We start from the raw sequence: 45,671 nt of genomic DNA on the forward strand, positions 1-45,671 counted from the left end.
CCAAAATTCAGTGTTGTATAACCACTCGCCGGAGGAGGTGTATACCAGATAACGGAGGTGAGCATACTGTCTGCGGATAAATGCCATTCTCCTTTATCATGGTAAGGTGGAGTAAAATTACAATACATGGTTCTTTCAAACACACTGTCTTCTCTAAAGCTGAATAAGGATTTTTGCAAGCAATCCTCAACTATATATGAAGTATCACTCAACAACAAATTGGAGATATCATCAAATTGCTTTGTATTAACACTATAAACAAACCAATCGTGTTGCTTTAATGTAGATGTTATTTGCTGGTATGCTGTTTCTTCTTTTTTACAAGATGAAAGTATAGTAAAAATGAAAAACACCAGGGACACTATTCTCATGACATAATGCTTATTTGTCTATAGTAGCGGCTGCACCGAGATATTCTTTATTGAGTCGCGCTATATTATCTAATGAAATTTCTTTTGGACAAACTGCTTCACACGCTCCTGTATTGGTACATGCTCCAAAGCCTTCTTTATCCATTTGAGCGATCATTTTCAAAGCACGTGTTTTTCTTTCAGGCGCGCCCTGTGGCAGTAATGCGAGGTGAGAAACCTTGGCCGATAAAAACAGCATTGCCGAACTATTTTTGCATGCGGCAACGCAGGCGCCACAACCTATACAAGCAGCCGCAGCAAAAGCCTGGTCCGCTTTCTCTTTTTCAATGGGAATATTATTACCGTCCTGCGCGTTACCGGTATTTACAGAAATAAAACCACCGGCTTGTATAATACGGTCAAATGCGCCACGGTCAACAATTAAGTCTTTCAGTACAGGGAAAGAATTGGCTCTCCAGGGTTCAACCACTATAGTATCTCCATCTTTAAACGCACGCATATGCAACTGACAGGTAGTAGTGCCATGCCATGGCCCGTGCGGGCGTCCATTAATATACATGGAACACATACCACATATACCCTCGCGGCAATCATGATCAAAAGCAATAGGTTCCTTCCCCTCATGCACCAATTGTTCATTGAGTACATCAAACATTTCCAGGAACGACATTTCAGATGAAATGTTACTTACCTGGTAAGTTTCAAAGCTTCCTCTAACATCTTTATTCTTCTGTTTCCACACTTTAAGTGTGAGGTTCATATTATAATGTTCCATGGTTCTTAATGTGAAAATGTGAGAATGTGGAAATGTGAGAATGAATCCTCATTTACAACCCGCTCACATAATTATAAATTCTATTAAATACGATTCTTTACTATTTTGCTTTTCTGCTGGTTATTAATATTCTTGAAATAATCCTTATTAACTCCTCTACTCGATCTTTTAAAGAACTTTGATATGGATAATGTTCACTCCTTTCGCAAATCAACAACCAATACAAGGTTTCATTGGCTTCCTTAACAGCGATTTTCATTTTATGAATGAAATCCGCTTTGCTTTCAGCATGTTGTGCCTCAAAAACATTTGCCCCAATTGAAGTGCCACTTTTTAAAAGTTGATTACTGATAACGAACTTTCTGTTTTGCTCAAGCAGTTCGCAAAAACTTATAATCTCAATTGCAAAATCTAAAGACTTATCAGCGATAAGGTTTTTCTGTTCCATATGTTAGCATTTATAATAAAAAAGAACTTAGTTTAAAAATATTTCCACATTTCCACATTCTCACATTACTTATAATTCCTCTGCGTTGGCTTAATCACATCGTAATTCAATTCTTCTTTATTCAAATTCCAGTCGCTATCGCCTTTATATTCCCATGCAGACACATACATAAACCGATCATCGTGGCGTAACGCTTCGCCTTCTTCTGTCTGGCTTTCCTCGCGAAAATGACCGCCGCAGCTTTCAGCACGATTCAATGCGTCCAAACACATCAGTTCACCCAGTTCAATAAAATCGGCAACACGGTTGGCCTTGTCCAATTCAGGGTTCATTTCATTTATTTCACCGGGTATACGCACATCACTCCAGAATTCTTTTTTCAACGCCCTTATTTCTTCAATGGCTTCTTTTAATCCTTTTTCATTACGCGCCATACCGCATTTTTCCCACATGATTTTTCCGAGGCGCTTATGCAGACTTTCAACAGACTGCTTTCCCTTAATGCTCATCAGTTTATTGATGCGATCGGCAACCGCTTTCTCTGCTTCAACAAACGCTTCATGTGTGGTTGGTATTGGCTTGGTTCCAATTTCATCAGCAAGATAATTACCCAATGTATACGGAATCACAAAATAGCCGTCAGCAAGCCCCTGCATCAATGCAGATGCACCCAAACGATTCGCGCCGTGATCGCTGAAATTACATTCACCCAGTGCATATAACCCGGTAACAGATGTCATCAATTCATAATCAACCCATAAGCCACCCATGGTATAGTGTACCGCGGGATAGATACGCATCGGTACTTCATAGGGGTTTTCGCCTGTTATCTTTTCATACATATCAAACAGGTTACCATATTCCTCTTTCACCACTTCTTTTCCAAGACGTATCAATGTTTCCTGGTCAGGATTTTCGATACCTTGTTTACCCGCTTCTGTTCTTCCGTATTTGTTAATAAGGTTGTATTTGAAATCGAGATAAACCGCCTGCTTTGTTGTACCAACGCCATAGCCTGCATCACATCTTTCTTTCGCAGCTCTTGATGCCACATCGCGGGGAACGAGGTTACCAAACGCAGGGTATCTTCTTTCTAAATAATAATCCCTTTCATCCTCCGGTATATCGTTGGCTTTGCGTGGATCATCTTTTTTCTTCGGAACCCATATACGCCCATCATTACGCAGCGATTCAGACATGAGCGTAAGCTTGCTCTGGTGGTCGCCGGTTACGGGTATACAGGTGGGATGTATTTGTGTGAAACAGGGATTCCCGAAATACGCTCCCTTTTTATGCGCTTTCCATGCGGCGGTTACATTGCTGCCCATTGCATTGGTGGAAAGATAGAATACGTTGCCATAACCACCGCTGCATAACAGTACCGCATGACCGAAGTGCCTTTCCAGCCCCCCGGTTATAAGATTACGGCAGATAATCCCTCTCGCTTTTCCATCAATTTTTACTATATCCAGCATTTCGTGACGGGAGTACATGGTTACGTTACCGAGCGCAACCTGCCTTTCCAGCGCCTGGTAAGCGCCTATCAGTAACTGCTGACCGGTTTGACCGGCAGCATAAAAAGTTCTTTTTACCTGCGTACCGCCAAAAGAACGGTTGTTTAATAAACCGCCGTATTCTCTTGCAAAAGGAACACCCTGCGCTACGCACTGGTCAATAATATTCACGCTTACCTCAGCAAGGCGGTGCACATTTGCTTCCCTTGAGCGATAGTCGCCTCCTTTCACGGTATCATAAAACAGGCGGAAAACAGAGTCGCCATCATTCTGGTAGTTTTTGGCAGCATTGATACCACCCTGAGCTGCTATTGAATGTGCACGACGGGGAGAATCCTGGAAGCAATAAGCCTTCACCCTATAACCCATTTCCCCAAGTGAAGCGGCCGCAGAAGCACCTGCAAGACCTGTGCCCACAACAATCACTTCCAGCTTACGCTTGTTGGCAGGGTTCACCAGTTTTACATGCCCTTTATAATCGTTCCATTTTTCTTCTAATTTGCCAGGAGGTATTTTTGAATCCAACATAGCTTAATTACGTTGATAATATGATCTGATTAATAACAAAAAAATTTCTAATCACTTACTACTTATTACTTGCCGCTATTTACCTGATCCATCCCAGGTAAATAGAGACAGGCATCATAGCAAATACAAAAGGAACTATAATAGAAAACGCTACGCCTGTAGCTTTTATGATTTTATGGTAGCGCTGGTTATGCAGACCCATTGTACGGAAAGAACTTGCAAAACCATGCATAAGGTGATATGCCAGCGAAATACATCCCAGTACATATAATATTACTACCAGCAGCGACTGAAATACGGTGATCATTTCCGCATACAGGTTATGATATTCTTTACCATTATACTCAACCGGTTGCAAAGCCTGGATATTGCCAATACCTCCAAGGCGGCTTGGCGTCCAGAAATGGTATATGTGCATGATTAGAAATAAAAGAATAAGCGTGCCGAGCAGGCCCATGCTGCGGCTATACCATTTACTGCCGCGGTTACCCATCGGAACCTGGTAACCAACAGAACGCTTGCTCCTGTTTTCAAACTCAAGCATCAACCCCTGTATGATATGGAGTATGATACCAATAAAAAGCCCCACTTCGGCAATGCGTATAACAACGGTAGAGCCCATAAAATGAGCTGCTTTATTAAACATCTCTCCGTTATCGTTAGCCCAAATACATGCATTAAGCCCAACGTGAACAACTAAAAAAGCAATTAACGAAATACCGGTAAGCGCCATCACAAATTTCTTCCCAATGGAAGAAGTGAAGATTTGTTTCCAGGTCATATGCTGAAAGAAGTGGTTAGATAATGGCGCAAATTTAACACACAAACGCCGTAAAAAATCAGTGTGGCTGATTTTTTTACATATCGAGCCTTTTTAGCAAATGATTATCGATGGATTGAAAGAGGTGCTGAGGCTGTAAAGTGCGCCAGTTTGGGAAATCCAGCAATTCAACATAGCGGTTCAATTTCGCTTTTTTAAAATCATGCTGCGACTGCTCGGGCATATCCAGTATTACGATCCAGCCGTTTTCTTCGTTCACTTCCTGGAACCAGTCTTCATAATAGCTGTCATCGCTGCTATGAAAGTTCAATACATTATCCGCGATAATGATAAACTTTTTTATGCCTTCATAAAAAAGCACATCGGTTACTTCCCGCCGCAGGGTTTGTATATCATTTTCAATAGCATCATTCCACTCTCCTATCAGTTCTATTATGGCATACCCCTGTTCATAATCGGCATACAGTATCTTCATATACAGAGTACGCGATCCAAACTCATCCCATTGCGGGTGTATATAATAATTGTATATGGTTTGAGAAAATACAAATTCACTGTACTCACGCCCGTAAAAAGGTGAACGCGGATCGGTATTTGAAGTATATAAATGTTGCCAGTTATAAAAAGGTTCTATATCGTGCATATATCAAATTCCTCTTATTGCAAATATCGAAAAGTTTCTGTTTGTTGTTTTAAGTTTATCGTTAGAAAAAACACAAAGGCAATACAGGATGAGGGTCATTTAGTTTTTCAACAAATACTCCCTCAACAACCCATACTCCGCATCCATTACCACACTGTGTTTTTTGAGTGGTAATATTTGCTGGATAGCATCGGGTATGGGAACAGTTTCATTGATCACCGGTTCTACCACATCATAAAATTTTACCGGGTGAGCGGTTTCGAGAAAAATGCCTTTTTCACCGGGATGTTCTTCGAGATAACGTTGTAATGCAAGATAACCCACCGCACCATGAGGGTCTGGCAAATAACCGGTTTCTTTTTTAACCTGTTTCAGTGTGGCTTTTGTTTCCTCATCGGTTATGGTATAGCCAGATAATATTTTTTTAAGGCTGATAAAATTATTGTTGAATAATTCCAATACTCTTACAAAATTGCTGGGATTGCCAACATCCATCGCGTTGGATAAAGTAGCTACTGCAGGGCGAACTTCGTAATTGCCGTTATCCAGAAATCTCGGCACTACATTATTGGCGTTGCAGGCCGCAATGAAATGCTGCACCGGCAAACCTGAAATATGCGCTAACATACCCGCGCAGATATTTCCGAAATTTCCGCTGGGCACACAAATTACAGGCAGCGCGTCTTTCTGTTGCCATTGTTTATACGCAAAAAAATAATAGAACTGCTGTGGCAACCAGCGGGCCACATTAATAGAATTGGCTGAGGTAAGAAATTTTTCAGAAGTGAGTGAGGTATCGGCAAAAGCCTGTTTTACCATTTGCTGGCAATCATCGAATGTACCTTTCACTTCAATGGCCGTAATATTTTTTCCAAGTGTTGTTAATTGTTTTTCCTGAACGGAACTGACTTTACCGGATGGATACAATATTACCACATCCACGCCATCCACATCATAAAAACCATTGGCAACAGCGCCGCCCGTATCGCCTGACGTAGCCACCAGCACTGTAACTTTTTCACTTTCCTTTTTAGCAAAATAACCCAGGCAACGGCTCATAAATCTTGCACCAACATCTTTAAAAGCAAGGGTTGGTCCATGAAATAATTCAAGTGAGTATATATTGTCTGTTACTTTAACCAGTGGTATCGGGAAATCAATGGTTTCCTTTACAATCCTGCGCAGATCAGCTTCCGGAATATCTTCGCCTGCATAAGGCTGTATTACATCAAATGCAATCTCTTCATTGGTTTTTCCGGCAATATCATCAAACCAGTTTTTATCCAGTTTTGGCAATGATTTTGGAAAATACAGACCTTTATCCGGCGCCTGCCCTTTAATGGTAGCTTCTTTAAAGCTTACTTCCGGCGATTGATTATTTAAACTGTAATATTTCATGATATGGTAAACTAAATTATTTTGTGTTTAGGTTTTCGTATTCCGTGTTCGTAAACCCGTATTAATTATCAATAGCACATGGAATATACGGATGATACTGATTAACACAGATATCCTTCATGAATATCAGTCTATCTGCGTTCCATTACAATAATCATGACATTCAATATACTTATTCAATTATTTTAACTCCCCGTGGATTTATAGTGGTTACATAGGTATGATATGCAATCCCTGTTGCCGTATATACTTCCTTCATGGCGTTTTCTACTGCAAGCGCTGTTGCTTCATCTTTGCTCAGCATAAATATGGATGGCCCGGATCCTGATATTCCGCCTCCCAATGCACCAGCTTCCAGGCATCTTGCTTTTACTTCGGCAAATGCAGGAATAAGAATACTTCTTACAGGCTCAATCAATACATCTTCCAGCGATCTGCTGATGAGATCATAATCGTTTTTCATTAAGCCGGCTACCAATCCTGCAATATTGCCCCATTGTTTAATGGCGTCTTTCAGCAAAATTTGTTTCTTCAATATCTGCCGTGCATCTTCTGTGCGTACTTCAATCTGCGGATGCACAACGGTTACATATAATAATGGAGAAGGAACACTGATAATATCCAAAGGAAGAATACTGCGTATTAGAGTAACCCCGCCAAAAATGCAGGGCGCTATATTGTCCGCATGTTTTACGCCGGAAGCTAATTTCTCACCAAACATAGCCATCTGCACCAGGTCGTCATTATTAAAAATATTACCCAGTAAATGATTGGCAGCTACTACGGCACCGGCAGAGCTTGCCGCGCTGGAACCCACACCGCTACCGGGTTTTATTCTTTTTTCAATAGTGATATCAAAACCTGTTTTGCGATCTAGCTTTTCAATCATTTCCAGCAGGGCAACACCCGCAACATTTCTTGCAGGATCTGTCGGCAGGTTATAACTGTCAACATTATGTATTACCACCGTAGATTCATCAATGAGCTTTACGGTCATTACATCATACGGTTCATTCAATGCCAGTCCTAATACATCAAACCCGCAAACCATATTAGCTACTGTGCCGGGAGCATGTATAGTAACGGATTTGCCACGTGCATCTGAAATTGTTTTATCTAACATTCGAGATTTAAGATTTGAAATTTGAAATTGCGGTCAGCTACCAGTCTTCAGGTTTACACTATATGTAAAATTAATTTCTGACTGCTCACCACTTCTACCCTATACCTTCCACCTTCACTCTTACTGTGCTGTCGCTCTTATTATATCCGCAAACACACCTGATGCCGTTACCTCCGCGCCTGCGCCTGCGCCTTTCACCACCAAAGGTTGCAACGGATAGCGCTCGGTATAAAACAATACTACATTATCTTTTCCATATAAATGATAGAGATCATGCTCCGGTGATATATGTTGTAAACCTACCGACGCCTTGCCATTTTCATATTGCGCCACAAATTTCAGCTTACAATTTTTAGCCGCTGCTTCGTCATACAATTTTTTAAAATGCGCCTCATGCTTTTTCATTTCCTCGTAAAATGCCGGCACATCACCATTCATGCAGCTATCGGGTAAAAAGCCATTACAGGTAATATCCTGCATTTCCATTTGCTCACCAGATTCCCGGGCTAATATCATGATCTTACGCATTACATCCGTACCGCTCAGGTCCAGCCTGGGGTCAGGCTCGGTATAACCTTCATCCTGTGCCTGTTTTACTACTTCAGCAAAACTGCGGCTGCCATCATAATTATTGAATACAAAATTCAGCGTACCACTTAATACCGCTTCTATCCTGTTGATTCTATCACCACTGCGCATCAAATCATTTAATGTGCCGATTACGGGCAAGGCTGCGCCAACATTGGTTTCAAACAAATACACGCAGTTGAATGCCCTTGCAAGATCTTTCAGGTTTTTATAATAAGCATAAGAGGAAGATGCCGCTACTTTATTACATGCTACTACAGATACGCTTTTCTGTAAAAGCTTATCATACACTTTTGCAACCGCATCACTCGCGGTAACATCAACAAATATGGCATTACGAAGGTTTTTGCTGATAATAATACTGATAAAATTATTGATGTCGGCAGTTTCACCGCCGGCTAATTTTTCCTGCCAGTGATTAAGATCAATACCACTATCATCAATAGCCATTTTGCGGCTATTGGCAAGCCCTATAACCTTTAGGTTTAAGCGAAGATGTTTTGCAAGCCATTCCTGCTGTTGCTTTAACTGCTCCATCAGTTTGCTGCCCACGTTCCCTGCACCGGCAATAAAAAGATTGATCTGCTTATTGGTAGTTTCAAAAAATTCTTCATGCAATACATTGATCGCTTTACGTACGTCTTTTGTAGATACCACCGCTGAAATATTACGCTCAGATGAACCCTGCGCAATGGCACGCACATTCACGCCATTTCTACCCAATGCGCCAAACATCTTACCACTTATACCAGGATGGCTTTTCATATTTTCCCCAACAAGCGCTACAATGGACAGGTCTGTTTCTACCACAAGCGGCTGTACTTTTTCCATGCGTATTTCATCTTCAAACTCCGTGTCTACCACTTCTTTCGCTTTTTGTATGAAAGGTGTTTCCACACCCACGCATATAGAATGTTCGGAAGAACCCTGTGTTATTAATATGACATTTATTTTAGAAAGTGAAAGCGATTCAAACAACCTTCTTGAAAAACCCGGCACGCCCACCATGCCACTACCTTCAAGGCTGATCAACCCGATATTACTCACACTTGAAATACCACGAATAGCATTACCGTTGGTAACTGCATGTTTTGCTATGGTTGTTCCTGCATCTTCCGGAGCAAATGTGTTTTTAATTACTACCGGAATACCTTTACCCAATACAGGTTGTATAGTTGGAGGATAAAGTACCTTAGCACCGAAATGAGAGAGTTCCATTGCCTCCTGGTATGAGATAGAAGAAATGACTTTTGCACCACTTACCCATCTCGGGTCTGCTGTCATCATACCAGATACATCAGTCCATATTTCAAGCGAAGCCGCATTTAAAGCCGCCGCAACAATCGCGGCAGTATAATCAGAACCTCCCCTGCCCAGGGTGGTAGTTTCATTATTTTCATCAGAAGCGATAAAGCCCGGTAATATCACCAATGGATCCTGGTGTGTATTGAAAAACTCAATAATGAGATTTTTACTGATGTCAGCATTTACCTGCGCGTTCCCAAAATTTGTATTGGTCCGGATCAGTTTTCTTGCATCTTTCCACAATGCCGGGGTTCCTGCGCTGTTAAACGCGCCTGCAATGATTTGAGAAGACATCAACTCGCCATAGCTGGCAATCCTGTCTTTTGTACGGGCAGATAATTCGCCGAGCAGGAAAACGCCGTTGCATACATCATCAATTTCGTTGCATATTTTTTTAACGAGACTCAGCATGCCGCTCTGCTGCTGTACGGGAATAAGTTGCTTAACTGCTTCAAGATGGCGTTGCTCTATGCGCTGCAGCTCATCTTTATACTGTTCATTGGCGTTTGAAGCTAAAGCGCCTGCATTCAGTAATGCATCAGTTGTGCCGCCCAATGCCGAAACAACCACAACCGCCCTGTCTTTTTGTAAAGCCTTTCTTACTATATCTATAACCTTTTTTATGTTATCAGCGCTTCCTACAGAAGTTCCGCCGAATTTCAACACCTGCATATAAATGATTTTGAGAATGATTTTATATAAGTCAACCTTTTATCTCTCCGGATAACCATAGCTGTAAGCCCAATGTATAATATGCGTGATCATTACCCTCAACTGAGGGTTGTGGTTGTTGTGGTAATAATGGTATCAACCGCCGTAGCAATAGCGGAAGAAGAGAAATTATATCGTTTGGAGTATACCATTTTTTGATTAACGCCGCCGAAGGTAAAACAGATTTATGCAATAGCAAAAAAATATATGCACAGGTTGATCCATTATACTCACTAAAGACTCTACCGTTTAAATAGAAATTTAAAAAAAGAAATTTCATTTCTTTAAAAAAACATCAAATGCCCGCTCAATTACTCATTTTTTAACTAATTTCATGCGCCATTATAGTTTGCTTGTCTGGAATATTTTATGGCTGCCGCTGTAAATGCAACAGCAGGCTAATGTTTAATCAATAATTGATAATAATACCAATTTTACGCATGGCAAGCTCAAATGCTTCTCTTATACAGTTTCAGAATCTTGTAGGCCGTAAATTTCAGTTGTATAACAGTTTATTTACTTCGCTTCCCTTTCACAGGATAGAGAAAACAGGGATCCTGTTATCGCTCCTGCTTAATTATTGTGAAGAAGGCTATACAAAGATGATGAGCCCAACACAGATCATTGAAGATTTTTTTAGTAAACATACCGCATATAGTAAGGAAGAAGAAAGGCTTGATCTGCTGTTTCGCTTTGTACAATATGTGGAGCGGCAGGTAGTGTTGTTTGATGCGCTGGAAGATGCGGCATTTACAACAGTGAATGATATGAATGGGCCGGGAACGCTGAAGAATCTTCAGTCTGAAGTAGTACAGTTCAATAAAGAGCAGGAATTAAAGGATCTGTCAGATACATTTAATGTGCGCCTTGTACTGACCGCGCATCCCACACAATTTTATCCCGGCGCTGTGCTTGGTATTATTCATGATCTTTCAAGAGCTATTGCAGAAAATAATATCAACAATATTAATATGTACCTGCAGCAGTTGGGTAAAACGCCCTTCTTCAAGCAGCAAAAGCCAACCCCTTATGATGAGGCGGTAAGCCTGATATGGTACCTTGTAAATGTTTTTTACCCGGCGGCAGGAAGAATTGTGGCGTTTATGAAAAACAATATGCCGGAGGGTATATCTGCAACCAATCCTATTTTAAGAATGGGATTTTGGCCCGGCGGCGACAGAGATGGTAATCCTTTTGTAAAAACAGATACTACTGTAAAAGTTGCAGGAGCTTTGCGTGAGAGCATCCTGAAATCATATTATATAGATGTAAGGCGGTTAAAAAGAAGGCTGACTTTTAAAGGTGTTGATATTCCCTTGCAGGAGTTGGAAACAAAGCTGTACAATAATGTTTTTGTTCCGGGGCATATAAGCGATCTTACCAAAGAAGAAATTTTAGATACGCTCAACAATGTTCGGGAAACATTAATATATAAACATAATGGTTTGTTTCTTGAACTGGTAGAGACGCTGATCAACAAAGTAGAAGTATTCGGGCTGTTCTTTGCATCGCTTGATCTGCGGCAGGAAAGTACGGTGCATACAAAAATAACAGAGGAGATTGCTGCCAAAACAAATATGCTTCCTGCAAACTATAGTGAGCTTGGTACAGCAGAAAAAATAAAAGTGCTGCTGAATATCACAGGAATGGCAGACCCTGCTTTGCTTACAGATGAGGTGCATAAGGATACGCTGACGGTGATGGCTACCCTGAAACAAATACAAACCGCCAATGGCGAGGAAGGCTGCGACAGGTATATCATCAGCCAATGTAACAGTGCGCTGAATGCTATGGAAGTATATGGTTTGTTTTTGATGAGTGGATGGAAAGCAGAAGAACTGAGCGTAGATATTGTGCCGCTGTTTGAAACCATTGATGATTTAAAAAACGCACGGGCTATTATGGAAGAGTTATATACCCTTCCGCAATACAGGGCGCATTTGCAGCGCAGGAAAAACAAGCAAACCATTATGCTGGGTTTTTCTGACGGTACAAAGGATGGTGGTTACCTGATGGCCAACTGGAGCATATATAAAGCAAAAGAAGAACTTACCAAAATATCAAGGCAACATGGGGTAAGTGTTGTTTTCTTTGATGGTCGTGGTGGTCCGCCGGCAAGAGGCGGTGGCAAAACACACAAGTTCTACGCATCGCTCGGAAAAAATATAGCCAACGAAGAAATTCAGCTTACCATTCAGGGACAAACGGTTAGTTCCAATTTCGGTACCATTGAATCTGCGCAGTTTAATATTGAACAGTTGATCAATGCCGGTATTTCAAATGACCTGTTTGCCTCACAAAAGCTGGCCTTAAAAGATTCTGAAAAGGAGTTGATTCAAAGACTTTCTGAGATAAGCCTTGATGCTTACCTGGAATTAAAAAATATGCCTACATTTTTAGGATACCTGGGTCACGCAAGCCCGTTGCGTTTTTATGCCGAAACAAATATCGGGAGCCGCCCGGCAAAAAGAGGCGCCTCAGGAAAACTTTCATTGAAAGATTTAAGGGCCATTCCATTTGTGGGCGCATGGAGCCAGTTAAAACAAAACGTAACAGGTTACTATGGTGTGGGAACCGCTTTTAAACAGTTAGAGTCTGAAGGCAGATGGGATGAGATCAGGCACCTGTACGATCACTCCACTTTCTTTAAAACTTTGATTGGCAACTGCGAAATGTCAATGAAAAAATCTTTTTTTCCTATGACGATGTTTTTATCAAAACATCCTTTGTACGGAGAAATATGGAATAAGATCTATAGCGAATACGAGCTCACTAAAGCATATATCTTTAAATTAACAGGCAACACTGAGTTGATGGCAGACTATCCTGTAGAACAGCTTTCGGTACAAATGAGAGAACGCATTGTGTTACCACTGGTAACCATACAGCAATACGCCATCACAAAAGTAAGAGAACTTGAAGAAGCATTGGTGGAATCTCCCCATAAAAAAACGTATGAGAAGTTGGTAATGCGTTGTTCTTTTGGCATTATCAATGCGGGAAGAAATTCGGCATAGAAGGAACTCCTTTGCAATTATTGCACAGCCATACCTCAACATACTATAACCATAAAAAGGAGCTGTTGAAAACAACAGCTCCTTTAAAAATATAGTAATGCAGCCCAGGTTTAAGCGTTCCTGTTAATGCAATTCAAATCTTCAAATGCAACTTCAAGGCGTTTTACAAAAGTTTCTTCGCCTTTACGCAGCCATACACGCGGATCATAATACTTTTTATTGGGTTTATCTTCACCTTCGGGGTTTCCTAATTGCCCCTGCAGGTAACCTTCATTCTTTTTATAGTACTGGAGTATCCCTTCCCAGAACGCCCACTGCATATCAGTGTCAATATTCATTTTAATAGCACCATAGCTTATGGCTTCACGTATCTGGTGTTGTGGTGAGCCACTACCGCCGTGGAATACAAAATATACCGGTTTTTCGCCGGTTTTAAATTCATTCTGAATATATACCTGGCTATTGTGCAGAATAATCGGACGTAACTCTACATTACCTGGTTTATATACGCCATGCACATTGCCGAAAGCGGCAGCAACGGTAAACAATTTACCTATTTTGCCAAGCTCAGTATAGGCATATGCTACATGCTGAGGCTGTGTATACAATTTATCATTTTCAACATCGCTGTTGTCAACACCATCTTCTTCACCACCGGTTACTCCAAGCTCTATTTCGATGCTCATACCGAGTGGCTGCATTCTTTTAAAGAATTTTACAGAGGTCTCAATATTCTCTTCAATAGGCTCCTCACTTAAGTCAAGCATGTGAGAGCTGAATAAAGGCTGGCCTTTTTCTTTATAATATTGCTCGCCGGCATCCAGCAGGCCACTTACCCAGGGCAACCATTTTTTTGCAGCATGATCAGTATGCAGTACAACAGGCACTCCATAATATTTGGCTACATTATGAATATGCAATGCGCCTGAAACACCTCCTGATATATTTGCCTGCAGGTTATCATTAGGCATTCCTTTACCGGCTATGAACTGCGCTCCGCCATTAGAAAATTGTATGATTACCGGGGAATTAACTTTTGCAGCAGTTTCAAGAACCGCGTTGATCGTATTGGTACCGATAGTATTTACTGCCGGTAATGCAAACTGGTTATGCAGTGCATCATTATAAAGCGCTTCCAGTTCTTCGCCATATAAAACCCCGGCTCTGTATTTTTTCATTTTATAATTATTTTATTGTTTTTAAATTGTTTTAAGAAGCCGCGAAAATAAGTAATGAATTACTTAATGACTTCAATCTTATTAATATTTTATTTTAAATATATTAAGATAATGAAATCAACAACGTATCAAGAGCAAGAAATATCGAAAAGCCTTGCAAAGATAATATACTTAACCCCCTTCAGAAAATTTTTTAAACCTTCTTACCCTTAACTTCGTATAATTCTAAAAAAAATTACTTTTTTCAACAACATTTTGGTTATAATAGTTGTCCTGTTAAAAGAATATTTAAACTACTGATATGAGGAATTGCCAAAAAGCTCCTGCCTGTATCCTTTGTTTGCCGGGTATACTATTGCTTACAATTCTTTTTTTTCTTGCTTCCGATGTCGCAGCAAAGCCGTTAAAATCCGTATATCCACCTGAACATTTGCACTTCGGGGATACTGTAACGGTAAGGGGTAAGGTAAGTGATGCTGATGAAAACGTTGTGCTCGGCGGGGTATCCATCGAAAATCTAAGAACCCGTAAGGGAACTACTTCAAATGCTGACGGTGAATTTGCGATAGGCGCCGAAGTGGGTGACCAGTTATCTTTCACTTTTATAGGCAGAGCACCTAAAACCATTGTTTACCGGGGAGAAAAATTTTTATCTGTTACTTTAGCAAAAACAGAAGGTGCATTATCAGAAGTAATAATAACCGGGTTTCAAAACCTTGATAAAAAGAAATTTTCAGGAGCCGCCACTTCACTTAAAGCGGCAGATGTGAAGATAGATGGTGTGGCAGATGTGAGCAGGATGCTGGAAGGAAGGGCTGCCGGTGTATCCGTTCAAAATATATCAGGCACATTTGGCGCAGCACCAAAAATAAGGATACGGGGTGCCACATCTATTAACGGGGAGAACAAACCATTATGGGTTGTAGACGGGGTTGTGCTGGAAGATATCGTTAATATTTCCAACGATCAGCTATCAAGCGGAGACCCGACTACACTGCTCGGTTCATCTGTTGCAGGCATTAATGTAAATGATATTGAAAGTTTTGACATATTAAAAGATGCTGCTGCTACCGCATTATACGGCGCCAGGGCAATGAATGGTGTTGTTGTTATTACCACCAAAAAAGGCCGTGCAGGACGGCAGACAGTGAATTATACCGGTAACTACAGCACGCAATTTAAACCACAGTATGCTGACTATAATATTATGAACTCGGCTCAGCAAATGTCGGTTGTATCTGAGCTGGATCGCAAAGGATGGCTTACAACAAATGTATTAAAAAATGGTAATTATGGTGTGTACGGAAAATATTACGACCTTATAAATGAAGTGCTTCCTGACGGAAACTTTGCTATGCCTAATACACAGGAAGCCAAACGCGAATACCTGTTGCGCTATGCAAAAGCAAATACCGATTGGTTTGATATTCTATTCCGCCAATCATTCATCCAGGAACATTCACTGAGCATTTCTTCCGGAACAGAGCGGCTGCAATCTTTTTTCTCTACAAGCTTTTATAACGATAATGGTTGGACGCTGGCTGATAATGTAAAGCGCTATACCTTAAACTTCAGGAATAACTATACTTTTTCTGATAAGTTTTCTGCAGGGTTTTTAACAACAGGCTCCTACCGCCAGCAGGAAGCGCCGGGCACAGTATCAAGAACAGCCAATGCTGTTACAGGAGCTTATGACAGGAATTTTGATATCAATCCGTTCAGCTTTGCATTAAATACCAACAGGACTATTACTGCTTTTGACGAAAACGGGGATCGGGAATATTTCACGAGGAATTTTGCGCCTTTTAATGTGCTTACCGAGCTTGAAAACAACAAGCTTAAGATCAATGTAATTGATCTTAAGCTGCAGGGCGAGGCTACTTATAAATTCACTCCTCACCTGCGTTACGAATTTATAGGGGCTTTACGTTATGTACGCTCTACACGGGAGCATGAGGTAACCGAAAATTCAAATATGGCAAATGCTTACCGTGCTGCCGGCACATCAGAAATAAGAAGAAACAATCCATTCTTATACCAGGACCCGGAAAACCCAAGCGCTGAAAAAGTAGTGGTATTGCCTTATGGCGGTTTTTATAACAGGGTGGAAGACCAACTGCTGAATTTTGATGTGCGCAACAGCTTAAACTATGCAAGAAAATTTGGAGAGGATGATGAGCATGACCTGAACCTGCTGCTGGGTCAGCAAATAAAATACGCTGATCGCCAGAATGCTTCTTCTAACGGTTATGGGTACCAGTATGATAATGGTGGCGTTGCCTCTCCTGACTTCCAGATACTGAAGCAGATGATTGAACAAAATTACCCATACTATGGAATGAGTAAGGATTTTGACCGCTTTGCAGCTTTTTATTTCAATGCACAGTATACGTTTAAAGACAAATATAATTTTTATGGTACGGTAAGATACGATGGCTCCAACCGGCTTGGTTCATCCAGGCAGGCAAGATGGTTACCAACCTGGAGTTTTGGCGGTGCATGGAATATTAATGAAGAAGGCTTTTTACGTGATGTTGACGCAGTAAATTATTTAAAATTGCGTGCAAGCTATGGCTTAACGGCAAGCCTGGGGCCAGCTACCAATTCCAATATCGTTTTGCGCACCATAAATATCCATCGTCCTTATCTTACAGATGTAGAAACCATAATTTATATAGCGAATCTTGCCAATACTGAGCTTACATGGGAGAAAAACTATACAGCGAATATTGGTTTGGATGCAGGTTTATTCAACAACAGGTTAACCGCAAGTATAGATGTATATCACCGCAACAGCTTTGACCTGATAGGTTTGATTAAAACATCGGGTATAGGAGGTGAATACCTTAAAACTGCCAACTATGCTGACATGACATCACGGGGAGCCGAATTGCTTATAGGCGGGCAACCCATAGTAAGAAAAAACTGGAACTGGAAAGTAAACCTCACTTTTGGATATAATACTACTAAGATTACTAATTCGGAATACCTGCCACAAATATTTGATCTGGTAAAGCAGGAAGGCGGCAATCTCCAGGGTTACCCTGTAAATGGATTATTCTCCATAAAATATGCAGGCTTAAATGCAAATACCGGGGTACCTGAATTTATTAATGAAGAAGGCAAAACTTCTTCAGCAGTATTCATGCAATCTGATAGTGTGAGAAACCTGAAGTTTGAAGGTTCGATTGACCCCAAGATAACCGGAGGATTGAATAATACCTTTACTTACAAAGCCTTTTCACTGAACATTTTTATTACTTACCAGCTAGGTAATAAAATAAGACTTGCGCCTGCCTTCAAAAATAACTACTCGGAATGGGATGCTACTCCCAAAGAGTTTTACGACAGGTGGGTTATGCCGGGCGACCAGAATACAACGAATATCCCGTCTATCATGGATTATTACCAGTACATACTGGTTAATTCAACATCATTTAATTATCCGTATAATAACTATAACTATTCAACAGAAAGAGTAGCCCGTGGGGACTTTATCCGTTTAAAAACGGTATCGCTTTCTTACCAGTTGCCTGCGGCAATGCTGCAAAAAACCAATTTCTTTAAAACGGTTTCAGTAACTGCCGCGGCTATAAATCCCTGGTTGATTTATTCAGATAAGAAATTAAAAGGCCAGGATCCGGAATTTTTTAATGCCGGTGGTGTTGCCCAGCCTGTGCAAAAACAAATAACATTATCATTAAAAGTTGGATTATAATTAAGATATTATGAAGTATACACCTGGTTTTTATTTATTGCTGCTCATGCTGATGAGCTCATGCAATAAGTATCTTGAAAAAGAACCGGATAACCGTGCGAAGCTTACCGATCCGGCAAAAGTTTCGCAACTGCTTGCCAGTGCTTATCCTTTGGGTAATTATATGCCATTTGCAGAAGCAATGTCTGACAATGCCGGAGACAAAGGATCGGGCGAAGCTGATGTTACTAACTCGGCGCCTTACGCATTTGAGAATGTTCCCAATTCCGAACAGGATTCGCCAGATTATTACTGGCACGCCTGTTACACAGCCATCGCTTCGGCCAACCAGGCGCTTGAAGCCTGTAACCAGGCAGCAAATCCTGAAGATTATCAAAGCCAGAAAGGAGAAGCATTGGTGGCAAGAGCATATGCACATTTCATGCTGGTTACCTTCTATGCCAAACCTTATGATGCGGCTACTGCCGCATCAAACCCCGGCGTACCTTATGTTACAGAGCCGGAAACTGTAGTTAACAAACAATACAGCCGCGGCACGGTGGCAGACGTATATGAAAATATTGAAAAAGACCTGTTAGAAGGACTACCGTTACTTGATGATGCTTCGTATAAGGTTCCCCGTTATCATTTCACCCGTTCTGCCGCCAATGCTTTTGCCTCAAGATTTTATTTGTATAAAAAGGATTATGAAAAAACAGTGCAATATGCAAATGCTGCTGTGCCGGATTTTTTACCCAATCTGCGTCCATGGAATACAACCTATCAAACCTATGGTATTAATAACCTGCCTTCAGAATATCAAAAAACAACCGAGCCTGCCAACCTGTTACTGGTAACGCCTTCTTCAATTTACAATTACGCGCTTAATTATGTTCGTTACCGATATGCGCTCACGCCCGCAATTATGAGCGATGTATTTGATGTACCATTGGAGGTTACAGGCGGCGAGTGGGCATATATTACAGGCTTTGTAGGTTCACAAAGAAATCCTGCTGTTCCCAAATTAAATTATACTGATTTTGCACTGGATAATCCTACTTCCGACTTCGGGCTTCCCTATGGAACAATTTGCCTTTTTACAACAGAAGAAGTTTTATTTAATAAGGCGGAAGCTAATGCATATCTCGGTAATTATAACGGTGCCATCAACGACCTGAATATTTTTTTAAGCACAAGGCTTACAGGTGTTACTCCCGGCAGCATACCTGCAAATATGGCTTTAACGCAAAGCAAAATAAGACTGCATTACAATAATACGCTTAGTATACAGGATGCACTGGTTAAATATATTCTTGAATTGAGACGCCTTGAATTTGTGCACGAAGGCATGCGCTGGTTTGATATACTGCGATATGGCTTGACTGTAACACATGATTTTATTGGCGCCGGGGGCGCGGTTGCCAATACGGTAGAAATTGGACCAGACGATAAGCTACGCCAGTTAAAATTACCTGATGGCGTTAAACTTTCAGGTATCACAGATTTGAACAGATAATTGATACACGTATGAAAAAGTCAGTAATATATTTTATGTGTTTGTTTTTTACAGCAGGTATATCGTCCTGTGTAAAGGAAGATTTTGATCCTTCGGAAGCAGACAATATTGTTGATCTTGGTGGAGGAACCTGGGCCGAAGGGAGTATAGATAAATGGATCAATGATTCTCTCATTACCCCTTACAACATTAATGTGAAGTATAAATGGGATGCTTTTGAAGATATCGGCGATATAACCTACATAACAGTTCCTCCCAAAGAAGAATACATTACACCTATATTAAGCGCGGTACGTAAAACATGGATCAATCCATATACTACTGTTGCGTCTCCTGATTTTTTTAATAAAATCTCTCCAAAAATAATTTACATGGTTGGCAGCCCCGCCCTTGAAGAAAGCGGCGCCATTAAGCTTGGGGTTGCTGAAGGCGGTAAAAAAATTATCCTGTTGGCCATTAACTACACAAAAGTGAAAGGAATGGTTGATTATAATGTGGCAGACAGTTTCTGGATCAAACAAATGTTTCTGACGATCCATCATGAATTCGGTCACATCCTTCATCAAAACATACTATACCCAATCGATTTCAAAAACCTGAATCCAAGCCTTATTACCTCTAACTGGCAGGATTATACTGATGAAGAAGCTTTGCGGGATGGATTTATTACTTCCTACTCTATGAATACGATTGATGATGATTTTGTAGAAATGATTTCATACCTGCTGGTAAATGGTGATGCCTGGTTTGAAGAAATACTCGCTTCTATTCCCGATGGCATTTCTGACAGAGGCACAACCAGAGACCAGGCCATTGCAAGATTAAGAGCCAAAAGATCAATTGTGGTAAACTATTACAAGCAGGCCTGGAATATAGATTTTGCCACATTACAACAAAAAGTGAGGACAGCAGTGAATACTTTGCTTTATTAAGAAACGACTTATCATTCAAATATTATGAGAAAGCTGATTATATATATTGTTTTACTCGTAGTAACAATATCATCCTGCCGTAAAGAAGATGATCATTTGTTCAGCGAATCTCCCGATGAACGCTTATCAAAAAAGCTCAGCGCCTACCAGGAACAATTAAGCGGCGCCCAATATGGCTGGAGGCTGATCATAGAGCCGGCAGGTGGCGGCGCCTATGGTTTTTATGTAAAGTTCAATAATGATAACAGGGTGCAAATGGTTTCCGACTTTGATTCTGCTTCGGCGGTTACGCTCAAAGAAAGCAGTTACCGTTTGAAAGCGCTGCAGCAACCCAGCCTCATTTTTGATACATATTCATATGTTCACGTACTTGCAGATCCGGCACCGGCAGTAAATAACGGGGTTTGGGCACAGGGGCTCCTATCTGATTTTGAATTTTTCTTTAACGATTCCTCCGGCGTTGATACCATACAGCTAACAGGAAGGGTTAATGGCAGCAAAGCAATGCTGGTTAAAGCAACACAGCAGGAAGAAGAAGGCTATACTACAGGAGAATTTAATGTGAACCTGTTTCAAAACATCTTTAACAAAATACTGCAGTATTTTAAGCAATTTACCGTTGGCGGGCAATCGTATGACCTTAATTTCAATCTTAGCACAAGAATGGCTATTATCACCTGGACAGATAGCCAGGGTAATGCGCATTCTTTTACAACTAAAATATATTTTGGGTTAAACGGAATTGAATTTGCGCAACCATTTCTTGCAGGCACAACGGTGGTTACAGGTTTTTTTGACCCCGTATGGTCGAATCTCACACAAACAATTAGTGGCAATGTTGGCAATGGTACCAACGCTTCAATAAAAGGCGTAATAAAACCACAGGTACTTGACACCGAAGCTCCCCGTCGTTGGTGGCAGCGTATGGTGGATGAAGACGGATACTGGGTATCTCTTACAGGATTTCATGTGGATGGAGTGGATGATGCATATGGACTTACAGGCATTGAGAACTTTGTAGCACTAAGCTTCTTTCCAAAGTTTGGAACCAGTGGTGGCATTACTTACGATCTTGCGGGCTATCTTATGAATGAGGATGGTACATTAACGTTAAGTTTTGGGACTGCTTTCCGTGCACCAACTTTTACTGCTGACGGGCGTATACGTTTCGGAAACTATTTGGGCGATCTTGGCGATATTCCGGATGATGCTGTTGATCCATACGTGAATACCGCAATCAAAATGCTGGAAAGCGATGGGTATTACCTGGTGCAGATAAGTGAAGATGAATATGATATGGTAAATGCTTCCAATGCCAGGGCATGGATACACTGGTTTGCGCCATAATGTTTGCGCAACATAATGCCATCTGTATATTCCGGATAAACAGTAATAGATATTTTTTATGAGACTGACGGATTGTTATAGTCAGGTGATTAATTATAGCTGTTTATTTGTTATTTTAGTATTATTAACAAACCAAAAATTACTTTATGAAAAAATTGACGCTGCAATCACTTGCCGCAGTTTTGCTGGCAACAACTATATTATTTTCTTCCTGCGCTAAAGAAGGTCCACAGGGACCGCAAGGGGAAACCGGTGCACAGGGAGCAAAAGGTGATAAAGGAGATAAAGGAGATCAAGGGGATGCTGCCAATGTTTTTTATTCTGATTGGAAAGATGTAACATTTGATCCGGAAACAGCTACGACCAACGGAGTGCTGGATACACTGGCATGGTCTGCCACACTTGATGCACCATTGATACTTGAAGAGATTTTAACTGCAGGAGATATTAAAGTGTACTTAAACGCAGGTACTGCAGCAAGTCCGGCTGTTTTTGCCCTGCCAATCACAGACTTATATGCCTTAACCGGGGTGCTAAATATCAATCTTTATTATACAGTGGGGGAAATTAATTTTTATTCAACTGAAGATGCATCAACTTTTACAAATGATAACGGGGATAAAGCCTGGCAATATCGCTATATAGTTATTCCAGGCAGCACAGCCGCAGGACGTAAGGCTTCGGCAGTAGACTGGAATGACTATAATGCTGTTAAAAAGTACCTGAACCTCAAGGATTAGTTTGTAATTCAATAAAAGCACAAAGCCCTGTAAGCGTAGAAGCTCTTACAGGGCTTTTGTTTTAACCTAATATCCCTGTTTTCACCAAACCATCTTTATTTCATAATCGTATATTTGTTAAACAGTTTTATTTTTTATATGAAAAAAATTTTTATCCTGCCCTTTATTGCTATGGTTTTCTTTTCCTGTCAAAAGGAAATGTCGGTTGATACGATCAATAACAGCGGCGGGAATAACAATAACGGTAACGATCCTGTGCCTTTAGAAGGCAACTGGAGCTTTCTGAATCTTTACATGAATTTTTCCTCATCTGCTTCAACCAGGGAGAATGGAGTTGAAATAAAATTTGTGACTGCCTGCGAAACAACCTCAATTAATAATAAGGGCGACATGTCTTTTGCCTCAGATAAATTTACTGCCACTAACATGGGATATAGTATTGATGATACCGTTTATGTTACTACGTATATGATGGGTATTCCTCAGCCGGACATTGAAAAGGTTGAGTTTGGCGGAGATGTACCGCCATATAGTGCTTCGGGTAAATATCAGAAAATAGGGAATGATTCCCTGTATTTTCCGGATGGTTCCGCTTTCCAGGGATTGGAAGTTGACGGACTACCTATTACTTCTTCGGCCGCCTCAGGAGCTAAATATGTTATCAAATCAGATACATTGTTAGTTTACCAGGGTGTAAAAATCAGCAAAGATACCATCATGGATATTGGTGGTCAGAGTATAAAATTCAGGATTGATCAGAATGCTACTACCATTGGCAGTTTTAAAAAGAAATAATTATATCAAAAACGGGGGACTTCAAAAAAGAGAGAGGCGTCTATGCAGATCGCCTCTCTCTTTTTTTGAAAAATTAATATGCGTTACAGGTTACCGGTAAGCATACTTGTTATTTGAAATAGTCAATACTTAATCTCGGATCTGCAATAGTACCTGTTTACCACTCTCCGACACCTTGTAAATGCCCAACACTCTGAAGCCTCTGTTCAGATACATCACATAAAAAGCTTCCTGTAATTCAATGGTATTTTCATCATAAAAATTACGCAGGGCATTTACCATATCCACTGAGCTTTTAATGAATGAGCGGTCAGATGCTTTCACTTTTGATTTATAAATAAGTTCTACTTCTGATACCATGTTCCATGCTGATGATTCCAAATTCTGTTCCATAATTAAAGTTTTAAAAATTATGGAACAGAATTTGGAATAATGATGCAAAACTTAAAAATCATAATGCTCCTCTTCATTTCTATCCAGCAAGAATATCTTTCCTGCTTCCGGTCATTGCCAACCCGGATGCATTCATTTCTGTATAGTTTCAATTTCCTCTCCAAAGCAATTTATCCTTAACCTTTTTCTCTACCTTTTCCTTACAAATATTCTCAATCGGTAATTTTTCGGAAGAGTTCTTCAGTGCTACTTCATAATATTTAATGTATAAAACCCGGCGTAGCGCGACTATAAGTGATTAGTGAATTCATATAAATAGATTATTGGTCAGCCTTCCCTCTACCCTTTTTTCGGAGTCAACGCAAATCAGCCTGCTTAACTATCTGTTCCTTCAGTAAAATAATACAAATTCCATAATTGTAAACACTTATTTACAGCAAAAATTAGTATAAAAATTTCTTTTTCAGATATTCTTCCTTTTGAACGTAATCAGCGACTTCACATAATAATTAGTAAATTGATAACTGAGGTTCAAGATATTTAAATGATAAGACCAAAACTGTCTATCCCATCATGTGAAATGCTGCATTGGTCGGGTGAGCTCCCGGAAAACTTTACCGGGAAACGCTTACCGGGGGGAAAAGTGTATACGGCTACAGGTGATTTTGGATGGATATGCGTTCAAATATATAACGGAAGATCCTTTTGCATTCAGTATACAGTAATAAGCGCTGATCATCCACTGCACATTCAAACCGGATCATCAGCATCCGGGCTATCATTATCAGCACATATTATCGGAGATAATATCGCAGCAGAAATAAAACAAGTTAACATTAATAGCCGGGCAATGGATTGGTATTTATGCAAAGGAATTCCTGCATCTACAATCAATATAAAAAAGAAAGGAGCTTACGAATTCTTTTCCTGCTGGTATACGCCCATGCTTTACTCAGGTTTACTCAGTTATTTTCCGGATTATCAGCGAATGGTAACAGCAACTGATCCCTGCAGCATTATGCCTGATATGATCAACAGAATGAATAATGAAGCAAGAGAAAATATTGAGCAGATCCTTCGCTGTGAATACCGGCAGGACTGGCGCCTGCCTTACTACGAATCAAAAGCAGAAGATCTGCTGTTCTTATACTTTACTTTGAAAAGTAAAAACAATAATGTTAATGAGGCGTACAATCAGGCAGAAGCCGAAAAAATGCATGCCATAGCAGCATTGATTACCGGGGATATCACTAAACATTATACCATACCTGAACTGTCAAAAATAGCCGGAATAAATACTAACAAGTTTAAAATACTTTTTAAACAGTTTTACGGAAAAGGCTCTCTTGAATACCTGGCAGAAAAAAGATTGAACAAAGCGCTTGAGCTGCTTGACAAGGGAGAAATGGTAAAATATGCCGCTATAGAAGTAGGCTGGCGGCCCGCAGATCTTATCAATGCATATAAAAAGCGTTTTGGCATTACCCCCACCCAAAGCAAAAAGAAACGCTAGCAACCAAAAGCGTTATCATTACTGCCGAATCCGGCATCAACTTATTTTTATCCATCTACCATTTATCTGTTCTTTGTATTAGCAAAGCAAACGCGTTATTTAATCTCCCCTCATCGAAAACAGTAAAAGATCATCAGTATTCAAATGTTTCACAGTTTTTATTGCAATAATAAACCCATACCTGAAATACTCCAGGATGTAAGCTGAAAACCTGCAACAGAGTAAGCAACACTTTTTTCACTAATGTGGTAAACAAGGCTACCACCCTGTATCTCTATTCCATTTCATCACTTCAAAAGTTTTTACTGCTTTTTGAGATTATAAAAGCCTTTATACCAACATGAAAAAAATAAAATTTATTCTTCCGCTGATTATTGTTTCAGTAATTGCAGCTTTTGCATTTGTGGCAAAAAAAACCGAGCGACCAAACAACAAAGGCAAATTAGAGGAAAAGATAAATTTTGCAACTACATACTTTGTATTTTCAGGGAGTTCGGCATCAGAATATACAGATTCTACAAAATGGGCAAAGCATGAATCTAACCCTTCTGTTGATTGTGAAACCGGTACTATTGCGTGTAAAGTTCATTCAGCTTCACTTGCCACAAGAACAGCACTTGTTGACTATATAGGAACAAATGGGATAGGCGGAACTTCTATAACTATGGATGCGAAAAAACCTTAAAAAATGTAGATTAATAGAGTAACTAAAACGGTTACTCTATTATCTTGGATTCTGCAACATCCCAGACCTTTCGATAACATCTTCAGGTATAGCAAGCGCAAAGCGAAGGTCGTTTGCAGGTAATGCGTAAAAATTGTTTCCAACTTCTCGTTTCAGATTGATATTATATCCTTCTTTGTTTAATCTCTTTATATCCATCCATCTTAATTCTCGATAAATTAGCTCCTTTCTTCTTTCAGCAAGTACCAACTCTAAGGCCATTTGTGGATTGGTTATCTCTATAGGGATAAACTTCTCCCTTTTAAATCTCCTTTCTAACAAATGATTAATAAGATTAATTCCTTTTACAATATTACCTGTTCTTATAGCGCATTCAGCATTCGTTAAGTATACTTCATCTGAAGCAAGACCTGTAAACGGAGTTCTGGAATGATTATAACTTCCTACAAATCTTACCAGATTATCACCAGCATTTAAAAAGAAAAACTTTCTCCGCCAATCATCTTCATCAAAGCTAGCATAAAGTGTTGTATCAATATTTCCGTAGTAAATAGAACGGGGTGTATACATTCGTGAAAAATATATAGTTTCTTTATTAAATTGTGGTATTGGATAAATGGCATTTGTATCAGGAATATCAATGTTATAATCTAACAGTTCGGAATGCATTTTTAGACAAGAATCAGCATACTTTCCTGCATTGACATAATCTCGCATTGATAGAAAAAATCGGGACAAATATCCATAAGCAGCTGCTCGTGACGGGCGTAGAGAATGAATCGAATTATCCGGAAGCAATTCTATTGCCAACTTTAAGTCTGCAATTATTTGTGAATATGTTTGGTTTAAATTTGATCTTTCTGATATTTCATTAAAATCGGGAGTTAGTCTTAAAGGTAATCCAAGATTTTTCTCTGCATTAGCTGAATCATAGGCTAAACACCATATCCAAGCTAATTCCATATAAAATTTTGCTCTTAAAAAATAAGCTTGCCCCTTCACATTATTATAAATTGCTTCTTGTTCTTTTGTATGAGCAATTTTTTCCAGATTGAAAAGTACTGTATTGGCTTTATAAATCACATTAAAACAATAACCCCAAGGATTTCCTTCATATACAGAAAAAGGTGGTATTACATTATAGTCAGACCAAGTATATTGATTGCGATCGTATTCATCCATTGATTCAAAAATTTCAGTTTTAATAAAGTAATTGTCAGCGCTCGCCTCCCCTACACCAGGATCATAAAAATTAATTTCGCTGGAAACATCCAATAAAGCCTGTAAATCTTCAAGGCTACTTACTAAGGTCAGCTTTTTATCAGGCGTAACTTCCAAATATTTCCGGCATCCAGCATTATATAAAAAACTCAAAATTATAAGTGTATTTAGGAATATTTTTTTCATTTAAATTGAATTAAGAGTTTTAAAATGTAGCTCTGAAACCAAATGCAAAATTTTTTGCTGGCAAAATTGAGTTATCAGAATAATCTGGGTCAATCTTTACTCCATTAGCTCTCCAGATAATTCCCAGGTTATTCATTAATAAATAGCATTGCAGTTGCGTAAATCCAAGTTTTACCAATAAAGAATTTTGTAATGAATAAGAAAATTGGATATACTGTAGCCTTACGTGATCCCCCCTCTCAACCAAAACAGCGGCTCCATAATAAAAGTCGTCTCGATTATAAGATGTTGGATATTCTATAGATGGAATATCTGTATATCTTTCATCGCCTGAATTTCTCCAACGGTTGGTAAAATCTGAATGACCAGAATAAGAGGTGAACAAACTACTATACCTAATTGACGTTTTACGGAAGTAATAGTTAAGCTTATACGAAATTCTAAGTGAAAGTGAAAGTCCTTTATAACTAATTGTATTTCCAATATTCCCTAAAAATGACGGCATTATAGAACCACTATAATAAAGATCACTTATGGTTGTGTTACTACCAGTAATTGCATTGTAATCTGAAGATATTTCTTTATTTACATAACCTTGTGGATTCCCGTTTTCTTGACTTAATCCAGCCCATTGATATGATAACATCGCATATACTGGTTTTCCCTCAATGCCAGAAATACTTAATAACCCAGCGCCGGTAATATAATTCCGTCCTTGCTGATTGCGAAGATTGTAATTAATTACTTCGTCTTTATAGAAATTAAAATTAATGTCAGTTAACCATTGAACCGGCCCCCGAAAATTTATTGAGTTTAACTGAACATCAACTCCTTTTGCCCTCATCGAAGCAACGTTTTTTATAACATTATCTGGTCCTAAACCAGCGGTATAATCTATCGGTACGGATCCATATAAGTTCAACCCCTTTTTCAAATAATATTCTATACTCCCTATTATTCTCCCTCCACTTATCTTGAAGTCCATACCCACATTTAAAATTTTCACTTTTTCCCAAGTCAAATCAGGGTTATAGAAATTTACAATCCTAGCAGTAGAAGTATTTAGATATTGATTAGTAACATCATATTGTATCGTAGTCAAAGCAGACATACTTGGATCCACATTCCCACTATAACCATATGTTGTTCTCAAACGCAGGTAAGGCAGGAAACCGGATTTATAAAACTTCTCCTTTGATATTTCCCAGCTCGCGCCTGCGGACCATAATGGCTTCCATTTATTATTGGTAGAAACTCCGAATAAATTTGAGGCATCTTTTCTAGCGCTCCCGGAAACAATATAACGGTCATGATATGTATAAGAAGCATTACCGTAGAACGATACAAAACGATTCATCGTTTCATTAATCGAAACACCATCAGGAATAAAGCTTCCCCATCCAGTTATAAATGTTGGCTTTACATTTGCATAGTCAACCACCCCATAGGTGAGAATATCATCATTATATCCATACATCGTATTGCCATTGGATTTATTCTGTGCCTGCCTGATTTCAGAACCCGCTATTACAGCTACACCGTGCCTGCCCCAGGTATTACTGTAATTTAACTGTCCCCTAAGGTTGTGCGATGTAATGGAGCCATGAGACAACCCCAACACCGCACCCTGGGGAACGCCGTAACTCACCTCTCCATCATTTATCTGCGTAAATGTATTGATAAGGTTACGCGTGTAATAACTTTCCATATCGTTCAGCGAGTTACCATCTGTCTGCTGGTTTTCGTATTGATATTTCACATCGGCAGAAAAGCCTTGTATAAACGTATAGCGAATGCCGAGGTTCATCAATATATCCTGAAGTTTGTTTTCATACCGGCTGTGCTTATAATCTTCCGCGGGGTAATATTTCCAGTCAAGCAGCTTTCCCTCCCCTGCCGTGTCAATATATGGGCCACGATAATAATCCAATGCACCACCCAGCGAGACATACGGCGGCAGCGCAGAATACCCTGGTTGCTGAATGGAATAATAACCAGGCTTACCACTGGTAGATTTGCTTTGTGTATAATGAATGCCAGCATCAATCACCAGATTTTTCAACGGAGCAAAAGTATTTTCCGAACTAATATTTACCCGGTTATATCCTGCAGCCAGTTCTGAAACATTTTTATCGAAACCTATAGCAAATGCATAAGCCATATTTTTTGAACCACCTCTTGCGTTCAACGAGTATTGCTGGTTTACCGCCCGTTGATACATATATTTATCAAAGTCATCTCTTACATCTTTTGTTCTCAATGCATTTATTCTTGAGGTAGCGGTAGCACCATCAATCAATCCATCACGCTGCGCTATCAATGTTTCAACCACCGGCGACAATGCAGGGCGGGTAAAATCATTTTCCTTTCCTGCATAAAAGCCCTTTTCAAAAAGCATCTGCTCTACATCAATAAAATCAGAAGACGACATCTGTTTGAGATAACCAAGATCCGGTTTCTCAGCAATGGTTATATTGCTGTTTATTTCAATCCTGAAAGGCTGGTCAAACTTCCCTTTTTTGGTAGTAATTACTATAACCCCGTTACCGGCTCTCGCTCCCCAGATAGACGCAGCGGCAGCATCTTTAAGAATGGTTATAGATTCTACATTATTCGGATTAATATTATTCAGATCGCCGGCATAGGGAAAATTGTCCACAATTATCAGTGGATCTTTCGGGCCACGTATGGTGCTCAGGCCTCTTATGCTCATTTGCCCCGATGTGCTGATCTTCCTGTTAACAGATACCCCATTGGCGATATACTCAAGGCGGCTTATAACATCAGTAGAGACCTGCTCATTGAATAACTTATTGTCAATAAAAGTAAATGAACCTGTTGCTCTTTCCTTCGGAAGAGATTGCATACCGGTATTGACAGTAATGTTTACACCGGATAGTTCGCTGACCCGGGGTGTTAAACGAAGCCTGATGTCACGGGCATCGGCAATACTGTATACTGCCATTTTGTAACCTATACTGCTCACCATTATCACTGCTCCGGTTGTTATATTATCAAAAACGAATTTCCCTTCCTCATCTGTAACTGCTGAAAGGCTTGTTCCTCTAATGGTAATGGTAGCGCCTGCAATAGGCTCACCCGATTCGGAAAGAATTATTCCGGTAACACGTAGAGGTTGTTTTGTGGTATCAGAAGCCGGGAGCTTTTGTTTCACAATAATATATCTCCCGTCTATTGTGTAGCCGAGCGGTTGATTTTGAAAGCAATACTGCAATACAACATTGATACCGGCGTCATTTACAGAAAATGTTACAGGATTCGCTCCTTTGAGTTCTTCCCTCGCGAATATAAACCTGTAGTCTGACTGTTTTTTTACCTGCAGGAAAACAGATTCCAGCGAAGCGTCTTTTACAGCTAGTGTAAGATTTTGCCCGGAAACGTTGCTCCAGGCTTTTAATGTGGTTAGTATAGTAAGCAGTATTACCAGTTTCATTATCCGAAGTGTTTTGCTCGCCAAGCGATTGTGAAAACGCTCTCCGGCAGGCAATCCCGGTTTTGCACAGGAACGGACTATGCAGCGTGCGCTGAATTCCATATCTTTGATCAGTTTTGGTTAATGAATACATTTTTCCTCCAGGAAACAATCCGCAAGATTGTTTGTATTTGTCGACCGATTACATACACCGCTTCGCCCGCAATGCGAAGCGGTTTCTTATGGTCATTAAGCTATAGTTTTATCCCATCGGCAATATTTTTTAAGGTGTAACAATTATTGTGTTATTTTTTATTTCAAAATGTACACGACCTGTTTTTTCCAGCAGCTCAAGTAGCTTCGAAACAGACACGTTTCTTTCTATATCCGCATTGAAATGATAATTGACAGTACCCTTATACTCAATCTCCACATTATACCATCTTGCAAGCTGCTGCATAATATGTTGTATCGGAGCTTCCTTAAAATTGAACCATCCGTTCTTCCATGCCAGTACCTGCTCAATATCTGCATTATTCCGCATCGTAAAAGATGCGTTTCCCCTACCCGCCTGGTCTCCGGACTTTAACAATAGCGTTTTATTACTTAGCGTATCTGTAACTGTTATTTTACCTTCAGCCAGCGTAACCGTAAGGGATGTATCCTGCGAATAGGCTTCAATATTGAAATGTGTTCCCAGTACCGCCGTTTTTGTTACCCCTGCAGTTACTATAAACTGCTTTAACGGATTTTTTGCTACTTCAAAATAAACTTCGCCTGTTATTTCTACTGCTCTTTCCCTGCCTGTAAAAGCTGTTGGAAAACGGATGCTGCTTTCCGCGTTAAGCCATACAAGAGAGCCATCAGCGAGTTGTAACCGGTATTGTCCGCCTCTTGGCGTGGTAAGTGTATGCCATTCCTGCATGGCAGTTGCACTGCCATAGCGAAGCATTGCTCCTGAATCAGAAACATGTACTCCCTCAACAAATAACCCGGCCCGGTTGACCGTACTATCCAGGATAATCTGCTTACCGCTGCCGGTAGTAAGCACAGCTTTATCCGTACCGGGATTAATATCGTTGTGCGCTATAATATCATTTCCCTTAGCAGGAATTTTATCATCGTTTAAAACAAAATACAGGATAAGCAAAATACTTACTGCCGCCGCTACCGCATACATAATCCAGGATTTTCCGCGGCGGGCAGTTGGCTTTTCATCTAATATTTTTTCTTTAAGCTTTGCAATCGCCGCTTCGCTATTGTAATTAGCCCTGTCTGCAAGTAGCACTTCAATATGTCTCTCATCAGTGAGTTCACCAAAGAGCTCTATGTTTGCATCACTTTCTGTTATCCAATCATCGAGTTCATCTTTTTCCTTATCGGTAAGTGTGCCCCTGATATAGCCTGCTATAAGATATGCAATGCGATATGCTTCGTCGTTAGACATAAACTTGTTATTACATTAAGTGATTTCAGTAAGTTAAGAAGAATTTCGGGCAATGATTACCTGCTTATCAGATTAAAAGGAAGAAGTAAGAAAAAGGATGAAGAATAAGTAAAAAATTTTTGAAAAATATTTGTTTACCTGTAATCAGGCTGCTTATAGAGATTAACAGATATTGATAAATCCGGTTTATTCGCGGGAATAAAACTCATTATAAAGAAACATACCAATATGTCCCTGGTGCGCTTTAACTTTTAATGATATCCGGCTTTTCCAGATATATATTTTAAATCTTCCGGCTTTATATTTTCTGATCCCCTTTATTTCTAAAGGATTGTCGACAATTTTAAGTTGTTGATATATTTTGCGAAATTCCTGTTGAAATGCTTTGGGGCAAAATAAAAGTTCTTCTACAAACTGTTCTTCCAGCATTATTTCCATCCCATTCTTTTTTCAAACTGCTTTGAATCAATGAGCTTGCCAGGAAAACATTTTTCAAAAACCATATCATCTAAATAGTCTTCCACATCTTCATTTGATATGGTTTTCAATATTTTTTCAACCTCCTGTATGGTCCAGTTACCCTTAGATTTTTTTGCGGAAAAGTGAGTAGGCGTCATTTCCAGTTTCTGTGCAATGTATTCATTTTTATACCCCGATATTTCAATAAGCCTGGGAACGGAGTTGAGCAGTATCTTATATTTGTCAATTATATTTGTCACTTCATAATATTTATATAACAAATATAACAATATTTATTATACAATATTTGTAATAATTATAACATATTTATGATAATACAATTTTTGCAGCCGGCATTTCACTACAAGTTATTTACACCAATAATGCTTAAAAGGTAATTAGTATTACAACTGCCACCAGCATCCTCGTAATCATCGCTCTTAGTATGGCAAGCCCGTTTCTTTTGTGAGATTTAATGGTAGATACGGTTAACTGCAACTCCTTGGCAGTTTCAGCAACTGATTTGCCCTCAATATAAAGCTTGGAGAATACCTGGCTGCTTTTAGGGGGCAATTGCTGTATGGCAGCATGGAGTTGCTCCACTACTTCTGCTCTTATAATATTATGGAGTACTGTTTCTTCACTATAAAGTGTATGTTCTTCAGGAGAGCCAGTTGCATTGCTGCGCTGCCGGCTCTTTAGCCAGTGTACACAATCATGGCGTACAACAGTATAGCAGTAATTTTTTAGCCCGGCAGGATTATCCAGCTTTTCTCTTTTCTCCCAAACCTTCATCAAAGCCTCTCCTACTATGTCTTCAGCTGCTTCCCTGTTTTTCACAAACCGTTGAGCGAAAAAGCAGAGGGAAGGATAGTATTTTTTAAAAAAAGACTCTACAAACACTTCGTCCTTGAACAACGAATCATCAATATGTGAGAAGCCCATTGACATAATGCAGAAGGCTAAGATAAGAAATAATGACGAATACGTCATTGTCCGGACAAAGGCATGATTTCACCTTTACTATGCAAATGGCGCAACTTCGTGATAAAATATTACTTCAAAAAATCGCAATAGTCATTAAAGAACTTCGCGAGAAAAAGGGGTTGACACAGGAAGCTGTTTACAACGATATAAATATTCATATTGGAAGAATCGAGACAGCAAAAGCAAATTTAAGCGTCAGCACCTTATCAAAAATCTGCGAATATTTCAATGTATCTCTTTCGGACTTTTTTAAAAAGATTGAGAAAACTTAGTCTCCTTACATTAATGAATTAATCGCATGAATATTGGCTCCAAATTGTATGCATTCCGAATTTATCATAACAAAGAATGTCCTGAAGTGGCAATTAAACTTGGAATATCCCTGGATATATATATTGCATTGGAATCTGGCTCAAAAATTCTTAATCAGGAAATAGCGGAAAATCTTTCGAAAATATACAATGTTCCCCGCGAAATATTTTATGAAAATAATATAAGGGAAGGAAGAGATTTTAGATTCATTAACAGCCCCTTCAATGGTAGTAATGGCTATGTTCATAATCTTTATCAGCAAGACATACGATTGGTCAATCTTATTCTCGAATCTAAAAATGAGACTATAAAATTATTGAAGGAAGAGATATTCCGGTTGCAAACAGAAAATCAATTATTGTTCGAAAGATTATTGCCGAAGTAATTTCTCCATTTAATGCTTATTGCCTAAAGCTTTAATCAGCTCAATATTTTGTTGGCGAAGATACGCTATCTCTTCTTTCAGGCTTTCGACCTCTGAAATTGAAGATTGACGATAATCATTCTCCAATTGATGTAAGTATCCGTTATTAGAGTTTTCAAACTTTGGCTCGTGAAAGGAAATTGTTGGAACAACCTCTGATAATAAATCTTCCAGATCAACACTATAGAAGTCGGATAACTTTTGAGCCTGTTCCACGGTAAGGCTCTTGGGCTGTCTCTCAATACGGCTATATGTATTTTGGCTAATGCCTAAAACATCTGCAATCTGCTCCTGCGTATATCCTTTTACTTCTCTTAATATTTTAAGTGTAGTAGCTGCCATGGTATTTTAATTGTTGCGGGATAAAGATATAAAAAAACGGATACGCTATCCCTGGTAAAATACCATTACAATAAAAAATGACCCGGTAAGACTATCCGGGCGTTGCTAAGCCGGGGAGGCCCATGCATTTCAACATCAGCCGCACACAGAACCGGACGTGCGCTTTCGGTTCTCCGCAAGGGTCTTAACTCATAGCCTTTTGTGCGTAAGCTGGACTCTGCGAGGCAGTATCATCGTCTCTGTTTCGTCAAATCTACATCCTCTTTACATAGCAGTAGTTTTAATTACAACCCTTGATGCCCCGCCTACCGCAGAGTCCTGCCAACTCACATTGCCCTGAGGAGAGACTCGCGGAGAATCCGCGCCATCAGGCGCAAGGTTGCAAATACTCAGGAACCAAGCGTCTCGCTTGTGTCGCCTGCACTACACGATATAGCACAGCTCAATCAACCCTTTTCCTCCATAAAAATCTCTTGCACTGCTATAAAGATAATCCTCTGCTTTCTCTACAAACCCTGCTTCTACAGCGTTCATATGAATGTATTCAAGTTTTTGATAAAACATTTCGTTATTTAATATTTCCAATGGCTTATTATGCTGCTGCCATAATTGCCAGTCATTATTATTCCCATTCATCATTCCCGCTCGTTTCATCATCCACATCATCCATTCTCTACGACTTTCGCCGGGATGTTGCGTTATAGCTTTCCTTAAACTTCTCGATGTATAGCTCTTCATCTCACCTACTATTTTATCCAATCCTCTGCCTTTACTACCTACAATCATGTGTACATGGCTTGTCATTATGCACCATCCATATATTTCTAAATCCTTTTCACGCTGACAAAACCGCCAGCTTTCCAGCATTATCTCCTTATACTCATTCCGGATAAATAAATCAATCCAATATACTACCGCAAAACTGATAAAATAAAGCTTATCATTATCGCCAAACTTATATTTGCGACTCATGATTAAATATAAAAATTATTAATCAGCTTCTAAATTTAATTGCAGGGCATCAGGTATTAACGTCACAAGCGGGACGCTTGCGCCTGCTACCCGAGCATTTTTAACATGCTTTATTGCATTAGTTCATATGCTTGCGCCATCTGGTGACTGCTACCTGAGTATTTTTAACAGGCTTTATTGCATTAGCTTATATGCTTGCGCCATCTGGTGGATCATACATTCTTGCTCCATAGTCTAACCATTCAAGTCCACTGCCATCACTAAACTCTTTCCGCTGCTCTTCCTTACCATTGTACTTGAACTTGTTTTCACTGATGCCGTTTAGTGCCTTCGATGATATCCCCGCCATAGTAAGTCCGAACGGATAATAATGCGTTTTTTAATTATGTCTATTTAAAAAAAGAAAGCTGGCTCGATGAGAAGAAGGGAGCCGCATTCCCTTTTTTGATACCAGAACATGCACATTATCGAATATACGATAGTTAAAAAGTGAATCAAAATTCTCGATACTTAGCTTTACTTCATTGTTTCTTCTATCCTTTAAAATATATTTTTGTGTTTCCAGGCTATCCAAAAAGCGGCCCGGTATTCTCTCATCTGCCTTTATTCGAATAAATAAACTCGCTGTTCGGTCTGGCACTTTCAAGCCATCAATGGAATCGCATCTCCTTTTAACAAAAAAAGTATCATTTATAAAAACAGAACATGTATAGAACCCTCTTTCACTTTTTGGTATATCGGTATTAATAGTCAGATGCTTTCCTTCAGCCAATGAAACATCATGTTCCTCATCTCCTTTAATAGGGATAGAGCGATCTTTAATATAGCTATTTAACACAATTGTTGAATTCCCTAATAACTCCCATCTTCCTTCTGCATGTTCTCTTGAAAATTCAAACTTGTACCGATATAAAAAAGTAGAATCACCATTCAATATTATTGTCGTATAGCTATTATTACCTGAATATGTACCAGATATCTTATTAGTAGGTGAACAGCCAACAAGAAACCATACAATAATTAATATACTAGCGAAAATCCAGTTGCTTATTCTAATATTATTATTGGCCATCTAGATATTTCTTTATTGTTTTTGGATCTCGGACACCTTTCAAAAGTATTTCAGCATATATAAATCTATTATACTTGTTTATGCCTAATACCCAATTTCTGTTAATGTCTGATAAACTTTGCGCATTTCTCGGATAAGAGGGTACATTATTTTGAACACTCGCAGGATCGAAAGCAAACTGTCTGCGATAAGCAGCAACCTCAGAGCTTAAAAGATGTTCACCTCCTCTATACTGCATATTGCCTTTACCTTCGCCCTTAATATCACCAGTATGAACTTGCCACCCATGTGTTGTCTCATGAATAGCATTGGCATCACCTACAACCTCCATAACAATTACTCCATTCTCCTTATAAGTGTCGCCTTGATCTCCACTTATTTCTTTGAAAGTAAATTCTTGAGACACATCATCGCTTCCCATTTGAGTAAGGGTGCTTGATGCAGCATCTAATTCACCTATTGTTTCTGTAATTGATGAAACTTCATTTGTGGCATTTTTTAATTGCCGTTCTAATTTAGCCGATGATCCTTTCTCTGCAATCTGGCCTTTCAACTTTTCTACCCGCTTGTTAGCCCTATCCAAATTCCTTGACTCATCTTCCCTTCTACTTTTAATCCCGTTTTGTAATCGATTTGCTATTTCGCCGTCGTTTTTTGGATCTTTCCACCGCATTCCGTCAGGATCAATAAACCTTATTGGATTATTTGCAGCATATGTATATGGGCTCCACTTCCTGTTCATGTCAGCCAACGGATCAATAGCATGCCACCTCCCAATCTGTGCATCATACATCCTTGCCCCATAGTCTAACCACTCTAAGCCGGAGCCATCTGAGAACTCCTTTCTCTGTTCTTCCTTTCCATTGTATTTATACTTGTTTTCAGCAATTCCGTTTAAAGCCTTCGTCGATATCCCCGCCATAGTAAGCCCGAACGGATAATAATGCGTCTCTTCCAGTATCGCTCCCCTGGTATGGATCACCTGCAAATTATCAAAGAACACATCAACGGGACTTTCGTTGCTCACGTAAATATACACATATCCGTTCTTGGGTGCTGTTTTATTTGTCAGGTCGGAGTGGGTTTTAACAACACTGTTCGTGCCTACTTTACTGAACCCGCTTTCCGCTACCTTAAACTGCTCATCAAAAAAGATATAGTTGATATAGGCTTTGGGTACTGTTGGCGCTCCTGCAGCATCAGTGGTCTGGTTGCCGAGCAATGTAGTAATGCCTGATGTTACATCGCTGATGCCATTGAGCTGCGAGGACGTTATACCTCCATGTGCAGCAGCCGCTGCTCCTCCGGTTGGACCGCCCAATAAACCGGTAAGGATGTCCAGCACCGGTAGGGCTTTATTGGCTGAAGTACCACCTGTATTGCTGGTAAAATAATAGCTCTTGCCAAAGATATCTATCCTGTCACCTGCCATTACTTTTAGGGTAATGCCAAGCCCGGTCACACCTTCAGTGGCAGTGGCTTTCAGTTTATATAATTTGCTGCCGTTGGTGTTGATTATAGATTTGTGCCTTGACCTCACCAACAACGATTTTGTACTAAGTTTTTATATTAACACCTCTCAATCCCTGTTGTTGGTGTTTGTCAACGCACTTTGCCAGCCACCAACACACAACAATGGCGATTGAGAACACCAACAACTCTGAAAAATGAAAAGAGACGGATATACCATCCATCTCTTTTATAACCTATCCTTACAGGCTTTTATTGATCTTCAATTATTTAACTGTTCAAAATTATCCCATCACTAACTCTGGAACATTACCGAACATTACCCTTTTATCTATGTGGGAGACGTGGCGGCGAAGGAATATCGTCCGTAGTCGCAGACATACAGACGGCAGCTTATTATTTTTTATAGAACTCTACGGATATCTGATGTAACACATTATCCTCTTAATGTGCTATAATATTTTCAACGAATGTTTTATATTTTTCACGACTTAATGTATCTCTAATATTTAAATATTTGTTTGCTTTTTCATAATTTAAAGGAATTACATAAATCAAATTTAGACTTGTCTTTTCATAAATCTCTGAGGGAAAGAAGTCATTACAGTCATCTTTTTTTGTTTTTGAATCATTGATTTCTCGATTGAATTGCGTCACATATACAGGTATTATTTGCGACCTTTTCTGACTCTTACAAACTTGAAATTGGATATTATCAAGTTCAGGTTCGTTCTCAATAAAATTCAACCAACTAAAGTAATCATAAGATGTTCCACTAATTGGCGAAAACCATTGAGACTTTAAAATATCTTGCTTAATTATAACAGAATCAATTTGCTTATTTGATATATACTTAAACATTGTTTTTTCATCTACGCAATAAAAATCATGCTGGCTCTTATTTTTAATAACGAACCCATAAAAAGATTTATACTTTTCCAACAAAGTACTATCGCTGCCACTTTCCATAGTATCGTGCATGGAAGCTGTTTTCATTAAATTTTTCTTTTTAGTTGGCTTATTACAATACTGTAAAAAGAAAATAGACACAAATAACAAAAAGTAATTTCTCATTTGTCGTTTGGATTTTTGATAGTTGCTTTGTCAACTCTTTTATTACTCATGTAAAATATCGTTTGATTCATTTCAACCTTCTTTTTGCTTCTCAATTTTACTATCTTACCATCCAAATTTATAAAAACAGTATCAACCAATTGTTTATCTATTTTCTGTTCTATTCCCTTTATGCTCCCTAACGTAACACTCTTTTTATCAGCATTCAAAATCCAAACTCCCTTTGAGTATTTTAAAGCAGGTCCTCCTTCGCTATATTCAAATGTAGAGTCTTTATAAAGTATTAATTTGCTTGGAGAAAAAAGGTGACTTTGTGATGCCTCCAATTCCTTCCCATATAGACTTGTGAGTATCTTTAATTTATTATTACAAGAATACGCCAGTAAAACCACTGCCAAGAAAAGCAGCTTTCTTTTTCTAATGTGATACATAATTACTAAAGGTTGTTGATTTTACATCTATATATCGTTTAATACCATCATTGCCCAAGTTGGGAATATAAATTATACCAGATGTCAACCGATGAGCGACATTTATTGTATGTAAAGTGGAGTTTTGATTCAATGACATTGAAGGCAATGTCTTATATGCCGTATTCAATCCCCGGATATAACTGTCTGTTATATTAGAAAGCGAACTTACTCCGGTGGATTTTGAATTAATGACAAACTGCCTTCTATACGCACTGATTTCATCAGTCATATCATGTAGAAACCCTCTATCAACTCCTGTAGTTCTATTGAAATCTGTTTCGCCTTTTTCAAATTGGTACGCATGTGTTGCTTCATGTGCGAACCCTGCAATCCCGTAAGATTGCGAAATATTTATGTCAATTGCTTTAGTTTGAGTATTATAACTTGTAAAACCGTCTGCCCCCGATGCAGGTGCAAGCGTCTCGCTTGTGCCGTTTATACAATCAAGCCCTTTTGCCATAAAAATCTCTTGCGCTGCTGTAGTAAATAATTTCTAAAAGTAATTGAAACTTGAATTTATCGGCACAAGCGGGACGCTTGCGCCTGCTACCCGAGCATTTTTAACATGCTTTATTGCATTAGTTCATATGCTTGCGCCATCTGGTGAAGCTATACCGGCTGCAGATATTTTAAACCGTATCGCTAAAGCTTTGGATGTTACGGTTGATTATTTACTGAACGGTACGCTGCAGGATAAAAGCGCCGATGCTATTAACGATGAAGAACTGCTTTCTCAATTCAGAAAAATTGAACAACTCCCGGCAGAAAAAAAGAAACTCGTTAAAGAGTTCCTTGATGCCTTTATCTTTAGAAGTGATTTGCAGAAGCAATTGGCATCATAAAATATAAAAGCCCGGCAACGCCGGGCTGTTTTTATAGTATTACTTTGCTAACTCATGTCACATCACAAGCGGGACGATTGCGACTGCTTGTGTCCTTCGGACTACTATCTTCTATACAACTTTCACGGCACACCTTGCGCTAGACCGAAGACCGAGTCACATTATGTTTAACAACTTTAATCTGTCGCTTATTGTTGTATTATATTCAAATGCTTTTACGTAATTTTTACAATCTTCAATACTGTTGTATAATGGTTTATATTCAACTGACACACCACTAGTAATATTAAATACATAAAATATTTCCCTGTTGATATCAGATAATACAAAATTATCACTGTCTACCCAATAGTAGTTTTTAAAAAAAAGAAAGAAAACCAACAAATCAGGCTGACCTTTTAAAAACAGAATATTTCTAATTAATTCATTCTTTTTACTTAAAATTTGAACATGATAATTTGCAAATGATGGATGTAAATCACAGAAAAAATACGCCTTCAACTTCCTATCTGGAGATAATAATGTTTTACCGTAAATAAACCAAGATTTATAATTTTCGTTTGCTATATCCGCAAATATATTATTGATCTCATCAAAATTCCAGCCATTAGAATCCCACAATTTTGTCAAACATTTATAGATAGCTGCATATACTTCTTTGATTATATTTTCTTCTCTCAAAAAAGGTATTATTTCACATGAGATGCCACATATTATTCTTGCTGTTTTGATATCATTCCAATCAATATCAATGCCATCATGCGTACAATCAAAAATAACATCCACTCTTCTATACTTTGAGTATTTTAAGTTTACAACCCTTTTGGCCACATTATACTGTATGTGTTTAATTAGTAAAGAGTTGCCTTGATCTTCATTAATCTTTAAAAAAAACTCTTTCAATTTATTTTGTTTTAAGGATGCGGTAATATTTGTTCAGGCGGAGGACTCCCATTCATTGCAGCATATCTCGATACGAGAAGTTGTTCATACATATGAGCTGTTGCTTTATTTGGCAAAGTCATTAAAGTCACCTGTCTGATAACTAAAGTTGGGTACTTTTTTCTCAATACTTCACCTAATGCCCCACCTAGTTGTCCATCCGGTCTTCTATTTCCAACTCCTCCATAAGTATCATATGCAGTACTCGCAACTCCATACTTTAATGTCTGCCATTTCAAGGTAAAAATATCATACCCACCTAGCTCATATACTTTAGTAGGAGTTCCAGGATTATAGGGAACTGGTGTTGCAATTGGAAGTGCAACAGGAGGTTCTATCACAGTCGGACCAGGTATTGCTGTATTATCACCGTTTGCAAATAAATTAGGAAAAACTATAGGTGTACCCCCTCGATTATTTATCATCATATCGAGAGTAATAACTCCTAACGCCGCAATGCCTATCCATGGGTTTCGAGTTGTAGCGGTGAGAGTTAAGGCCTCCGCAGAAATAGAATTATTATCCCTTCCGTTTGTATTTGTTGTAGTAGGTGCACTCGTAGGCGCATACGCAGGAATAATATTAGGTTTCGGTAAATTATTGGAATATCGTACTATAGGTTTTTCTGGTTGTTTCCTACCAACAACAACAACTTCAGGTAAAGTAATTGTATCAGATCCCGCTAATAAACCTAATGGGTCATTAAATAATATAGGATTATTAAAACTAAACGTATAAGGGCTCCAACTATCAACTATATCCGCTAACAAATCCACCTGATGGAACCTTCCGATTTGCGCATCATACATTCTAAATGTTGCATCATATAGCTCCAACCCGCTACCATCAGAAAACTCTTTATTCTGTAGTTCATTCCCACCATTAAATCTATACTTATTTTCTATCGCGTTGTTTAAAGCCTTCGATGATATTCCGGCCATAGTCAAACCGAACGGATAATAATGCGTCTCTTCCAGTATCGCTCCCCTGGTATGGATCACCTGCAAATTATCAAAGAACACATCAACCTGGCTCTGGTTGCTCACGTAAATATACACATATCCGTTCTTGGGAGCTGTTTTATTCTGTACCTGGTGAGGCTTAACAGCACCATTGTCTCCTACTGCATCAAAACCATATCCCACACTTTTAAACTGCTCATCAAAAAAGATGTAGTTGATGAATGCTCTTGGTTTGGAGGAACTGTTGGGGACTTCACCTAACTGGTCTGCAAACAGTGAACCGATACCATCTGTTGTATTGGTAAACCCGTTAAGCTGTGCAGCCGTTACTCCTCCATGGGCTGCGGCTGCATTACCGCCTGTCGGACCACCCAGCGGTCCTGCAAGTATGCTTAACGTGGTAATGTCTTTGTTATTGGTACCGCCATTAGTAACATTGGTAAAATAATAGCTCCTGCCGAATATATCTATCCTGTCGCCTGCCATTACCTTAAGGGTTATGCCAAGCCCGGTCTCTCCTGCCGCGGAAGTAGCCTTAAGCTTGTACAACTTTTCGCTGTTGGCTGTGGTATTGCTGTTGGGATTGTTGTTTACCGGGGGATTGCCATTTTGGTTCTCCGCAGTTTCAACTCCGAGCCTTTTGTGCGTGGGCTGGACTCTGCGAGGCATACTCATCGTTTCTCTTACGTTTAGCTTACATCTTTTATATACCGCAGCAGTTTTAACTACAATCTTTGATTCTCCGCCTACCGCAGCGTCGCCTGCCAACACTAAGGCTATTCACGGGCAGACACGGCGGAGAACTCCCACTCTGCGGGGAACAAAAAAAACAATTGCAGCAGATGGCTTCTTGATTTTATCGCTGCACTATAATACAAAAACCCGGCACTACACCGGGCTTGTTTTTTACTGCATTATTATCGTCACAGTCCCTTGCTTACCACATTACCCGCCACACGAGGAGACTGTGCCGCGAAGAAAAGCATCTACTATAGTGTGAGTTCTGCCAATGCTCTTGGCTTGGAAGAGAAACGCTGCGAAGAGTTAATGATAATACATTTGTTTACGCCGAGTCCCTTGCAGGAGACTCGGCGGAGAAGGAAAGAGCAACACCAGCAACAGAGGGCTACACCAGTATCGGGAGGAACTGGTTTGGAACTACTTTAATTGTTTTTTCATTATAGGCCTAAAAGTTTAAGTCGTTCATTTGGCGGGATATCAAATCGAAATGCCTTTAATATGTTTTCACATTCTTCGACTGAATTTGAAGATGGATTTATGACAACGCTAAAATCAGAACTTGTCACATTAAATTGATATAACATCTCGTTTTTTAAATCTGAAATCACAAAGGTTTCCTCGGAAATCCAGTGTCGTCTTTGAAAATAGTCGAAAAATAATGAAGGATCAGAAATCCCTTTTAGAAAAAATATCTTTTGGAAAAGCATATTATCTTTCTTATGAAACACGACATAATAATTTGTGTAGACTGGAAATAATTCGCAGTACAATTCTGCTTTGAAGTTGCGACTTGGTGACATTATGTATTTGCCATAATACAAAGTGCTCTCATATTCGCTTTCCTCGATTGCCTTAAAAATTTCTACCAGATCTAAAATTGGCCAACTCCTTTTTTGCCAGATAGCTATAAAAACTTCTTTTAATCGGCTGTAAAGATATTCCAATTCTGACTTTGTAGATAGATTTGAAATACTGCTTGGGTCTATTTCACAATATACAATTATGGATCTTTTATCTTCCCACTCAATATGCAAGTGTTTTCCTTGAGAACCCAACAATACTTCAATTTTTGCATAATCAATATATCGAAGTTGTGCTAGTCTCTTCTGAAGATTGTATTTAATCGGGGGAGTTCCTTCACATTTATGTAAAGGACTTTCTAATATTAAATTTAATTGTCTCAGCATCTTTTTATCTTATTGAATTCCCATATGGTAAACCTTGTTCTGGAGGAGCTAAATTGGGTGGTCGCAAATTCATCATTTTAAACCTGTAGACCAAATTATTTTCTAAAGCAAGGGCTTCTGCCTTAGTTGGAAGAACAGCCAACGTAAATTGTCTGATAAGCATCGTTGGGTATTTACTTCTCAACGCCTCCCCGAGTTGGCCTCCGAGCTGGCCATCAGGACGTCTATTCCCTAATCCATCATAAGTATTATATAATGTACTTGCCACACCATATTTCAGGGTAATCCATTTCATGGTTGCGATATCAAATCCACCAATTTCATAAACTTTTGTTGGATCTAATGGTGGTGATGGTAGCGCCGTAGTTGGATTAGCTGGAGTTGTCAAGGGGCCAATAACAACCGGCCCTCTTACATAAGTATTGTCTCCTCGAAAATTTGTAGGTAAATCAAACCCTGTAGGTTGATTTACGAGTCGATCGATGGCGATTGCACCCACAAGAGCAACGGCTCCTATTGTTGCTGCAGTTGTTGCGGACATCCCTTGCAACGTTGCTGCTCCGGCCGTAGCTAACACAGCACCGGAACCATTGCTTGATGGATTACTTGGTTGACCAATAGGTGCTATAAAAGTTGGCTGGGGCGTTAAAGGGTATGAATAATTATTGACCGGTTTCTGAGGTTGCGATCTCCCATTAATAACTATTTCGGGAAGTGTTATTGTATCAGAGCCAGCTAACAATCCCAAAGGATCATTAAACAATATGGGATTATTGAAGCTAAACGCATAAGGGCTCCAACCATCTATAATATCCGCCAAGGGATCAATTTGATGGAACCTCCCAATCTGCGCATCAAACTGTCTGAATACAGCATCATATAGTTCCAACCCACTGCCATCACTAAACTCCTTGCTTTGTAACTCATTTCCGCCATTGAACTTATACTTATTTTCTACTAACCCGTTCAATGCCTTCGAACTTATCCCCGCCATAGTAAGTCCGAACGGATAATAATTACCATCCCCATTTTGATGCTTTTACAAAAACTTCCCCAACGCCCAGGCATCAACTCAAAGAACTACGTTACAGCCCTAAAAATAACGGTTTTTTCTTTTCAATTGAAAA

40 protein-coding genes and 1 pseudogene (1 of these 41 cut by a window edge) are annotated in these 45,671 nt (G+C 39.4%); 12 read left to right on the forward strand and 29 right to left on the reverse strand.

Annotated features, from left to right (window positions below; genetic code table 11):
* The 9 genes from DC498_RS04430 to thrA form a co-directional block, all read right to left on the reverse strand.
* A protein-coding gene (locus DC498_RS04430) for a hypothetical protein (protein WP_116872912.1) crosses the window boundary here: on the reverse strand, positions 1-371 show its 5' portion. The gene continues 127 nt to the left of window position 1, outside the view; the window shows 371 of its 498 coding nt (coding positions 1-371); the start codon lies at positions 369-371; its stop codon lies beyond the left edge, outside the window.
* A gap of 10 nt (positions 372-381) precedes the next feature.
* A complete protein-coding gene (locus DC498_RS04435; protein WP_116872913.1) occupies positions 382-1,146 on the reverse strand; it encodes a succinate dehydrogenase/fumarate reductase iron-sulfur subunit in 765 nt (254 codons plus the stop codon).
* A gap of 100 nt (positions 1,147-1,246) precedes the next feature.
* The gene (locus DC498_RS04440) at positions 1,247-1,594 is read right to left on the reverse strand and encodes a four helix bundle protein (RefSeq protein ID WP_116872914.1); all 348 of its coding nucleotides are present in this window, start codon (positions 1,592-1,594) and stop codon (positions 1,247-1,249) included.
* 65 nt (positions 1,595-1,659) lie between these two features.
* Entirely contained in the window at positions 1,660-3,636 is a 1,977-nt protein-coding gene (locus DC498_RS04445) for a fumarate reductase/succinate dehydrogenase flavoprotein subunit (RefSeq protein ID WP_116872915.1), read from the reverse strand.
* A 79-nt stretch (positions 3,637-3,715) separates the two neighbouring features.
* Positions 3,716-4,417, reverse strand: coding sequence for a succinate dehydrogenase cytochrome b subunit (locus DC498_RS04450; RefSeq protein WP_116872916.1), 702 nt, complete (start codon positions 4,415-4,417; stop codon positions 3,716-3,718).
* A gap of 76 nt (positions 4,418-4,493) precedes the next feature.
* Positions 4,494-5,060 (reverse strand): hypothetical protein, encoded by a 567-nt coding sequence (locus tag DC498_RS04455; RefSeq protein ID WP_116872917.1) that lies wholly within the window; start codon positions 5,058-5,060, stop codon positions 4,494-4,496.
* A gap of 99 nt (positions 5,061-5,159) precedes the next feature.
* A complete protein-coding gene (gene thrC, locus DC498_RS04460; RefSeq protein WP_116872918.1) occupies positions 5,160-6,458 on the reverse strand; it encodes a threonine synthase in 1,299 nt (432 codons plus the stop codon).
* Between the two features lie 172 nt (positions 6,459-6,630).
* Entirely contained in the window at positions 6,631-7,581 is a 951-nt protein-coding gene (locus DC498_RS04465) for a homoserine kinase (protein WP_116872919.1), read from the reverse strand.
* Between the two features lie 120 nt (positions 7,582-7,701).
* Positions 7,702-10,146, reverse strand: coding sequence for a bifunctional aspartate kinase/homoserine dehydrogenase I (gene thrA, locus DC498_RS04470; RefSeq protein WP_116872920.1), 2,445 nt, complete (start codon positions 10,144-10,146; stop codon positions 7,702-7,704).
* A gap of 479 nt (positions 10,147-10,625) precedes the next feature.
* Between thrA and DC498_RS04475 the strand changes: the two genes are divergently transcribed.
* Positions 10,626-13,202 (forward strand): phosphoenolpyruvate carboxylase, encoded by a 2,577-nt coding sequence (locus DC498_RS04475; protein ID WP_116872921.1) that lies wholly within the window; start codon positions 10,626-10,628, stop codon positions 13,200-13,202.
* Positions 13,203-13,312: 110 nt separating this feature from the next.
* Here DC498_RS04475 and fbaA read toward each other — a convergent pair whose 3' ends face one another.
* Positions 13,313-14,380, reverse strand: a complete 1,068-nt coding sequence (gene fbaA / locus DC498_RS04480; protein ID WP_116872922.1) for a class II fructose-bisphosphate aldolase — start codon at positions 14,378-14,380, stop codon at positions 13,313-13,315.
* A 301-nt stretch (positions 14,381-14,681) separates the two neighbouring features.
* Between fbaA and DC498_RS04485 the strand changes: the two genes are divergently transcribed.
* The 6 genes from DC498_RS04485 (at position 14,682) to DC498_RS04510 (ending at position 23,407) form a co-directional block, all read left to right on the forward strand.
* The gene (locus tag DC498_RS04485; protein WP_116872923.1) at positions 14,682-18,098 is read left to right on the forward strand and encodes a SusC/RagA family TonB-linked outer membrane protein; all 3,417 of its coding nucleotides are present in this window, start codon (positions 14,682-14,684) and stop codon (positions 18,096-18,098) included.
* Between the two features lie 10 nt (positions 18,099-18,108).
* Positions 18,109-19,593 (forward strand): RagB/SusD family nutrient uptake outer membrane protein, encoded by a 1,485-nt coding sequence (locus tag DC498_RS04490; RefSeq protein WP_116872924.1) that lies wholly within the window; start codon positions 18,109-18,111, stop codon positions 19,591-19,593.
* 11 nt (positions 19,594-19,604) lie between these two features.
* Positions 19,605-20,525: a substrate import-associated zinc metallohydrolase lipoprotein gene (locus DC498_RS04495; RefSeq protein WP_116872925.1), complete on the forward strand. Its 921-nt coding sequence runs from the start codon at positions 19,605-19,607 to the stop codon at positions 20,523-20,525.
* 24 nt (positions 20,526-20,549) lie between these two features.
* Positions 20,550-21,872: a DUF4302 domain-containing protein gene (locus tag DC498_RS04500; protein ID WP_116872926.1), complete on the forward strand. Its 1,323-nt coding sequence runs from the start codon at positions 20,550-20,552 to the stop codon at positions 21,870-21,872.
* 146 nt (positions 21,873-22,018) lie between these two features.
* Entirely contained in the window at positions 22,019-22,612 is a 594-nt protein-coding gene (locus DC498_RS04505; protein WP_116872927.1) for a collagen-like protein, read from the forward strand.
* Positions 22,613-22,750: 138 nt separating this feature from the next.
* The gene (locus DC498_RS04510) at positions 22,751-23,407 is read left to right on the forward strand and encodes a hypothetical protein (RefSeq protein WP_116872928.1); all 657 of its coding nucleotides are present in this window, start codon (positions 22,751-22,753) and stop codon (positions 23,405-23,407) included.
* 129 nt (positions 23,408-23,536) lie between these two features.
* Here DC498_RS04510 and DC498_RS04515 read toward each other — a convergent pair whose 3' ends face one another.
* Positions 23,537-23,800, reverse strand: a complete 264-nt coding sequence (locus tag DC498_RS04515; protein WP_116872929.1) for a hypothetical protein — start codon at positions 23,798-23,800, stop codon at positions 23,537-23,539.
* Between the two features lie 544 nt (positions 23,801-24,344).
* Here DC498_RS04515 and DC498_RS04520 point away from each other — a divergent pair.
* Together DC498_RS04520 and DC498_RS04525 are read left to right on the forward strand one after the other, a co-directional pair.
* A complete protein-coding gene (locus DC498_RS04520) occupies positions 24,345-25,313 on the forward strand; it encodes a helix-turn-helix domain-containing protein (RefSeq protein ID WP_116872930.1) in 969 nt (322 codons plus the stop codon).
* Between the two features lie 340 nt (positions 25,314-25,653).
* On the forward strand, positions 25,654-25,998 hold the full coding sequence (locus DC498_RS04525) for a DUF6520 family protein (protein ID WP_116872931.1): 345 nt from the start codon (positions 25,654-25,656) through the stop codon (positions 25,996-25,998).
* A 39-nt stretch (positions 25,999-26,037) separates the two neighbouring features.
* Here DC498_RS04525 and DC498_RS04530 read toward each other — a convergent pair whose 3' ends face one another.
* The 6 genes from DC498_RS04530 to DC498_RS04555 all read right to left on the reverse strand — a co-directional run bounded on the left by DC498_RS04530 (position 26,038) and on the right by DC498_RS04555 (position 33,689).
* Positions 26,038-27,405 (reverse strand): RagB/SusD family nutrient uptake outer membrane protein, encoded by a 1,368-nt coding sequence (locus DC498_RS04530; RefSeq protein WP_116872932.1) that lies wholly within the window; start codon positions 27,403-27,405, stop codon positions 26,038-26,040.
* Positions 27,406-27,424: 19 nt separating this feature from the next.
* A complete protein-coding gene (locus tag DC498_RS04535; protein WP_165813746.1) occupies positions 27,425-30,859 on the reverse strand; it encodes a SusC/RagA family TonB-linked outer membrane protein in 3,435 nt (1,144 codons plus the stop codon).
* A gap of 262 nt (positions 30,860-31,121) precedes the next feature.
* Positions 31,122-32,285, reverse strand: coding sequence for a FecR family protein (locus tag DC498_RS04540; RefSeq protein WP_116872934.1), 1,164 nt, complete (start codon positions 32,283-32,285; stop codon positions 31,122-31,124).
* A 186-nt stretch (positions 32,286-32,471) separates the two neighbouring features.
* Positions 32,472-32,723 carry a hypothetical protein gene (locus DC498_RS04545; RefSeq protein ID WP_116872935.1) on the reverse strand — a complete coding sequence of 84 codons (252 nt, stop codon included), beginning with the start codon at positions 32,721-32,723 and terminating at the stop codon, positions 32,472-32,474.
* Positions 32,714-33,004 carry an MjaI family restriction endonuclease gene (locus DC498_RS04550; protein WP_133176762.1) on the reverse strand — a complete coding sequence of 97 codons (291 nt, stop codon included), beginning with the start codon at positions 33,002-33,004 and terminating at the stop codon, positions 32,714-32,716. Before DC498_RS04550 ends, DC498_RS04545 begins: the two co-directional genes overlap by 10 nt.
* 127 nt (positions 33,005-33,131) lie before the next feature.
* Complete coding sequence (locus DC498_RS04555; RefSeq protein ID WP_165813747.1) at positions 33,132-33,689, reverse strand: RNA polymerase sigma factor; 558 nt, start codon at positions 33,687-33,689, stop codon at positions 33,132-33,134.
* Between the two features lie 32 nt (positions 33,690-33,721).
* Here DC498_RS04555 and DC498_RS04560 point away from each other — a divergent pair, with 32 nt between their 5' ends.
* Positions 33,722-34,003, forward strand: a complete 282-nt coding sequence (locus tag DC498_RS04560) for a helix-turn-helix domain-containing protein (protein ID WP_206197525.1) — start codon at positions 33,722-33,724, stop codon at positions 34,001-34,003.
* 26 nt (positions 34,004-34,029) lie between these two features.
* Positions 34,030-34,428: a hypothetical protein gene (locus tag DC498_RS04565; protein ID WP_116872938.1), complete on the forward strand. Its 399-nt coding sequence runs from the start codon at positions 34,030-34,032 to the stop codon at positions 34,426-34,428.
* A gap of 9 nt (positions 34,429-34,437) precedes the next feature.
* Here the strand turns inward: DC498_RS04565 and DC498_RS04570 are convergent, their stop codons facing one another.
* The 8 genes from DC498_RS04570 to DC498_RS04600 all read right to left on the reverse strand — a co-directional run bounded on the left by DC498_RS04570 (position 34,438) and on the right by DC498_RS04600 (position 40,330).
* Complete coding sequence (locus tag DC498_RS04570) at positions 34,438-34,809, reverse strand: helix-turn-helix domain-containing protein (protein ID WP_116872939.1); 372 nt, start codon at positions 34,807-34,809, stop codon at positions 34,438-34,440.
* Between the two features lie 423 nt (positions 34,810-35,232).
* The gene (locus DC498_RS04575) at positions 35,233-35,781 is read right to left on the reverse strand and encodes an REP-associated tyrosine transposase (protein ID WP_116872940.1); all 549 of its coding nucleotides are present in this window, start codon (positions 35,779-35,781) and stop codon (positions 35,233-35,235) included.
* Between the two features lie 187 nt (positions 35,782-35,968).
* Positions 35,969-36,130 (reverse strand): hypothetical protein, encoded by a 162-nt coding sequence (locus tag DC498_RS26090; protein WP_165813749.1) that lies wholly within the window; start codon positions 36,128-36,130, stop codon positions 35,969-35,971.
* 30 nt (positions 36,131-36,160) lie between these two features.
* Positions 36,161-36,853 carry a hypothetical protein gene (locus DC498_RS04580; RefSeq protein ID WP_116872941.1) on the reverse strand — a complete coding sequence of 231 codons (693 nt, stop codon included), beginning with the start codon at positions 36,851-36,853 and terminating at the stop codon, positions 36,161-36,163.
* On the reverse strand, positions 36,843-38,393 hold the full coding sequence (locus DC498_RS04585) for an RHS repeat-associated core domain-containing protein (RefSeq protein WP_206197526.1): 1,551 nt from the start codon (positions 38,391-38,393) through the stop codon (positions 36,843-36,845). Before DC498_RS04585 ends, DC498_RS04580 begins: the two co-directional genes overlap by 11 nt.
* Positions 38,394-38,767: 374 nt before the next feature.
* Positions 38,768-39,397 (reverse strand): hypothetical protein, encoded by a 630-nt coding sequence (locus DC498_RS04590; RefSeq protein WP_116872942.1) that lies wholly within the window; start codon positions 39,395-39,397, stop codon positions 38,768-38,770.
* Positions 39,394-39,828, reverse strand: coding sequence for a hypothetical protein (locus tag DC498_RS04595; RefSeq protein ID WP_116872943.1), 435 nt, complete (start codon positions 39,826-39,828; stop codon positions 39,394-39,396). Before DC498_RS04595 ends, DC498_RS04590 begins: the two co-directional genes overlap by 4 nt.
* Positions 39,815-40,330 (reverse strand): hypothetical protein, encoded by a 516-nt coding sequence (locus DC498_RS04600; protein ID WP_116872944.1) that lies wholly within the window; start codon positions 40,328-40,330, stop codon positions 39,815-39,817. The genes DC498_RS04595 and DC498_RS04600 overlap by 14 nt, the downstream gene beginning before the upstream one ends.
* A 43-nt stretch (positions 40,331-40,373) precedes the next feature.
* Here DC498_RS04600 and DC498_RS04605 point away from each other — a divergent pair, with 43 nt between their 5' ends.
* The gene (locus DC498_RS04605; protein WP_116872945.1) at positions 40,374-40,712 is read left to right on the forward strand and encodes a helix-turn-helix domain-containing protein; all 339 of its coding nucleotides are present in this window, start codon (positions 40,374-40,376) and stop codon (positions 40,710-40,712) included.
* A gap of 156 nt (positions 40,713-40,868) precedes the next feature.
* Here the strand turns inward: DC498_RS04605 and DC498_RS04610 are convergent, their stop codons facing one another.
* From DC498_RS04610 to DC498_RS04625, 4 genes and pseudogenes are all read right to left on the reverse strand, one after another.
* Entirely contained in the window at positions 40,869-41,615 is a 747-nt protein-coding gene (locus tag DC498_RS04610) for a hypothetical protein (protein WP_116872946.1), read from the reverse strand.
* Positions 41,616-41,626: 11 nt separating this feature from the next.
* Entirely contained in the window at positions 41,627-43,285 is a 1,659-nt protein-coding gene (locus DC498_RS04615) for an RHS repeat-associated core domain-containing protein (RefSeq protein WP_165813751.1), read from the reverse strand.
* A gap of 509 nt (positions 43,286-43,794) precedes the next feature.
* Positions 43,795-44,544 carry a hypothetical protein gene (locus DC498_RS04620; RefSeq protein ID WP_116872948.1) on the reverse strand — a complete coding sequence of 250 codons (750 nt, stop codon included), beginning with the start codon at positions 44,542-44,544 and terminating at the stop codon, positions 43,795-43,797.
* A 4-nt stretch (positions 44,545-44,548) separates the two neighbouring features.
* A pseudogene (locus DC498_RS04625) lies at positions 44,549-45,547 on the reverse strand (RHS repeat-associated core domain-containing protein); the annotation flags it as partial.
* Between the last annotated feature and the right edge of the window lie 124 nt (positions 45,548-45,671).

Origin of the sequence: Terrimonas sp., from assembly GCF_003075435.1 — a bacterium.
In the GTDB taxonomy this organism is placed as follows: Bacteria; Bacteroidota; Bacteroidia; order Chitinophagales; family Chitinophagaceae; genus Agriterribacter.

What these genes read in the sequence shown, in the direction of transcription:
- DC498_RS04435 (WP_116872913.1), bottom strand. Translation starts at nt 1,146, where the DNA reads ATGGAACATTATAATATGAACCTCACACTTAAAGTGTGGAAACAGAAG.
- DC498_RS04440 (WP_116872914.1), bottom strand. Translation starts at nt 1,594, where the DNA reads ATGGAACAGAAAAACCTTATCGCTGATAAGTCTTTAGATTTTGCAATT.
- DC498_RS04445 (WP_116872915.1), bottom strand. Translation starts at nt 3,636, where the DNA reads ATGTTGGATTCAAAAATACCTCCTGGCAAATTAGAAGAAAAATGGAAC.
- DC498_RS04450 (WP_116872916.1), bottom strand. Translation starts at nt 4,417, where the DNA reads ATGACCTGGAAACAAATCTTCACTTCTTCCATTGGGAAGAAATTTGTG.
- DC498_RS04455 (WP_116872917.1), bottom strand. Translation starts at nt 5,060, where the DNA reads ATGCACGATATAGAACCTTTTTATAACTGGCAACATTTATATACTTCA.
- thrC (WP_116872918.1), bottom strand. Translation starts at nt 6,458, where the DNA reads ATGAAATATTACAGTTTAAATAATCAATCGCCGGAAGTAAGCTTTAAA.
- DC498_RS04465 (WP_116872919.1), bottom strand. Translation starts at nt 7,581, where the DNA reads ATGTTAGATAAAACAATTTCAGATGCACGTGGCAAATCCGTTACTATA.
- thrA (WP_116872920.1), bottom strand. Translation starts at nt 10,146, where the DNA reads ATGCAGGTGTTGAAATTCGGCGGAACTTCTGTAGGAAGCGCTGATAAC.
- DC498_RS04475 (WP_116872921.1), top strand. Translation starts at nt 10,626, where the DNA reads ATGGCAAGCTCAAATGCTTCTCTTATACAGTTTCAGAATCTTGTAGGC.
- fbaA (WP_116872922.1), bottom strand. Translation starts at nt 14,380, where the DNA reads ATGAAAAAATACAGAGCCGGGGTTTTATATGGCGAAGAACTGGAAGCG.
- DC498_RS04485 (WP_116872923.1), top strand. Translation starts at nt 14,682, where the DNA reads ATGAGGAATTGCCAAAAAGCTCCTGCCTGTATCCTTTGTTTGCCGGGT.
- DC498_RS04490 (WP_116872924.1), top strand. Translation starts at nt 18,109, where the DNA reads ATGAAGTATACACCTGGTTTTTATTTATTGCTGCTCATGCTGATGAGC.
- DC498_RS04495 (WP_116872925.1), top strand. Translation starts at nt 19,605, where the DNA reads ATGAAAAAGTCAGTAATATATTTTATGTGTTTGTTTTTTACAGCAGGT.
- DC498_RS04500 (WP_116872926.1), top strand. Translation starts at nt 20,550, where the DNA reads ATGAGAAAGCTGATTATATATATTGTTTTACTCGTAGTAACAATATCA.
- DC498_RS04505 (WP_116872927.1), top strand. Translation starts at nt 22,019, where the DNA reads ATGAAAAAATTGACGCTGCAATCACTTGCCGCAGTTTTGCTGGCAACA.
- DC498_RS04510 (WP_116872928.1), top strand. Translation starts at nt 22,751, where the DNA reads ATGAAAAAAATTTTTATCCTGCCCTTTATTGCTATGGTTTTCTTTTCC.
- DC498_RS04515 (WP_116872929.1), bottom strand. Translation starts at nt 23,800, where the DNA reads ATGGAACAGAATTTGGAATCATCAGCATGGAACATGGTATCAGAAGTA.
- DC498_RS04520 (WP_116872930.1), top strand. Translation starts at nt 24,345, where the DNA reads ATGATAAGACCAAAACTGTCTATCCCATCATGTGAAATGCTGCATTGG.
- DC498_RS04525 (WP_116872931.1), top strand. Translation starts at nt 25,654, where the DNA reads ATGAAAAAAATAAAATTTATTCTTCCGCTGATTATTGTTTCAGTAATT.
- DC498_RS04530 (WP_116872932.1), bottom strand. Translation starts at nt 27,405, where the DNA reads ATGAAAAAAATATTCCTAAATACACTTATAATTTTGAGTTTTTTATAT.
- DC498_RS04535 (WP_165813746.1), bottom strand. Translation starts at nt 30,859, where the DNA reads ATGAAACTGGTAATACTGCTTACTATACTAACCACATTAAAAGCCTGG.
- DC498_RS04540 (WP_116872934.1), bottom strand. Translation starts at nt 32,285, where the DNA reads ATGTCTAACGACGAAGCATATCGCATTGCATATCTTATAGCAGGCTAT.
- DC498_RS04545 (WP_116872935.1), bottom strand. Translation starts at nt 32,723, where the DNA reads ATGGAAATAATGCTGGAAGAACAGTTTGTAGAAGAACTTTTATTTTGC.
- DC498_RS04555 (WP_165813747.1), bottom strand. Translation starts at nt 33,689, where the DNA reads ATGGGCTTCTCACATATTGATGATTCGTTGTTCAAGGACGAAGTGTTT.
- DC498_RS04560 (WP_206197525.1), top strand. Translation starts at nt 33,722, where the DNA reads ATGACGAATACGTCATTGTCCGGACAAAGGCATGATTTCACCTTTACT.
- DC498_RS04565 (WP_116872938.1), top strand. Translation starts at nt 34,030, where the DNA reads ATGAATATTGGCTCCAAATTGTATGCATTCCGAATTTATCATAACAAA.
- DC498_RS04570 (WP_116872939.1), bottom strand. Translation starts at nt 34,809, where the DNA reads ATGGCAGCTACTACACTTAAAATATTAAGAGAAGTAAAAGGATATACG.
- DC498_RS04575 (WP_116872940.1), bottom strand. Translation starts at nt 35,781, where the DNA reads ATGAGTCGCAAATATAAGTTTGGCGATAATGATAAGCTTTATTTTATC.
- DC498_RS26090 (WP_165813749.1), bottom strand. Translation starts at nt 36,130, where the DNA reads ATGGCGGGGATATCATCGAAGGCACTAAACGGCATCAGTGAAAACAAG.
- DC498_RS04580 (WP_116872941.1), bottom strand. Translation starts at nt 36,853, where the DNA reads ATGGCCAATAATAATATTAGAATAAGCAACTGGATTTTCGCTAGTATA.
- DC498_RS04590 (WP_116872942.1), bottom strand. Translation starts at nt 39,397, where the DNA reads ATGAGAAATTACTTTTTGTTATTTGTGTCTATTTTCTTTTTACAGTAT.
- DC498_RS04595 (WP_116872943.1), bottom strand. Translation starts at nt 39,828, where the DNA reads ATGTATCACATTAGAAAAAGAAAGCTGCTTTTCTTGGCAGTGGTTTTA.
- DC498_RS04600 (WP_116872944.1), bottom strand. Translation starts at nt 40,330, where the DNA reads ATGGCAAAAGGGCTTGATTGTATAAACGGCACAAGCGAGACGCTTGCA.
- DC498_RS04615 (WP_165813751.1), bottom strand. Translation starts at nt 43,285, where the DNA reads ATGCCTCGCAGAGTCCAGCCCACGCACAAAAGGCTCGGAGTTGAAACT.
- DC498_RS04620 (WP_116872948.1), bottom strand. Translation starts at nt 44,544, where the DNA reads ATGCTGAGACAATTAAATTTAATATTAGAAAGTCCTTTACATAAATGT.